The organism is Pseudomonas sp. No.21 (assembly GCF_054558415.1).
Genome location: NZ_BAAJNO010000011.1, coordinates 1 through 52,446 on the forward strand (window position 1 = coordinate 1; position 52,446 = coordinate 52,446).

General features: G+C 68.0%; 59 protein-coding genes and 2 pseudogenes (1 of these 61 only partly in view). 25 read left to right on the forward strand and 36 right to left on the reverse strand.

Annotated elements, in window-relative coordinates:
• Window positions 1-91 precede the first annotated feature (91 nt).
• The 4 genes from ACYJSS_RS22235 to ACYJSS_RS22250 are packed head-to-tail and all read right to left on the reverse strand — an operon-like array spanning window position 92 to window position 4,272.
• Complete coding sequence (locus ACYJSS_RS22235) at window positions 92-1,921, reverse strand: ABC transporter ATP-binding protein (RefSeq protein ID WP_111260634.1); 1,830 nt, start codon at window positions 1,919-1,921, stop codon at window positions 92-94.
• Window positions 1,922-1,975: 54 nt separating this feature from the next.
• Window positions 1,976-2,530: a peptidylprolyl isomerase gene (locus ACYJSS_RS22240; RefSeq protein WP_111260635.1), complete on the reverse strand. Its 555-nt coding sequence runs from the start codon at window positions 2,528-2,530 to the stop codon at window positions 1,976-1,978.
• A 2-nt stretch (window positions 2,531-2,532) separates the two neighbouring features.
• The gene (locus ACYJSS_RS22245; protein ID WP_111260636.1) at window positions 2,533-3,333 is read right to left on the reverse strand and encodes an alpha/beta fold hydrolase; all 801 of its coding nucleotides are present in this window, start codon (window positions 3,331-3,333) and stop codon (window positions 2,533-2,535) included.
• Window positions 3,334-3,345: 12 nt separating this feature from the next.
• The gene (locus tag ACYJSS_RS22250) at window positions 3,346-4,272 is read right to left on the reverse strand and encodes a LysR family transcriptional regulator (RefSeq protein ID WP_111260637.1); all 927 of its coding nucleotides are present in this window, start codon (window positions 4,270-4,272) and stop codon (window positions 3,346-3,348) included.
• Window positions 4,273-4,376: 104 nt separating this feature from the next.
• Between ACYJSS_RS22250 and ACYJSS_RS22255 the strand changes: the two genes are divergently transcribed.
• The 3 genes from ACYJSS_RS22255 to rarD all read left to right on the forward strand — a co-directional run bounded on the left by ACYJSS_RS22255 (window position 4,377) and on the right by rarD (window position 6,777).
• The gene (locus tag ACYJSS_RS22255; RefSeq protein WP_111260638.1) at window positions 4,377-4,691 is read left to right on the forward strand and encodes a 3-phosphoglycerate kinase; all 315 of its coding nucleotides are present in this window, start codon (window positions 4,377-4,379) and stop codon (window positions 4,689-4,691) included.
• Window positions 4,692-4,863: 172 nt separating this feature from the next.
• The gene (locus tag ACYJSS_RS22260; RefSeq protein ID WP_111260639.1) at window positions 4,864-5,463 is read left to right on the forward strand and encodes an FMN-dependent NADH-azoreductase; all 600 of its coding nucleotides are present in this window, start codon (window positions 4,864-4,866) and stop codon (window positions 5,461-5,463) included.
• Window positions 5,464-5,862: 399 nt separating this feature from the next.
• Window positions 5,863-6,777 carry an EamA family transporter RarD gene (rarD, locus tag ACYJSS_RS22265; RefSeq protein WP_111260640.1) on the forward strand — a complete coding sequence of 305 codons (915 nt, stop codon included), beginning with the start codon at window positions 5,863-5,865 and terminating at the stop codon, window positions 6,775-6,777.
• Here the strand turns inward: rarD and ACYJSS_RS22270 are convergent.
• Entirely contained in the window at window positions 6,770-7,183 is a 414-nt protein-coding gene (locus ACYJSS_RS22270; RefSeq protein WP_111260641.1) for an NUDIX hydrolase, read from the reverse strand. The two genes, rarD and ACYJSS_RS22270, sit on opposite strands and share 8 nt — an antisense overlap.
• Window positions 7,180-7,725: a dihydrofolate reductase family protein gene (locus ACYJSS_RS22275; RefSeq protein WP_111260642.1), complete on the reverse strand. Its 546-nt coding sequence runs from the start codon at window positions 7,723-7,725 to the stop codon at window positions 7,180-7,182. Before ACYJSS_RS22275 ends, ACYJSS_RS22270 begins: the two co-directional genes overlap by 4 nt.
• A 213-nt stretch (window positions 7,726-7,938) precedes the next feature.
• Here ACYJSS_RS22275 and ACYJSS_RS22280 point away from each other — a divergent pair, with 213 nt between their 5' ends.
• The 4 genes and pseudogenes from ACYJSS_RS22280 to ACYJSS_RS22295 all read left to right on the forward strand — a co-directional run bounded on the left by ACYJSS_RS22280 (window position 7,939) and on the right by ACYJSS_RS22295 (window position 11,765).
• Window positions 7,939-9,273: a DEAD/DEAH box helicase gene (locus ACYJSS_RS22280; protein WP_111260665.1), complete on the forward strand. Its 1,335-nt coding sequence runs from the start codon at window positions 7,939-7,941 to the stop codon at window positions 9,271-9,273.
• Between the two features lie 212 nt (window positions 9,274-9,485).
• Window positions 9,486-9,728 (forward strand): annotated as a pseudogene (locus ACYJSS_RS22285) (DUF1294 domain-containing protein); the annotation flags it as partial.
• 171 nt (window positions 9,729-9,899) lie between these two features.
• Window positions 9,900-10,955, forward strand: a complete 1,056-nt coding sequence (locus ACYJSS_RS22290; RefSeq protein WP_236205411.1) for an HAD family hydrolase — start codon at window positions 9,900-9,902, stop codon at window positions 10,953-10,955.
• An 81-nt stretch (window positions 10,956-11,036) separates the two neighbouring features.
• On the forward strand, window positions 11,037-11,765 hold the full coding sequence (locus ACYJSS_RS22295) for a substrate-binding periplasmic protein (protein WP_111260644.1): 729 nt from the start codon (window positions 11,037-11,039) through the stop codon (window positions 11,763-11,765).
• Between the two features lie 9 nt (window positions 11,766-11,774).
• Here ACYJSS_RS22295 and ACYJSS_RS22300 read toward each other — a convergent pair whose 3' ends face one another.
• The gene (locus tag ACYJSS_RS22300; RefSeq protein WP_111260645.1) at window positions 11,775-12,068 is read right to left on the reverse strand and encodes a hypothetical protein; all 294 of its coding nucleotides are present in this window, start codon (window positions 12,066-12,068) and stop codon (window positions 11,775-11,777) included.
• A gap of 66 nt (window positions 12,069-12,134) precedes the next feature.
• Complete coding sequence (locus ACYJSS_RS22305; protein ID WP_111260646.1) at window positions 12,135-13,904, reverse strand: S8/S53 family peptidase; 1,770 nt, start codon at window positions 13,902-13,904, stop codon at window positions 12,135-12,137.
• A 153-nt stretch (window positions 13,905-14,057) separates the two neighbouring features.
• Between ACYJSS_RS22305 and ACYJSS_RS22310 the strand changes: the two genes are divergently transcribed.
• On the forward strand, window positions 14,058-14,456 hold the full coding sequence (locus ACYJSS_RS22310; protein ID WP_111260647.1) for a transcriptional regulator: 399 nt from the start codon (window positions 14,058-14,060) through the stop codon (window positions 14,454-14,456).
• 99 nt (window positions 14,457-14,555) lie between these two features.
• On the opposite strand, the gene ACYJSS_RS22315 is transcribed toward ACYJSS_RS22310, so the two are convergent.
• A complete protein-coding gene (locus ACYJSS_RS22315; RefSeq protein ID WP_111260648.1) occupies window positions 14,556-14,864 on the reverse strand; it encodes a hypothetical protein in 309 nt (102 codons plus the stop codon).
• A 205-nt stretch (window positions 14,865-15,069) separates the two neighbouring features.
• On the opposite strand from ACYJSS_RS22315, the gene ACYJSS_RS22320 reads away from it, so the two are divergent.
• Window positions 15,070-16,359: a phospholipase gene (locus tag ACYJSS_RS22320; protein ID WP_459480601.1), complete on the forward strand. Its 1,290-nt coding sequence runs from the start codon at window positions 15,070-15,072 to the stop codon at window positions 16,357-16,359.
• Window positions 16,360-16,362: 3 nt separating this feature from the next.
• Here ACYJSS_RS22320 and ACYJSS_RS22325 read toward each other — a convergent pair whose 3' ends face one another.
• The gene (locus ACYJSS_RS22325) at window positions 16,363-17,469 is read right to left on the reverse strand and encodes a DUF2855 family protein (protein ID WP_111260650.1); all 1,107 of its coding nucleotides are present in this window, start codon (window positions 17,467-17,469) and stop codon (window positions 16,363-16,365) included.
• Window positions 17,470-17,559: 90 nt separating this feature from the next.
• Here ACYJSS_RS22325 and ACYJSS_RS22330 point away from each other — a divergent pair, with 90 nt between their 5' ends.
• Both ACYJSS_RS22330 and ACYJSS_RS22335 read left to right on the forward strand, forming a co-directional pair.
• A complete protein-coding gene (locus tag ACYJSS_RS22330) occupies window positions 17,560-18,192 on the forward strand; it encodes a TetR/AcrR family transcriptional regulator (RefSeq protein WP_236205410.1) in 633 nt (210 codons plus the stop codon).
• A 123-nt stretch (window positions 18,193-18,315) separates the two neighbouring features.
• Window positions 18,316-18,939, forward strand: a complete 624-nt coding sequence (locus ACYJSS_RS22335) for a hypothetical protein (RefSeq protein WP_111260651.1) — start codon at window positions 18,316-18,318, stop codon at window positions 18,937-18,939.
• Between the two features lie 3 nt (window positions 18,940-18,942).
• Here ACYJSS_RS22335 and ACYJSS_RS22340 read toward each other — a convergent pair whose 3' ends face one another.
• Together ACYJSS_RS22340 and ACYJSS_RS22345 are read right to left on the reverse strand one after the other, a co-directional pair.
• Window positions 18,943-19,659, reverse strand: a complete 717-nt coding sequence (locus ACYJSS_RS22340; RefSeq protein ID WP_111260652.1) for an rRNA pseudouridine synthase — start codon at window positions 19,657-19,659, stop codon at window positions 18,943-18,945.
• 130 nt (window positions 19,660-19,789) lie between these two features.
• Window positions 19,790-22,114 carry an LTA synthase family protein gene (locus ACYJSS_RS22345; protein ID WP_236205409.1) on the reverse strand — a complete coding sequence of 775 codons (2,325 nt, stop codon included), beginning with the start codon at window positions 22,112-22,114 and terminating at the stop codon, window positions 19,790-19,792.
• Between the two features lie 256 nt (window positions 22,115-22,370).
• On the opposite strand from ACYJSS_RS22345, the gene ACYJSS_RS22350 reads away from it, so the two are divergent.
• Both ACYJSS_RS22350 and ACYJSS_RS22355 read left to right on the forward strand, forming a co-directional pair.
• Entirely contained in the window at window positions 22,371-23,210 is an 840-nt protein-coding gene (locus ACYJSS_RS22350) for a CvfB family protein (RefSeq protein WP_236205408.1), read from the forward strand.
• Window positions 23,211-23,400: 190 nt separating this feature from the next.
• Entirely contained in the window at window positions 23,401-23,670 is a 270-nt protein-coding gene (locus tag ACYJSS_RS22355) for a DUF3509 domain-containing protein (RefSeq protein WP_111260655.1), read from the forward strand.
• A gap of 174 nt (window positions 23,671-23,844) precedes the next feature.
• On the opposite strand, the gene ACYJSS_RS22360 is transcribed toward ACYJSS_RS22355, so the two are convergent.
• From ACYJSS_RS22360 to ACYJSS_RS22370, 3 genes are all read right to left on the reverse strand, one after another.
• Window positions 23,845-24,168 carry a hypothetical protein gene (locus ACYJSS_RS22360; RefSeq protein WP_111260656.1) on the reverse strand — a complete coding sequence of 108 codons (324 nt, stop codon included), beginning with the start codon at window positions 24,166-24,168 and terminating at the stop codon, window positions 23,845-23,847.
• A gap of 275 nt (window positions 24,169-24,443) precedes the next feature.
• Window positions 24,444-24,896: a DUF4124 domain-containing protein gene (locus ACYJSS_RS22365; RefSeq protein WP_236205407.1), complete on the reverse strand. Its 453-nt coding sequence runs from the start codon at window positions 24,894-24,896 to the stop codon at window positions 24,444-24,446.
• Between the two features lie 77 nt (window positions 24,897-24,973).
• On the reverse strand, window positions 24,974-25,909 hold the full coding sequence (locus ACYJSS_RS22370) for a DMT family transporter (RefSeq protein ID WP_236205406.1): 936 nt from the start codon (window positions 25,907-25,909) through the stop codon (window positions 24,974-24,976).
• 122 nt (window positions 25,910-26,031) lie between these two features.
• Here ACYJSS_RS22370 and ACYJSS_RS22375 point away from each other — a divergent pair, with 122 nt between their 5' ends.
• Entirely contained in the window at window positions 26,032-26,946 is a 915-nt protein-coding gene (locus ACYJSS_RS22375; RefSeq protein ID WP_111260659.1) for a LysR substrate-binding domain-containing protein, read from the forward strand.
• Window positions 26,947-26,957: 11 nt separating this feature from the next.
• On the opposite strand, the gene ACYJSS_RS22380 is transcribed toward ACYJSS_RS22375, so the two are convergent.
• The 3 genes from ACYJSS_RS22380 to ACYJSS_RS22390 form a co-directional block, all read right to left on the reverse strand.
• Window positions 26,958-27,512, reverse strand: coding sequence for a magnesium transporter (locus ACYJSS_RS22380; RefSeq protein ID WP_111260660.1), 555 nt, complete (start codon window positions 27,510-27,512; stop codon window positions 26,958-26,960).
• Between the two features lie 226 nt (window positions 27,513-27,738).
• Window positions 27,739-27,915, reverse strand: coding sequence for a hypothetical protein (locus ACYJSS_RS22385; RefSeq protein WP_178083039.1), 177 nt, complete (start codon window positions 27,913-27,915; stop codon window positions 27,739-27,741).
• A 100-nt stretch (window positions 27,916-28,015) separates the two neighbouring features.
• On the reverse strand, window positions 28,016-28,225 hold the full coding sequence (locus ACYJSS_RS22390; protein WP_021216916.1) for a cold-shock protein: 210 nt from the start codon (window positions 28,223-28,225) through the stop codon (window positions 28,016-28,018).
• 296 nt (window positions 28,226-28,521) lie between these two features.
• Between ACYJSS_RS22390 and def the strand changes: the two genes are divergently transcribed.
• Both def and ACYJSS_RS22400 read left to right on the forward strand, forming a co-directional pair.
• A complete protein-coding gene (gene def / locus ACYJSS_RS22395; protein WP_111264848.1) occupies window positions 28,522-29,061 on the forward strand; it encodes a peptide deformylase in 540 nt (179 codons plus the stop codon).
• A gap of 100 nt (window positions 29,062-29,161) precedes the next feature.
• Entirely contained in the window at window positions 29,162-30,712 is a 1,551-nt protein-coding gene (locus ACYJSS_RS22400) for a ComEC/Rec2 family competence protein (protein ID WP_236205405.1), read from the forward strand.
• A gap of 124 nt (window positions 30,713-30,836) precedes the next feature.
• Here ACYJSS_RS22400 and ACYJSS_RS22405 read toward each other — a convergent pair whose 3' ends face one another.
• From ACYJSS_RS22405 to ACYJSS_RS22415, 3 genes are all read right to left on the reverse strand, one after another.
• The gene (locus tag ACYJSS_RS22405; protein WP_111264850.1) at window positions 30,837-31,175 is read right to left on the reverse strand and encodes a DUF2025 family protein; all 339 of its coding nucleotides are present in this window, start codon (window positions 31,173-31,175) and stop codon (window positions 30,837-30,839) included.
• A 148-nt stretch (window positions 31,176-31,323) separates the two neighbouring features.
• The gene (locus tag ACYJSS_RS22410) at window positions 31,324-31,866 is read right to left on the reverse strand and encodes a hypothetical protein (protein ID WP_236205404.1); all 543 of its coding nucleotides are present in this window, start codon (window positions 31,864-31,866) and stop codon (window positions 31,324-31,326) included.
• 170 nt (window positions 31,867-32,036) lie between these two features.
• Window positions 32,037-32,168 (reverse strand): hypothetical protein, encoded by a 132-nt coding sequence (locus ACYJSS_RS22415; RefSeq protein ID WP_256604897.1) that lies wholly within the window; start codon window positions 32,166-32,168, stop codon window positions 32,037-32,039.
• Between the two features lie 290 nt (window positions 32,169-32,458).
• Between ACYJSS_RS22415 and ACYJSS_RS22420 the strand changes: the two genes are divergently transcribed.
• The 3 genes from ACYJSS_RS22420 to ACYJSS_RS22430 all read left to right on the forward strand — a co-directional run bounded on the left by ACYJSS_RS22420 (window position 32,459) and on the right by ACYJSS_RS22430 (window position 35,739).
• Window positions 32,459-33,256, forward strand: coding sequence for a PP2C family protein-serine/threonine phosphatase (locus tag ACYJSS_RS22420; RefSeq protein WP_236205403.1), 798 nt, complete (start codon window positions 32,459-32,461; stop codon window positions 33,254-33,256).
• 22 nt (window positions 33,257-33,278) lie between these two features.
• Window positions 33,279-34,823: a serine/threonine-protein kinase gene (locus tag ACYJSS_RS22425; protein ID WP_236205402.1), complete on the forward strand. Its 1,545-nt coding sequence runs from the start codon at window positions 33,279-33,281 to the stop codon at window positions 34,821-34,823.
• 61 nt (window positions 34,824-34,884) lie between these two features.
• Window positions 34,885-35,739 carry an FHA domain-containing protein gene (locus ACYJSS_RS22430; RefSeq protein WP_236205401.1) on the forward strand — a complete coding sequence of 285 codons (855 nt, stop codon included), beginning with the start codon at window positions 34,885-34,887 and terminating at the stop codon, window positions 35,737-35,739.
• 37 nt (window positions 35,740-35,776) lie between these two features.
• Here the strand turns inward: ACYJSS_RS22430 and ACYJSS_RS22435 are convergent, their stop codons facing one another.
• The 4 genes from ACYJSS_RS22435 to ACYJSS_RS22450 all read right to left on the reverse strand — a co-directional run bounded on the left by ACYJSS_RS22435 (window position 35,777) and on the right by ACYJSS_RS22450 (window position 37,494).
• On the reverse strand, window positions 35,777-36,196 hold the full coding sequence (locus tag ACYJSS_RS22435) for a DUF4019 domain-containing protein (protein ID WP_236205400.1): 420 nt from the start codon (window positions 36,194-36,196) through the stop codon (window positions 35,777-35,779).
• Entirely contained in the window at window positions 36,193-36,489 is a 297-nt protein-coding gene (locus ACYJSS_RS22440; RefSeq protein ID WP_236205399.1) for a hypothetical protein, read from the reverse strand. Before ACYJSS_RS22440 ends, ACYJSS_RS22435 begins: the two co-directional genes overlap by 4 nt.
• A 28-nt stretch (window positions 36,490-36,517) precedes the next feature.
• Window positions 36,518-36,766: a hypothetical protein gene (locus ACYJSS_RS22445; RefSeq protein WP_236205398.1), complete on the reverse strand. Its 249-nt coding sequence runs from the start codon at window positions 36,764-36,766 to the stop codon at window positions 36,518-36,520.
• Between the two features lie 122 nt (window positions 36,767-36,888).
• A complete protein-coding gene (locus tag ACYJSS_RS22450; protein ID WP_236205397.1) occupies window positions 36,889-37,494 on the reverse strand; it encodes a glutathione S-transferase in 606 nt (201 codons plus the stop codon).
• A 126-nt stretch (window positions 37,495-37,620) separates the two neighbouring features.
• On the opposite strand from ACYJSS_RS22450, the gene ACYJSS_RS22455 reads away from it, so the two are divergent.
• Window positions 37,621-38,520 carry a LysR substrate-binding domain-containing protein gene (locus ACYJSS_RS22455; protein ID WP_236205396.1) on the forward strand — a complete coding sequence of 300 codons (900 nt, stop codon included), beginning with the start codon at window positions 37,621-37,623 and terminating at the stop codon, window positions 38,518-38,520.
• 62 nt (window positions 38,521-38,582) lie between these two features.
• On the opposite strand, the gene ACYJSS_RS22460 is transcribed toward ACYJSS_RS22455, so the two are convergent.
• Window positions 38,583-38,975 (reverse strand): hypothetical protein, encoded by a 393-nt coding sequence (locus tag ACYJSS_RS22460; RefSeq protein WP_178083020.1) that lies wholly within the window; start codon window positions 38,973-38,975, stop codon window positions 38,583-38,585.
• A 431-nt stretch (window positions 38,976-39,406) separates the two neighbouring features.
• The gene (locus tag ACYJSS_RS22465) at window positions 39,407-40,672 is read right to left on the reverse strand and encodes an OprD family porin (protein ID WP_236205395.1); all 1,266 of its coding nucleotides are present in this window, start codon (window positions 40,670-40,672) and stop codon (window positions 39,407-39,409) included.
• A 215-nt stretch (window positions 40,673-40,887) separates the two neighbouring features.
• Here ACYJSS_RS22465 and ACYJSS_RS22470 point away from each other — a divergent pair, with 215 nt between their 5' ends.
• Complete coding sequence (locus ACYJSS_RS22470; protein WP_236205394.1) at window positions 40,888-42,222, forward strand: CSLREA domain-containing protein; 1,335 nt, start codon at window positions 40,888-40,890, stop codon at window positions 42,220-42,222.
• Here the strand turns inward: ACYJSS_RS22470 and ACYJSS_RS22475 are convergent.
• The gene (locus ACYJSS_RS22475) at window positions 42,201-42,692 is read right to left on the reverse strand and encodes an Lrp/AsnC family transcriptional regulator (protein ID WP_111264026.1); all 492 of its coding nucleotides are present in this window, start codon (window positions 42,690-42,692) and stop codon (window positions 42,201-42,203) included. The two genes, ACYJSS_RS22470 and ACYJSS_RS22475, sit on opposite strands and share 22 nt — an antisense overlap.
• Before the next feature lie 139 nt (window positions 42,693-42,831).
• Here ACYJSS_RS22475 and ACYJSS_RS22480 point away from each other — a divergent pair.
• Together ACYJSS_RS22480 and ACYJSS_RS22485 are read left to right on the forward strand one after the other, a co-directional pair.
• Window positions 42,832-44,082: pseudogene (locus ACYJSS_RS22480) on the forward strand (allantoate amidohydrolase); the annotation flags it as partial.
• A gap of 30 nt (window positions 44,083-44,112) precedes the next feature.
• Window positions 44,113-45,372, forward strand: coding sequence for a diaminopropionate ammonia-lyase (locus ACYJSS_RS22485; RefSeq protein ID WP_373875119.1), 1,260 nt, complete (start codon window positions 44,113-44,115; stop codon window positions 45,370-45,372).
• Between the two features lie 47 nt (window positions 45,373-45,419).
• Here the strand turns inward: ACYJSS_RS22485 and ACYJSS_RS22490 are convergent, their stop codons facing one another.
• From ACYJSS_RS22490 to ACYJSS_RS22500, 3 genes are read right to left on the reverse strand one after another with little or no spacing between them, the layout of a single operon-like run.
• Entirely contained in the window at window positions 45,420-45,692 is a 273-nt protein-coding gene (locus ACYJSS_RS22490; protein ID WP_111264025.1) for a Rho-binding antiterminator, read from the reverse strand.
• On the reverse strand, window positions 45,689-45,955 hold the full coding sequence (locus tag ACYJSS_RS22495) for a DUF2024 family protein (protein WP_043245903.1): 267 nt from the start codon (window positions 45,953-45,955) through the stop codon (window positions 45,689-45,691). The genes ACYJSS_RS22490 and ACYJSS_RS22495 overlap by 4 nt, the downstream gene beginning before the upstream one ends.
• Window positions 45,956-46,010: 55 nt before the next feature.
• Complete coding sequence (locus ACYJSS_RS22500; RefSeq protein WP_111264024.1) at window positions 46,011-46,241, reverse strand: glutaredoxin family protein; 231 nt, start codon at window positions 46,239-46,241, stop codon at window positions 46,011-46,013.
• A gap of 123 nt (window positions 46,242-46,364) precedes the next feature.
• On the opposite strand from ACYJSS_RS22500, the gene ACYJSS_RS22505 reads away from it, so the two are divergent.
• Together ACYJSS_RS22505 and ACYJSS_RS22510 are read left to right on the forward strand one after the other, a co-directional pair.
• On the forward strand, window positions 46,365-46,913 hold the full coding sequence (locus ACYJSS_RS22505; protein ID WP_236205393.1) for a MarR family winged helix-turn-helix transcriptional regulator: 549 nt from the start codon (window positions 46,365-46,367) through the stop codon (window positions 46,911-46,913).
• Window positions 46,914-47,127: 214 nt separating this feature from the next.
• Window positions 47,128-48,477, forward strand: a complete 1,350-nt coding sequence (locus ACYJSS_RS22510) for a CSLREA domain-containing protein (protein WP_111264022.1) — start codon at window positions 47,128-47,130, stop codon at window positions 48,475-48,477.
• A 205-nt stretch (window positions 48,478-48,682) separates the two neighbouring features.
• Here the strand turns inward: ACYJSS_RS22510 and ACYJSS_RS22515 are convergent, their stop codons facing one another.
• From ACYJSS_RS22515 to ACYJSS_RS22535, 5 genes are all read right to left on the reverse strand, one after another.
• A complete protein-coding gene (locus ACYJSS_RS22515; RefSeq protein WP_236205392.1) occupies window positions 48,683-49,528 on the reverse strand; it encodes an aminoglycoside phosphotransferase family protein in 846 nt (281 codons plus the stop codon).
• Between the two features lie 21 nt (window positions 49,529-49,549).
• A complete protein-coding gene (locus ACYJSS_RS22520) occupies window positions 49,550-49,888 on the reverse strand; it encodes an FKBP-type peptidyl-prolyl cis-trans isomerase (protein ID WP_111264020.1) in 339 nt (112 codons plus the stop codon).
• 124 nt (window positions 49,889-50,012) lie between these two features.
• Window positions 50,013-51,140, reverse strand: coding sequence for a PilT/PilU family type 4a pilus ATPase (locus tag ACYJSS_RS22525; RefSeq protein WP_111264019.1), 1,128 nt, complete (start codon window positions 51,138-51,140; stop codon window positions 50,013-50,015).
• Window positions 51,141-51,268: 128 nt separating this feature from the next.
• A complete protein-coding gene (locus tag ACYJSS_RS22530) occupies window positions 51,269-52,015 on the reverse strand; it encodes an SDR family NAD(P)-dependent oxidoreductase (RefSeq protein WP_236205391.1) in 747 nt (248 codons plus the stop codon).
• Window positions 52,016-52,234: 219 nt separating this feature from the next.
• A protein-coding gene (locus tag ACYJSS_RS22535) for a peptidylprolyl isomerase (protein ID WP_111264017.1) crosses the window boundary here: on the reverse strand, window positions 52,235-52,446 show its 3' portion. It continues 70 nt past the right edge of the window; 212 of the gene's 282 nt are visible here — the last part of the coding sequence; its start codon lies beyond the right edge, outside the window; its stop codon occupies window positions 52,235-52,237.

The following is a 52,446-nucleotide window of genomic DNA, read 5'->3' on the forward strand; positions in this document are numbered from 1 at the left end:
GTGTGCGCCGCCTCGGGGTCGCCCGTGACGTAGGGTGGAGGTCGCTCTTTACCTCCACCGTGCGGAGGTCGGGTCAGTGCTCGGGCTGCGTTTAGTCCACCCCGACGAAGCCGCCGGTCTGGTGGTGCCAGAGGCGGGCGTAGAGGCCGCGCTGGGCGAGGAGCTCGGCGTGGCTGCCGCTTTCCACCACGCGGCCCTGGTCGAGCACCACCAGGCGGTCCATGCGGGCGATGGTGGAGAGGCGGTGGGCGATGGCGATCACGGTCTTGCCCTGCATGAGGGTTTCCAGGCTTTCCTGGATCGCCGCCTCCACCTCCGAGTCCAGCGCCGAGGTGGCTTCGTCGAGGATCAGGATCGGCGCGTCCTTGAGCAGCACGCGGGCGATGGCGATGCGCTGGCGCTGGCCACCGGAGAGCTTGACGCCGCGCTCGCCGACATGGGCGTCGAAGCCGGTGCGGCCCTGGGCGTCGGAGAGGTAGGGGATGAACTCCGCCGCGCGGGCCTTGCGCACCGCTTCCCAGAGTTCCTCGTCAGTGGCGCCGGGCTTGCCGTAGAGCAGGTTGTCGCGGATCGAACGGTGCAGCAGGGAGGTGTCCTGGGTGACCATGCCGATCTGCTCGCGCAGGCTTTCCTGGGTGATGTGGGCGATGTCCTGGCCATCCACCAGGATGCGCCCGCTGTCCAGGTCGTAGAGGCGCAGCAGCAGGTTGACCAGGGTGGACTTGCCGGCGCCCGAGGGGCCGACCAGGCCGATCTTCTCGCCGGGGCGGACCTCCAGGTCGAGCCCCTCGAACACCGTGCGGCCCTTGCCGTAGTGGAAGCCGATGTGCTCGAAACGCACTTCGCCGCGCGGCACCTGCAGCGGCTTGGCGTCGTCCTGGTCCTGGACCGCGCGCGGCTGGGAGATGGTCTGCATGCCGTCCTGCACCTGGCCGATGTTCTCGAAGATGCCGCTGACCACCCACATGATCCAGCCGGACATGTTGTTGATGCGGATGACCAGGCTGGTGGCCAGCGCGATGGCGCCGACGGTGATGATGTCCTGGGTCCAGAGCCACAGGGCGAAGCCGGTGGTGCCGACGATCAGCACGCTGGAGAGGGTGGTGATGACCACGTCCATGCCGGTGACCATGCGGTTGGTCTGCTGCACGCGGTGCACCTGCTCGCTGAGGGCCTCGCGGGCGTACTGCTCCTCCAGGCTGGTGTGGGCGAACAGCTTGAGGGTGGTGATGTTGGTGTAGCCGTCGACGATGCGCCCCATCAGCCGCGAGCGCGAGTCCGAGGCGGCCACCGAGCGCAGCTTGACCCGGGGCACGAAGTACCAGAGCGCGGCGATGTAGCCGGCGATCCACAGCAGCAGCGGGATCATCAGCCGCCAGTCGGCCTCGGCGAACAGCACCAGGGCGCTGACGGCGTAGATCAGCACGTGCCAGATGGCGTCCACCGCCTGCACGGCCGAATCACGCAGGGAGTTGCTGGTCTGCATGATGCGCTGGGCGATGCGCCCGGCGAAGTCGTTCTGGTAGAAGGCCAGGCTCTGCTTGAGCACGTAGCGGTGGTTCTGCCAGCGGATCAGGTTGGTCAGGCTGGGGTTGATGCTCTGGTGCACCAGCAGGTCGTGCAGGCCGTTGAAGACCGGGCGCAGTATCAGCGCCACCACCAGCATCCAGATGAGTTCGGTGGAGTGGTCGGCGAAGAAGGTGTCGGCCGCGCTGTGCTGGGCCAGGTCGATGATGCGGCCGAGGAAGCTGTAGAGGGCGACGTCGATCAGGGCGACGACCAGGCCCACCAGCAGGAGGATCGCGAACACCCCCCAGACCTGGCGCAGGTAGTGGAGGTAGAACTGCACGACGCCACGTGGCGGCATGCTGTCGGGAGCGGGTTTGAAGGTGTCGATCAGGTGTTCGAAGCGGCGAAACATCCTTCGGGTCCTTGTCGCGGGAAGCGGCCCGCCGGGGTGGCGGGCCGCCGGGGTTCAGAGCCGCTTGGCGGAGAGGATCACCACCGGTTGCAGCGGAACGTTCTGGTGCATGCCACGGTTGCCGGTGGGCACGTTGGCGATCTGGTCGACCACCTCGAGGCCGCGCACCACCTTGCCGAACACGGCGTAGCCGAAGCCACGGGCGCCGTGGTCCAGGGCCGGGTTGTCGCGGTGGTTGATGAAGAACTGGCTGGTGGCCGAGTCGGTGGCCTGGGTACGTGCCATGGCGATGGTGCCGCGCACGTTGTGCAGGCCGTTGTCGGCTTCGTTCTTGATCGATGCGCGGGTCTTCTTCTCGTTCATGGACGCGTCCATGCCGCCGCCCTGGATCATGAAGCCCGGGATCACGCGGTGGAACACGGTGCCGTCGTAGAAGCCGGCGTCCACGTAGTCGAGGAAGTTCTTCACGGTGATCGGCGCCTTGGCGTCGTCGAGTTCCAGCTCGATCTCGCCGGCCGAGGTGGTGATCAGCACGTGGGGCTTGTCGGCGGCCATGAGGTTGGCGGTGAACAGCAGGGCGCAGGCCGCGAGGGCGATTTTCTTCAGCATTGTCATCGTTCCTTGTTGGCCTCGACTTCGTCGAGGAAGCCGAGGAGGGTGGCGTTGAAGCGTTGTGGTTGATCCAGCGGTGTAGCGTGGCGGGAGTCTTGGATGACCACCAGGCGCGCGTCGGGCATTTCCCTTACATAGGCCTCCTTCTGCGCGACCGGGGTGTAGTCGCGGTCGGCCGTGATCACCAGCGTAGGACAGGTGATGCGGCCGAGGCGTTCCCGCACGCCCCAGCCGATGATGGCGTCGAGGGAGGCGAGGTAGGCACGCTTGTCGTTCTGCGGCCAGCGTTCTTCCACCTTGCGCCGCAGCTCGGCCTGTTCAGGGCGGGGGAACAGCAGGCGGGCCAGGGCCTTGGCGATGGTGTCCAGGCTCATCAGGCGCGAGAGGGTCCAGCGCCGGGCGATCTCCCAGTAGTCGCGCGGGGTCTTCGGCTTCACCTCGGGCCCGCTGTTGACGATGGTCAGGCTCCTGAGCAGTTCGGGGCGGTCGACGCCGAGCTGGAAGCCGATCATGCCGCCCATGCTGATGCCCACCAGGTGCACGGGCGGCAGTTGCAGGTGTCCGATCAGCGCGGCGACGTCATCGGCGAAGTCGGCGATGGCGTAGGGGCCCTCGGGCTTGTCGGAGCGGCCGTGGCCGCGCACGTCGAGGGCGATCACCCGGTAGCGGGCGGCGAGCACCGGCACCTGGTATTCCCAGTCGCGGGTGCTGGAGCCGAGGCCGTGCACCAGCAGCAGGGGCGCGCCCTGGCCGTATTCCTCGTAGTGCAGCTGGCAGCCGTCGTTGTCGAACCAGGGCATGGCGTCTCTTCCTCAGGCGTTGGGCAGGGGGGCGGCGAAGGGCGCGTTGAGCGGTGCCGAGTCGAAGGTCTTGATCAGCTCGACGAGGATCTGCGAGGCCGGGCCGAGCGCCTTCTCCTTGTTGGCGTAGAGGAAGAAACCGGGGTGCCGGGTGCCGCCCTGGTCCATGGGCAGCGGCTTGAGCAGGCCTTCCTTGAGTTCGCGCTCGATGATGTGGCGTGGCAGCCAGGCGAAGCCCAGGCCGTTGCTGACGAAGTTGGCGGCGGTGGCCAGGCTGCCGACCGTCCAGCGTTGCTCGGCGCCGAGCCAGCCGACATCGCGCGGCTGGGTGCGGCCGGAGTCGCGGATCACCACCTGCAGCTGGGTCTCCAGGTCCTGGAAGGTGACGTCGCGCTGCAGGCGGTGCAGCGGGTGGTCGGGGTGGGCGACGGCGACGAACTCGACGTTGCACAGTTCGGTGCCCAGGTAGCCGGGGATGTTGAGGCCGGTGATGGCGAGGTCGGCGGTGCCTTCGAGCAGCACTTCCTCGACGCCGGACAGCACCTCCTCGCGCAGGCGCACGCGGCAGCCACGGCTCTGCGGCATGAAGGCGGCCAGGGCGCGCAGCAGGCGGGCGGTGGGGTAGGCGGCATCCACGACCAGGCGCACCTCGGCTTCCCAGCCCTGTTCCATGTGGTGGGCGAGCTCCTCCAGCTGGCTGGCGGACTTCACCAGTTGCCGCGAGCGCCGCAGCAGCACCTCGCCGGCCTCGGTGAGCACGGCCTTGCGTCCGTCGATACGCAGCAACGGTACGCCCAGTTGTTCCTGCATGCGGGCCACGGTGTAGCTGACCGACGACTGCGAACGGTGGGTGGCCTCCGCCGCCTGGGCGAAGCCGCCGTGATCGACCACCGCCTGCAGGGTCCGCCACTGATCCAGGGTTACCCGGGGCGCTTTCATGCCTTGCTCCTTCTTCTTGTGTATCGGTCAGGAAACATGCGGCCGTGCCGATGACCTCGCCTGACGCTCTGTGTAAGCTGGCGGTCCCGCGCTGGAGACCTCCAATGAAAAGAACGCTCTGTGCCCTGCTGGCCTGCCTGCCCGTCGCCGCCTTCGCCTACCCCATCGAGGTGGAGAAGCAATACAACGGTAGCGAGATCACCTACACGACCGATGACATCGATCACAACATGGGGTCGATCAACGTCTACAACCTGGGCGAGGCCCGCGCCGAATGCACGGTGCGCTTCACCAACGGCCCGGAGACCCCGAAGATCCGCCGCGCGGTGATCGAGGGTGGCAAGAGCGTCTACCTCACGGCCAAGTTCAACCGCAGCATCATCCGTCTGCGCATCGGCCTTACCTGCAAGCCCGCCTAGGCGAAAACTCCTGAAAGTAAGTCAGCACAAGGCTCAAGCCTAGTGAGGGCTTCTTTATAAATCAATTTTGTCGATTGTTAGTAGCGGATTAATTCGCTTTTTTATCGAATTGTGTCTGGATAACCTGCGCTCCATCGAATCCCCACCCCTACAGATCGATGGAGCAGCAAACATGTCCAACGTCCTCGTGATCGAAAGCAGCGCCCGCCAGCAGGGTTCCATTTCCCGCGACCTGACCCAGGCGTTCCTCGCCCAGTGGAAGGCCGCCCATCCGGCTGACCGGATCACCGTCCGCGACCTGGCCGTGGAGCAGGTGCCGCACCTGGACGCCGACCTGCTCGGTGGCTGGATGAAGCCTGCCGACCAGCACAGCGAAACCGAGAAGGCCGCCCTGGAGCGCTCCAACCGGCTGACCGAGGAGCTGCTGGCTGCCGACGTGCTGGTGCTGGCCGCGCCCATGTACAACTTCGCCATCCCCAGCACCCTGAAGTCCTGGCTGGACCACGTGCTGCGCGCAGGGGTCACCTTCAAGTACACCGAGACCGGCCCCCAGGGCCTGCTCACCGGCAAGCGCGCCTACGTGCTGACCGCCCGCGGCGGCGTCTACGCCGGCGGCCCGTTCGATCACCAGGAGCCCTACCTGCGCCAGGCGCTGGGTTTCATCGGCATCCACGATGTGTCCTTCATCCATGCCGAGGGCATGAACATGGGCGCCGAGTTCCAGGAAAAGGGCATCGCCCAGGCCAAGGCGCTGGTCGCCAAGGTCGCCTGAGGCTTCACCGTTTCACCCGCTCCTTTGTGCATATCCCTTGCCCGGCCCATGGCCGGGCTTTTTTTATGGGCGCTCGCTTCCCGTAGGAGCGAGCTCTGCTCGCGAAGCTGTAGGAGCGAATTCATTCGCGATGCTTTTGCAGGCTGAGCTTCAGCATGGGCTCGGGTTTGGCAGCATGGGTTTCGCGGGGCTCGCGGAACGCCGCCCGACCCATCCTACGGGGGGCTACGGGAGCTGAGAGTGGTGCCGCTTTCAGGCCTGCCGATGCCGGGTTGGTCCCAGCGGGCCCGCCGGCGGGTGGGTAAGCTTTCCCTGGTGGCGGCGAGCGGGTATTTTCGCCGGCTGCAATCAGAGGCCTGCCATGTCTTCGTTCATTTCTCCACGCGTTGCGGTGCGGCCATGAGGCTGTCCGGGCGCGGTGTCGCGCTGTCACTCACCGCATCGGTGCTGTTCGCCCTGATGCCCGGCTATGTGCGCGAGCTGGCACCGCTCGATGGCGTGCAGATCTTCGCCCAGCGGGTGCTCTGGTCGATTCCGGCGGTGTTGCTGCTGGTGGCGCTGATGGGCCAGTGGGCGGTGTTGCGCGATGTACTGGTGCGCATGGGCCGGGAGCCGCTGCTGCTGGCGGCCCTGCCGTTGGCCGCGCTGCTGATCGGGCTGCAGTGGGGGCTGTTCCTCTGGGCGCCGTTGCAGGGGCGGATGCTGGAGGTTTCCCTCGGTTATTTCCTGCTGCCGCTGGTGATGGTGCTCTGTGGGCGCCTTTTCTATAACGAGCGCTTGCGGCCGTTGCAGTTGCTGGCGGTGCTCTGTGCCGTGGCCGGCGTGCTCCACGAGCTGTGGATGACCCGGGCCTTTTCCTGGCTGACCCTGGTCACCGCGCTGGGCTACCCGCCGTATTTCATGCTGCGCCGCTGGATGCGCCTGGACGCGTTGTCCGGCTTCATCCTGGAAATGGCGATGCTGGCGCCGCTGGCGGCCTGGCTGATCATCGTCCACGGACCGGAGGGCGCGTTCGTCCAGGCCCCGCAATTGTGGTGGCTGATTCCCGGGCTGGGCCTGCTGGGCACCCTGGCCTTCGCCGCGATGATGGCTTCCAGCCGGCTGCTGCCGCTGGGGCTGTTCGGCATCCTCAGCTACGTCGAGCCGGTGCTGCTGTTCGCCGTGGCGGTGGCGTTCCTGGGCGAAGCCTTCGACCCGGCGCAGTTCTGGACCTACCTGCCGATCTGGCTGGCGGTGCTGCTGATCGGCTGGGACAGCGCGCAACTGCTGCGCAAGCAGGCGCGCCAGGAGCGTGCGAGCCGCGCCCTCAACTGAGGGCGGCGGCCTGGTGCTCGGCCAGCGCGGCCAGTACCTGATCGCGCAGCAGCGGCGCAAGCTCGGCCGGCGGAGTCGCGCCCGGGGCCAGCCAGGCCAGTTCCTCCAGCTCCGCCGCCGCCGCCACCGGGTGCGGCAGGCGGGCGACGAAGATTTCCGCATCCACCCAGGTATCGGGCTCGTTGGCGGCCGGCGCGCGGAAGCGGCCGAGCGGCTGCAGCGCGCTGGCGTCCATGTGCAGGTCGAGTTCTTCGTGCAGTTCCCGTTGCAGGGCGGCGAGGGCGGACTCGCCCGCTTCGCGCTTGCCGCCGGGCAGCATGAAGGCTCGGGTGCCGCGCTTGCGCACCAGCAGCAGGCGTTGGGAGTCGTCGAGCAGGCAGGCGGCGGAGAGGATCAGGGTGGTCATGTGACGGGGGCTTCCGGCAGCAGTTGGTAATGCAGCTGCACCACGCCGGTGGCGAAACTGCGTTGTTCGTGAAGTTGCAGGCGCCGCTCAAGGCCGGTGGCGAACATCTGGATGCCGGCGCCGAGCAGGTGCGGGATGACGCTGACGATCAGTTCGTCGATCAGGCCCGCCGCATAGCAGGTGCCGGCCAGCGAACCGCCGCCCACCAGCCAGACGCGCTCGCAGCCGGCCTCGGCGAGGTCGGCCAGGGCGTCGGCCGGGGTGCTGTGGGCGATCCGCACCTGCGGCGCCACCGGCTCCAGCTCCGCGCGGGTCAGCACGGTACAGGGCTTGCCGGGATAGGGCCAGGCCCCGCCCATGGCCAGCACCGTCTCGTAGGTGCCGCGCCCCATCAGCAGGCCGTCGACACTGTCGTAGAAGGCGCCATAACCGTGATCGTCACCGGACTGTTCGACCGGTTGCAGCCAGTCGACGCTGCCGTCGGGGCGGGCGATGTAGCCGTCCAGGCTGGCGGCGACGTAGTAGATCAGCGATGCACTCATGCGAAGCCTCCGTGGTGACCAGCCGCGAGGGGCTCGCGGGGGCGGCGACGCCAACGCGGGGCCGCAGGTGTTGGAGTGGAGCACGGGCCCCGGGGTTCAGCATTCGCCGCAACGTCGGGAAGTTGTACTGAGACGCACAGAATTCGGGCGTTCGGGCGCGACAACCGTTAACCTATGCAGCTGTTTTTCAAGCTTTCGATCGAGGTAGCACCCGTGTTCTCCCAATTCGCCCTGCACGAACGTCTGCTCAAGGCCGTGACCGAGCTGAAATTTGCCGAACCGACGCCCGTGCAGCAGGCGGCCATCCCCCCGGCGCTGGAAGGGCGCGACCTGCGCGTCACCGCCCAGACCGGCAGCGGCAAGACCGCGGCGTTCGTGCTGCCCCTGCTCAACCGCCTGATCGGCGAAGCCAAGCCCCGCGAGCGCATCCGCTCGCTGATCCTGCTGCCGACCCGTGAGCTGGCCCAGCAGACGCTGAGGGAAGTCGAGCGCTTCTCGCAGTTCACCTTCATCAAGTCCGGCATCGTCACCGGTGGCGAGGACTTCAAGGTCCAGGCCGCCATGCTGCGCAAGCTGCCCGACGTGCTGGTGAGCACCCCGGGCCGCCTGATCGAACACCTCAATTCCGGCACCGTCGACCTCAAGGAAGTGGAAGTGCTGGTGCTGGACGAAGCCGACCGCATGCTCGACATGGGCTTCGCCGAGGACATGCAGCGCATCACCGCCGAGTGCGCCAACCGCAAGCAGACCCTGCTGTTCTCCGCCACCACCGGGGGGGCGGCGCTGCGCGAGGTGTCGGCCAAGGTGCTGAACGATCCGCTGCACCTGCGCCTCAATGGCGTCGAGCAGCTCAACGAGTCCACCCGCCAGCAGATCATCACCGCCGACGACATCGCCCACAAGGAAGCCCTGGCGCGCTGGCTGCTGGCCAACGAGGACTACCAGAAGGCCATCGTCTTCACCAACACCCGCGCCCAGGCCGACCGTTTCTACGGCCACCTGGTGGCGGCCGGCTACAAGGCCTTCGTGCTCCACGGCGACAAGGACCAGAAGGACCGCAAGCTGGCCATCGACCGCGTGCGCGAGGGCGGCACCAAGGTGCTGGTGGCCACCGACGTGGCAGCCCGTGGCCTGGACATCCAGGGCATGGACCTGGTGATCAACTTCGACATGCCGCGCTCCGGCGACGAGTACGTGCACCGTGTCGGCCGCACCGGCCGTGCCGGTGGCGAGGGCCTGGCCATCTCGCTGATCTGCCACAACGACTGGAACCTCATGTCCAGCGTCGAGCGCTACCTCAAGCAGAGCTTCGAGCGCCGCGTGATCAAGGAGCTCAAGGGCAGCTACAGCGGCCCGAAGAAGGTCAAGGCCTCCGGCAAGGCTGCCGGCGTGAAGAAGAAAAAGACCGACAAGAAGGCGGGCGACAAGAAGGCCTCGGCCAAGCCTGCCGCCAAGCGCAAGCCTTCCGGCCCGCGCCGCGATGAATCCAGGGTGGTCAGCGCCGACGGCCTGGCCCCGCTCAAGCGCAAGAAGCCTGCCGCCGAGTGAGCCATCCGTTAGCGCGCGGCCTGTCGCTCGCGGCGCTGCCGTGGCTGGCCACCGCCGAGGCCCAGGTGTATCGCTGCACCCGGGCCGACGGCACGGTGGAGTTCACCGACCGCGGCTGCGGCACCCTGGAGCCTTCCCGCTCGGGCGGGTCGATCGACGGGCTGCCTTCCCTGCACGCCCTTCTCGACGCCGCTCCAGCGTTGCTGCCCCACGGGCTCACGCCCTGGCAACTGCTGGCGCTGATCTACCTGGCGATGAGCCTGGTCTGCTTCATCGCCTACTGGCGCGACAAGCGCTCCGCGGTCGCCGGTGCCCAGCGCACGCCGGAGTCGCGCCTGCACCTCTACGAGCTGCTCGGTGGCTGGCCGGGCGGGTTGCTGGCGCAGCGGCTGATCCGTCACAAGAATCGCAAGCTGCCCTACCAGGTGAAGTTCTGGTCGATCGTCGTCCTGCACCTGGGCGTGCTCGGGTGGTGGCTGCTGGGGCGCTGAACCCCCGACTGCGCCGCTGCGAGGATGGTCGGCGTCGGAAATGGTCCGCTCGTGCTTGCGAAGGTTTGCTAGGGTCGATGAGCTGGAGCGAGGCTGCTCCCCATACGCTCATCCACCGCAGGGAACCCCGACACGATGAAGCTCACCCAGACGATTCTCGCCGCCGCGCTGTGCCTGGGCCTGGCCGGCACCACCCTCGCCACCGAACTCAAGCACTGGCCGGCGCCCGCCGCCAAGCAGCTCGATGCGCTGATCGCGGCCAACGCCAACAAGGGCGCCTACGCGGTCTTCGACATGGACAACACCAGCTACCGCTACGACCTGGAGGAGTCGCTGCTGCCGTTCCTCGAGGCCAAGGGCGTGCTGACCCGCGAGAAGCTCGACCCCTCGCTCAAGCTGATCCCGTTCAAGGACGTGAACGGCCACAAGGAAAGCCTCAACAGCTACTACTACCGCCTCTGCGAACTCGACGACCTGGTCTGCTACCCCTGGGTGGCCCAGGTGTTCTCCGGCTTCACCCTGCGCGAGCTGAAGGGCTACGTCGACGAGCTGCTGGCCTCCGGCAAGCCGGTCCCCGCCACCTACTACGAGGGTGACGAGGTTAAGACCATCGAGATCAACCCGCCCAGGCTGTTCACCGGGCAGCAGGAGCTGATGAACAAGCTGCGCGAGAACGGCATCGAGGTGTACATCATGACCGCCGCCCTGGAGGAGCTGGTGCGCATGGTCGCCGCCGATCCCAGGTACGGCTACAACGTCAAGCCGGAGAACGTCATCGGCGTCACCACCCTGCTCAAGGACCGCAAGACCGGCGCGCTGACCACCGCGCGCAAGCAGATCGAGGAAGGCAAGTACGACGAGAAGGCCAACCTCGACCTGGAGATCACCCCCTACCTGTGGACCCCGGCCACCTGGATGGCGGGCAAGCAGGCGGCGATCCTCACCTATATCGACCAGTGGAAGAAGCCCATCCTGGTCGGCGGCGATACCCCTGACAGCGATGGCTACATGCTCTTCCACGGCACCGACGTGGAGAAGGGCGGCCTGCGCGTCTGGGTCAACCGCAAGGCCAAGTACATGGACCAGATCACCGCCATGCAGAAGAAGAACGCCGAGCAGCAGGCCAAGCTCGGCCTGCCCGTCACCGCCGACCGCAACTGGGTGGTGGTGACGCCCGAGGAAATCCAGTAACCGACCATCCGTGACGGGGCCGCCCCCTGCGCAACCGTATCGCCAGCGGCTATGCTGCGAGCTGTAGCGCAAGGGGGTGGAATGGGCAGATGGCTGCTGGTTGGCGTGTTGTTGCTCGGGCTTCCCTGGCTTGCCATGGGAGAGGAGTTGCGTTTTGGGTTCGGCACGCAGAAGCCGCCCTATATCTACGAGGGCGAGGACCGCGGGCTCGAGCTGGAAATCGTCACGGCTGCCGCCAAGGCGGCCGGCTTCACCCTGCAGTACCACTACCTGCCGATGGAGCGCCTGCACCTGCTGCTGGGCCGTGGCGAGCTGGACGGCATCGCCGCCACCAGTGAGCGCAGCGGCGTCCAGGCGTTCTATTCCGACGTGTACATCCAGTACCACAACTACGCCATCGCCCTGGCCGGCAAGGGTTACCGCATCGATTCCATAGCGGACCTGGGCAAGTACTCGGTCAGTGCCTTCCAGCGGGCGCGCTTCCTGCTGGGCAAGGAGTTCCAGCGCATGGCGGAGAACAACCCGCGCTACCGCGAGGAGGCCCAGCAGATCACCCGCAACCGCCTGCTCTATGCGGGGCGCATCGACGTCGCGATCGGCGACAAGCGCATCATCAACTACCTCAATCGCGAGGTGGTCTCGCAGGTGGATACCAGCCAGCCCATCATCTGGTACGACCTGTTCCCGCCCACCGACTACAAGGTCGGGTTCGTCCACGCCAACCAGCGCGACCGTTTCAACAAGGGCCTGCAGCAGATCCGCGAGAGCGGCGAGTACCGCGCCATCGAGAAGAAATACGAGCGCTACTGAACCGTCCGATCACGGCTGCTTCTGCCGGGCGTCGCTCGCATCACCGGCCTTGTCGACTTCCTGCTTGCGCTGCTCGGTGACATCGCACTCGTCGTCGCCCTCGCGGGAGTCGGTCTTGAGCTTCTCGTGCTTGAGCTCTTCGTTGACCTGCCTGGCCTTCTGCGGGTCGCTATCGGTGGCCTGGTGCACTTCGGCTGCCAGTTGCTCGCGCTTGGCGGTGGCCTCGTCGGCACCGCACGCGGCCAGGGCGGACAAGGGGGCGAGCAGGGCCAGGGTGGCGCTCAATGCCAATAGGCGTTTCATGGTGTCTCCTCCAGGTGCATCGCATTCCTTAGGGTGGAGCGCCTGCGCGCGGCAAAAGTTCAGGCTTCAGCGCACCCGGTCGCGGCTCTGCACGGCCAGATCCAGGGCCTTCTGCATGTCCAGCCGAGCCGAGCGGCCCACGTCCTTGTCGTTCAACTGGTAGTTGCGCTCCGACGGCAGGATGGGCGCGGTGAGGTCTTCGGCATCCATCGGCTCGAAGTCGTAGTCGCCGCCGATGGTCATGGCGCTGCGGCGTAGCAGCATGCGCACCTGCTCGGGCTGCAGGCGCGGGTTGATCGAGAGCATGGCGGCGACGATGCCGGTGACCAGCGGTGTGGCGTAGGAGGTGCCGCAGTGCACCTCGCCCGTCTCGTCTGCGCGGCGGGTCGAGGCGCGGGCGCAGGCGGCGGCGGTGATGTCCACGCGCATGTCGATGTTCGAGGAGTCGCGCTTGACCACGTAGGCGGGGTCGTCGACGCCCACGTCATCGCGCTCGTTACGCTGGTGCCCGCCCACCACCAGCAACTGGTCGGTGATGAAGGAGGAGGGCAGGCGGTATTCGTCGGTGCCGGAGAAGGAGGCGCCGTTGCCGGCGGAGTTGATCACCAGCACGTCCGGATGTTCCTTGCGCAGCCAGAGGAAGAACTCTTCCAGCAGTTCCTCGTAGCCGCTCATGGCGATGCCCGAGCGCACCAGGGAATCGACTTCGTCGCCCTCGACGTTCTTCGCCCCGACGCGGTGGATGCCCCAGCTCCAGTTGAGGACGCGAACGCCGTCTTCCACCAGGTTCACCGAGGCGGCGACGTTGGCGGTGATACCGGCGTCCGAATTGCGCTCGACTATCACCTCGAAGCCATTGCTGGCCTTGTCCAGCCCGCGCAGGAAACCGGTGTTGCCGCCCTGGTCCCAGCGCGCGGCGAGGATGCCGGCCACGGTGGAGCCATGGTTGTCGGGCTCGTCCGCGTCGCGGGCGTAGAGGCAGGTGCGCGGCAGCCCGCCCTTGCAGCCGCCGAGGTAGTCGGCGAAGTCGGGGGCGTCGAAGTCGACGTTGCGCTCGATCACGCCGATGCGCAGCGGGCGGGTGTCCACCGGCGACTGGCGGGCGGGAATGCGGCGCTGGTAGTAGTTCACCGCGTCCATGAAGCGATTGGCGGCCCACTCGTCCGAGTCCTTGCCGGGCTTCTCCGGCTCCTTGCGCGCTGCTTCGGCTTCCTCGCCCTTTTCCGGAGCCGATTCCTCCACCACCACGGCATCGACGCTGGTCTCGCTGCCGATGCGCAGGATCAGCGCGTCACGCTCGGTGAGGTTCTTCACCGGCAGGCGCAACTGGTAGGTGTTCAGCGGCGGGATGGCGCCCACGACCTGGGCGCCGTACTTGCCGGCCAGGCGCTCGGCTTCCTTGCGGCCGTCGTGGCTTTCCTCGATCAGCAGGCTGATGAGGTCGACGTAGGTGGTCAGCCCGTCCATGTTCTTCGCCACCTCGTCCGGGCGCGCGGGCAGCACATGGCTGTCCCCCCGCGACAGCCACACGGGATTGCTGGCGCGCGGGCCGTCCTGCAGCCAGAGCGGCCCGCTGTCGTGACCCTGTTCAAGGCGCAGCTTCAGGCCGCTCGCACTGCGGGCCACCGCGCCTGGCGGCAGCGGCTTGCCGTCCAGCAACAGTTGCGGCATGGCCTCGCCCAGGCCCCTGACCTTGAGGCACCAGTCCTGCTGCTGACGTTCGAGCAGGTCGCCGCAGCGCTGCAGGCCTTCGAGGCGCAGCGGTTCGTCGGCGCTGGCGAAGGGGCTGGCCAGGGCAAGGAGCAGGGCGGTGAGCGGGTAGCGGTGCAGCGGCATCGGGCGGGCCTCCGTGGCGGTTGTCCTGCTGTTCCGACTGCCCGGCTGCGCTTTTCGTTCAGGCCGACCGTTCGCCCTTCAGGTCGAACCCGGGGCGAGCCGGGGCAGTCGGACTTCACAGGACCCCCTCTTCCCCACGCCTGGAGTGACGCCATGAAAAGCTACGACTGGGAACTAATCGAGCTGCTGCTGCACAAGGTGCAGGAATCGGCCAACGTCAGCTTCGCCCCGCGCGAATACGCCGCCGAACTGGCCGAGCGCCGCCAGGCGGCCGGGCAGCCGGTGGGTGGCACACTGGACCACCTGAAGATGCTCGCGGCGGACTACGAGCGCTTCCTGCTGGAGGGGGGCTATATCGACCATCGACCGGAAAGCGCCGGTGGCAACGGCGAGAACTTCGTCCTGACAGAGCGCGGCAGCCGCCTGCAGGAGCTGATCAACAGCAGCCTGCCGGCCAACCTGCAGTTCCGCGAGCTGCTGGACGAGCAGGGCGAAGCGGCGCTGACGCCCGAGGTGTTCGACGAGTTGGCGGCGAGGGCCGCGCGGGCGTGATTGCGCCGGCGGCGCTGGGCGACCGGGCCCCGGGCTGTCGGGGGCGTCGGGCCTCGCTGCGCTCGGCGCCAACCTACCGGCCTCTGCCTGCCGATCGCATCAATAGTTCGGCGGGGTTTCCGGCAGCACTTCCGGGTCGGGGATGAAGGGCATGGCCCAGGGGGCGAGGTTGCGGCCCTGGTGCACGAGGTCCATCCGTGCCTGCTCCAGTACGCCCGCCAGGCGCACCGGATTGGCGTACTGGGTGCTGCGGATGTGGCCGATATCGAGGACCTTCTGCCCATGCAGGTCCGTCACCGTCAGGCTGAAGCTGTCGTCCTCCTCGTGGGCCAGGGCCTTGCAGCCGTATGGCAGGAAGGCTTCGGTGGCCAGGCGCATGGCGTTGTCCAGGCTGATTGGCGTGGTCATGGCAGTCTCCCGCTGCAGTGCGTTGAGTAAGGTGGACCACGCGGGAGGGGTAGACGGTTCCAGCGGGGTGACGAACTGCAGGCGGCCGATTTGGTGAGTCGCCTGTCCTGCCTGGACAGTGCCCAGTGCGCCCGCGGATTGTTACCCTTCGATGACAAGCGCCGCAGTAGACGGCGCCCCTGTCCACGGAGCCTCGATGAAACGCCTGCTGCTCGCCCTGTCCTGCCTGATCGCCTGCGCCCCCACCACGTTGCTGGCCTGGTCCAACCACTCCCTCGGCACCTGGCTGGCGCTGGCCGACCTCGAGGAGCTTCGCCAGGCGGAGCCTGTGCAGGTGGAGTCGCTGGAGGCGTTCCTCGCCGCCGAGGGCGTGGCGCTGGAGCAGTTGCTGGATGAGCAGGAAGCCTTCGCGCGGGAGAATTTTCCCGATTACCCGGCCCGGCCCGATGACCTGCGCTGGCTGCCCGGCTCCACGGGCGATCGACGCCGTGCGTTCCTCATGGCGCTGCGGGTGAACCCGGAGATCCGCCTGGCCAGCTTCGTCCAGGCCCTGCCGGGGCTGCAGCTGCCGGACCATCGCTTCCTGCCCGCCGAGCAGGTGCTGGTGTTCCGCAAGCTCAACCTGTGGAACGAGTGGCGCTTCATCGCCCTCTCGCCCGGCGAACGCATCGGCCCGCTGGCGGTGCTGGCCAGCGCGGCGGACGAGCCGGACTACGGCCACGACATCAACCTGTTCAGTGACAACCCGGGGGAAGTGGGCGCGCGCTATGGCTTCGGCACCCAGCCCTTCGGCGACGCGCGCTTCGAATACTCTTCCCAGGCGCCGTTCCATATCGGCTACTACCACGAGTCGGCGCTGATCTACCGCGCCGCGCCCTTCCTCGCCCGCACCTACCCGGAGATGCGCGTGCAGCAGTACCTGGGCCTGGCGCGCTTCGCCTTCGAGAGCGGCCACGATTACTGGGGCTATCGCTTCCTCGGCTGGGCGCTGCATTACGTCCAGGACCTGACCCAGCCCTACCATTCCAAGGCACTGCCGGGGGAGACCACCGCGACGCTGATGTGGACGGCGATCAAGGCCGCCCTGGGCGATACGGCCGACAAGGAAGCGGCCATCGAGCGCGTCGCCACCCGCCACACCGAAGTGGAGAAATACCAGGCCGACTGGCTGCGCCGCCTGCTGCGCGAGGGCAGCAACGACAGCCCGCTGCTGGCTGCCTACCGCGACCGCTCGGTGGAGGGCGACTACCCGCCCTTCGACCTGGGCTACCTGCGCAATGTGGTGTCCCTGGAGGCCTATGAGGCTGCCGATGGTTTCGACGAGCGTATCGGCGCCTGGCTGGCCAAGGGGCAGCCGGGGGCGGACTTCAGCCAGGGCAACCAGCTCAAGCCGCCGGCCAGCGCCCCCGAGCTGGATGCGGTGCTGGTGCAGCTGATCCGGCATTTCTCCGGGCACAGCCGCAACCTGGTGCGCACCACCCTGCGCAATCCCTGAGCCCTAGAGGCGCACCACATGCCCTTCGTCCGCGGCCACCCGGCCGTGGAACAAGTCTGCGATCAAGCGTTGCGCCGTCGCCATGCCGGCGCCCTCGACCACGCGCAGTGCGGGTGACGAGCCGGCGGTGACCTGTCGGTAGAAGTCCAGCAGCCCGTCGCCGATGTAGGCGCTCACCCGCTCCGGGCCCCATTCGGCGTTGCGCTTGCGGATCTGTACCGGCGCGAAGAAGAACGACGGCGTCGGCCCCACCGGGCAGTCCAGGGCGTTGGCCTCCGGCGTCTGCGCGGAGCCGGCGAAGCAGCTGTGCACCAGGGCGGCGCCGAAATGGCGATGGACCCGTTCGCGCAGCGCCAGGTCGCCGGAAAAGTCCACGTAGAGCGTCGGCTGGGCGTTGTCCAGGGCCTCCAGCTGCGCATAGTCGCGGCTCTCGTCGTAACAGCCCAGGCCCTCGACGAAGGTGCGGTTGCGCGGCGAGGTCAGCGCCACCCGGCGAATGTCCGGCCGCTGGCGGGCCAGGCAGCTGGCGGTGCCATAGGCGGTCTTGCTGGAGGCGCTGGAGATGATCAGCTGGGTTGCGCCGAACAGCGCGTTGTCGTCGAGGAAGTCCGCGAGCATCGCCGATGTGAGGAACAGCGGCTTGAGGAGGATCTGCAACGCCTCGTTCTCCGCCTGGTAGTACGGGTCCCAGCTGCAGCGGGTGTACTGGTTGTAAGCGGAGGTCAGGCTGCGCCGGTGCCCGGCGCCGTCATAGAAACCACGTGGGCTGACCCGTTCGGGCTGCATGCGCAGGTGGCTGGCGATGGGGTAGTAACCGTAGAAGCGTTCGCCGCGCTCTATGCCCTGCACGTTCGAGTCCACCACATCGGCGAAACCCCAGACCGGCATGTGCCCCCAGCCTTGGACGCCGGTGGGGAAGAAATTCCAGTACTGCATGGAGTCGCCGAAGGCGGCGTAGGTGATGTTGTTGGTGGTCAGGGCGCAGAGGTCGATGCGCAGCACCAGCTCGCCTTCGCCGGCGCGCAGGTCGTCCGCGACCTGGTCGATACGGGTTTCGTCGAGGGCATCCTTGCGGGTGAGGAGGCGTGTTATGTTTTCCGGGCTGTTCATTTCAGGCTCCATGCTTCGGTGTCGAAAAGGGGTGTGGATACGCTATCAACGCCCCGCTCCAGGCGGGTTCGGATTCGGAAACCAGCTCCAGTGGAACCCACCAGGCCCCGTAACAAGCCGCTCAAGCGCCCCACCCAGGCCCGTGCCCGCTTCACCGTGGAGGCCATTTACGATGCCTTTGTTCGGATTTGGCGCCAGCGCGGCTGGGAGGGCCTGACCACCCGAGCGGTGGCCCTGGAGACCGGTGTCGCCGTCGGCACGCTCTACGACTATTTCCCCAACAAGGAAGCCTTGCTCTCGGGCTATGTGCGCCACCATGTGGAGCTGTTGCTGCAGCGCCTGGACCGCGAGGTGGTGCTGGCCACCGGGCTCGACTGGCAGACCCGCGTGCGGCGCCTGGTGCGCCTCAGCTGCGGCCAGGCGGAGGAGCTGCACCGGCCCTTCTTCGACGCCGCCCTGTTGCTGCTGGAGGATCGCATCGCCGAGCCCAAGCACCACCAGAGGGTGTTCGAGGAGGTGTCCGGCAAGTGGCGCGAGGCGATCGCCGCCTGCGCCGACCTGCCGCGCCAGCCCTCCGCCGAGACTGTCGATGCTATTTTCACCGCACTCTGGGGCGGCCGTCGCTACAGCCTCACGGCTGGTTTCGACGGCGCCCGGGTCGAGGCCTGGCTGCAACAGATGGAGATGCTCTGTTGCATTCGCCTGGCCCACGTCGAGAGCTGAGCGGCGGCCCCAGGCGCTGGCCCCTGGTTTGTCGGTGGAAGGCCCGGCAGGCGGTATCGCCACGGCCGTCGAACCCCGCGCCGAGCCAAGCGGTCACAGCTGGGGACGACCGAGGAGAGCGGGATGCGGATCAAGCTGATCGAGGGGCTGCAATGGGACATGGCGCCGGGTGGCTCCGGCGGCCTGTGCAACACGCGTGGCGAGAAGGTTCACTTGCGCCAGGGCGATATGGACGGCGCTTGCGGCCCCTACTGCCTGGTCATGGCGATGCTGGCGCGCAACCAGTTGAGCCGGCGCCAGGCCAAGGGGCTGGAGCGGGTGGATTCCCGTACCCGCTACGGGCGCCTGATGGAGGCGTTGAACCGCCACGAGACCCTGGTGCGCGTGGGGACCACCGGGCATGACCTGCTGGCGCTGCTGCAGGAGGTGAACGACAAGGAGCACCGGGTGGTGACCGGCAGCGGGGTGGAGATGGTGCGCCAGGCGCGGGCGCATATCGAACGGGACTTCCCGGTGCTGCTGGGCTTCCATGGCCACAAGGGCAGCGACATCCGCCACTGGTGCCTGGCCATCGGCATGAGCGATGACGCCTTCTTCCTGCTCGACCCGGCCCACGAACTGCAGCCCGGGCTGGGCTGGAACGCGGTGCTCACCAGCCAGGCCCACGGCTCGCGCTTCGGCTACCGCTACATCAACGTCAAGGGCACCTGGGCGGTGACGCTCAAGGAGATGCTGGCGCTGCTCTGAGGCTCAGAACTTCTCGTTCTGGTTCAGGTAGCGCCAATGGCCCGGCTGCAGCTTGGCCATGGCCACGCCACCGATGCGGATGCGCTTCATCGATACCACCTTCAGCCCCACCGCTTCGCACATGTGGCGGATCTGCCCCGGCTGGGAGCCCTTGAGGGCGAAGCGCAGGCGGGTTTCGTTCTGCCAGCTGACCTTCATCGGCGGCAGTGCCTGGCCCTTGTAGCTGAGGCCATGGCACAGGCGCTTGAGGCCGTGCTCGATGATCTGCCCGGTGACTTCGACGATGAACTCTTCCTCCACCTTGTTGGCGTGGTCGAGGCGGCGGGTCACGCCCCAGTTCTGGGTGAAGACCATCAGGCCGCTGGCGTCGGTCTCCAGCGGGGTCAGCAGGTTCTGCCGGATGAAGTGTTTCTTCAGCGGGCGCATGCCGGGCTGGTCGGGGCTGAGGTTGTCCGCCACCAGCAGTTGCAGCACCGAGTTGGCGCCCATGCCGATGCCGTAGCCGGCGGGCTTGTTGAGCAGCAGGGTGACCGGCTCCACCGTGGCGGCCACGGCATTGGGCAGCAGCACGACCTGTTCGTCGAGCACCTTGAACTGCGGCTCCTCGACCACCTGGCCGTTCACCGTCACCCAGCCGTTCTCGATATACAGCTCGGCTTCGCGACGGGAGCAGGGCACGAGTTCGGCGAGGCGTTTGGACAGGCGCACGGGTTCGGACATGACGGGGTACCGGAAGAAGGGCGGCCATTGTAACCGCGCAAGCGCCTTGGCGGCGCACCGATGCAGGCGGGCTGCCGAAAGGCATCGGGCCGGAAGAGTCCGGCCCGATGAGGTGCTGCGGGGAGGGCGATCAGTGCACGCGTATTTCCACTTCCTGGGGCACTTCGAGCGTCTCCAGGTCGTTCTCGATGGCGCTCTCGGTGCTTTCCGGCTGGTTGGCGAACAGCCCCAGCAGGCGCGACATCGGGTGATGGGGCTTGGCGCCTTCGGCGAGCTGGGCGCCGCCTTCCACAGCTTGCACCGGTTCGGGCAGCATCTCGGTGACCACCTTGAAGTCGGTGATCTGGATGGTGCCGCGCCCGGCCGCCAGCAGGTGGAAGGAAAACGCCTTGCGCGCCTGCGGGTTGTCGAAGGCGAAGGTGATGGACACCGGCTTGCCCTTCTTCAGCACGGGCAGCTCGGGGATGGGCAGGGCCACGTCGCGCTCGAACTCCTTGGTCTTGAGCTGCAGCTGCGCGCCCTGGCGGTCCATCTGCAGCACGTTGATGCCCAGGCGTACCGTGGTCCGGCTGTTCTTCGGCAGTTCCATGTACTGGGCGCCGATCAGGTTGTCGGCCCAGTCGTCACGGGCCTTTTCCTTGAGGCGGATGCGCTCGCGGGTGGCGAACTGGTATTCCTGGCCGAGGGTGCCGCCCAGCAGCGACTGGTCGAGCAGCGCGGCGCGCTGGCTGACCAGGCGTGCCTGCTTGCCGCTGAAGCGCCCGAGGAAGCGCGCCTCGTCGGCGATGAAGCCTTCGCTGCGGTAGCGCCGGCAGACCTGCTGGAAGTCGCACTCGGTGAAGGTCTCGTGGCCATCGTGCTGGCGCAGCATGCCGTTGGTGTAGGACATCATCTCGCGGCCGCTCTCGTAGTCGCGGAACAGCGAGCGGCCGGAGAGGTTCTGCGGCACCTCGTAGCCGAAGTAGTCGAGGATCGAGGCGGTCAGGTCGACGTGGCCGTACACGCCGCTCTTGATCGGCGGCAGCGAGGCCTGTTCCGGGGCCAGGACCAGGTTGAAGCCCCAGGCGGAGGCGAGGCGGACCTTGTCGATGCCATGGGATTCGTCCGAGGTGATGATCACCAGGGTGTCCTTGAGCACGCCCTGCTTTTCCAGGCCGGCGAGGAAGGCGTCGACGGCGTCGTCGAGGTAGGCGATGGCGGCCTTCTTGGCATCCGGGTAACGCGCCAGGTACTCCTCGGGAGCCGAGTAGGGCTGGTGGGTGCCGACGGTGAGCAGGGTGAGCATCCAGGGCTTCTTCTGCTGGCGGATCTGCTTCACGTAGCCCAGCGCGCCTTCGAAGAAGGCCTTGTCGTCCATGCCCCAGGGGAATTCCAGGTAGGCCTTGTTGCGGAACCAGTCACGGCCGAGGGTCTTGTCGAAGCCCATCTGCGGCATGATCTTGTCCTTGGCCATGAAGCGCAGCCCGGCGCCCTGCAGGAAATGGGTGGCGAACCCGTGCTGGTGCAGTTGGGCGGGCAGGCAGTCCTTGGCCCGCGAGGGGTTGTTGAGCAACTCCAGGCCCTTGGGCGTGCCGGAGTCGAGCTTGCTGTAGTCGCCGCAGAGCATCGAGTACAGGCCGCGGATGGTCTGGTGGCTGTGCAGCACGTAGTCCGGGGTGGTCATCGCGCGCTCGGCCCACTGGCTGAGGCGCGGCATCAGCGATTCCTGGTAGCGGCTGTTGATCGCCGCGCGGTTGGCGGCGATGTAGGCGCCGGGGATGCCTTCCAGGGTGATCACCAGCACGTTGCGCGCGCGGCCGGGCTCGGCCAGCAGCGAGGTGCCGGAGAGGTCGAGGCGGGCGAGGCCGGCGATGTCCGGCGGGGTTTCCGGCTGATCGCCGTCGAGCCAGTCCTCCACCGCCAGCTGGCCGCTGTTGAGGGCGCCGGCCAGCAGCTTGTGCGGCAGGTTGAACTGCTGCCACTGCTCGGCTTCGCTCGGGTGCAGGTACTGGATGCCGGCGTGGGCGGCCAGCAGGGCGACGGGCAGCGCCAGCCAGGCGCGCGCCGGGCGCTGCGTGGGGCGGCGCCAGAGCAGGGCACAGGCCAGCAGGGCGATGGCGAGCGCGATCGCCAGCCAGGGGTAGGTGAGGCCGCCGCCCTGGGTCGAGTGGCCGACGAATTGCGGGTCCATCAGGTACTTGAGGTCGCTGGGCTCGGGCATGCGACCGACGGCACCGACCAGTTCGGCGGTGCCGAGGGTGATCAGGCTGGAGGCGACCATCACCGGCAGGGCCAGCCACAGCGGGCGGCGGTACAGCAGTGCGATCAGCAGCGAGCCGATGGCCAGGTCCGACAGGTAGCCGAAGCCGTCGCTCCAGCCCAGCCACCAGCGGCCGGCGAGCGGGATGATCAGGAACAGGACGCCAAGGGACAAAAGGTGGAGCGACGAAGACAGCCAACGGCTGGAAGGGCGCACAGGAACTCCTGAGATCAGGCAGCGAGAATCCACGGGGGTGATGGACAGAAAAATGGGCGATGGTCGATCGCGGACATGATTCTGAAACATCGTTGTGCTTACGACCAGTAGACAATCCGTCGCGAGGCGAATTCTGTGCGCCAGGGTGTTTCCGCAGCGAGGCGACGGAAGGCGGCAAAGCGGGCGCGGACGGCGTGCATGGCCCGGTGGCGCGGCGGCCTGTAGAATGCCGGACTTGTTCATTGAGGTAAGCAAGATGGCTCTGATCGGGCGATTCAACTCCCTGCCGGTGGTGAAGCACACCGAATTCGGCCTGTACCTGGACGGCGACCAGGATGGCGAGATCCTCCTGCCCAAGCGCTACATCCCCAAGGACCAGGGCACCGAGATCGGCGACTGGCTCAACGTCTTCGTCTACCTGGACAGCGAGGACCGCCTGATCGCGACCACGCAGAAGCCCAAGGTGCAGGTCGGCGGTTTCGCCAGCCTCAAGGTGGTGGAGATCAACCGCATCGGCCTGTTCCTCGACTGGGGCCTGCCCAAGGACCTGCTGCTGCCGCATTCGGAAGAGAAACGCCCGTTGCAGGTGGGCGACTATTGCGTGGTGCACGTCTACCTGGATCGCCGCACCCGCCGCATCACCGCCACCGCACGCCTGGATCGCTACCTCGACACCACGCCGGCGCGCTACAGCGTCGGCCAGGAGGTCGAGCTGCTGGTGGCCGACGAGACCGACATGGGTTTCAAGGCCATCATCAACGACCGCCACTGGGGCCTCATCCATCGCAACGAGATCTTCAAGTTCCTGCGCAGCGGCATGCGCGAGAAGGGCTTCATCCGCGAGGTGCGCGCAGACGGCAAGATCGCCCTGAGCCTGCAGCCGGTGGGCGAGAAGCTGGCCAGCGGCCTCAACGAACAGATCCTGCAGAAGCTCCGCGAGGCGGGCGGTGCCCTGGACGTCAGTGACAAGAGCCCGCCGGAGGTGATCTCGCGGCTGTTCGGCGTCAGCAAGGGCAACTTCAAGAAGGCCATCGGCGGCCTCTACAAGCAGGGCCTGATCCGCATCCATGACGACCGGATCGAGCTGGTCGGCTGAGCCCCTCTCCTGGCGTTATGCATTGCATTTTGCCCGGTCGAAAACCGTTCGATCGGGCAAAATGCACGGAATCCGCGTCCTGATAAATTTTCAACCCATTGATTTATCTGGGGTTTTCGTTGTCAGAGAACTGGCACGACAGCTGCAATGAAACCCCTCAGGATAAAAAAGCTCATTGGGAGTGAATGATATGGGTCTCGACATCAAGAAGTTGGCCAAGGCCTTTCCGGATTATGAGTTCAGCGCCCAGCTGCGCCCCGACGGCGGTTATGTGGTGGCGCTGGAGAAGGACGGCATCCGTTTCCAGCGGGTGGTCCCTGCGCTGAAGGTCGCCGAGCAACTGGAGTGGACCATCAGCACCATCAAGCGCGACATGGCGCTGGAGCTGGGTGAAGTGCCGCCGGTGGAGTCGCTGAAGAACCTGCACAAGACGCCGCTGCCGCGTTACTTCAACGCCTGATTTCCCGCCGCGCGAAAACGGCCATCAGCTTTGGTTGGTGGCCGTTTTTTTGTGCCTGCGGTTTCTCCAGGAGGGAATGGAGGCGTCGGGATGCAGGGGCGACTTCAGTCGCCCACGGCGCGCAGCGCCGCTATCGCACGGAAGCGCTCACTGGCTAACGGCCTTCCCGTTCCATCAGGTCTCGACGCCCTGGACCGGCGGCATCATCTGCTCGTCCTCTCCGGGTTCGCGCTTGTCGGCCTGCTGCGGCGGCTGCTCCTGCTCCTGCTCCGGTTGCGGCTTGCCGAGCCAGTCCTTGGCGGATTTCTGGGCATCGTCCACCTGCTTGTTGACCTGCTCCACCGCTTCGCTGATGGCTTCGCGGGCGACGTTCTCGGCGGCTTGCTGGGCCTTGTCGGCGAGTTTGTTGGCTGATTCTTCGGCGAGGTCGCAGCCACCCAGGGCAAGCATCAGGACGCTGCCCAGGGCGAAGGACATCAAGCGGGAGGCGGGTTTCATCGGGGTACTACTCCGTGGTGGCCGGGCCAGTCGAGCGTGGCCCCTGGACGTGCGGCATGATCGAACAGGACGGCGCGCGGTGGAACGCCCCGGCGCGGGGAAACTGTATGCGGAGATGACAGGCCGCAGGGAAGGGGAACAGCCTCGGGCCCCCAGCGGCGACTGTATTGGGCCCGAGGCTTGAGGCCGTCGGTCAGCCGGCCTCGTACTCACTGACTGGCGGGCGGTGGGGAAGGTTCCCGAGTGCCGCCGATCAGCCGCCCTGTGGTGACCTTTCAGCGGGGGTTGGTCTTGTTCTGCTCCTGCAGCTGGCGGATCTGCTGCTCCATCTGCTGCATGCGCTTGCGGTCGTAGTCGCGGTCATAGCTCTCGCGCTTTTCCCGCTCGGCCCTCTCGCGCATCTCGCTGACCCGCGCGTCGCGGCTCTGGCTGGCGCTGTCCTGGATCACGGTGACGCGCGAGCCTCGGGCCGGTGGTTCGTCCGCGCGTTCTTCATCCCGGCGCTGCGGCTGCTCGGCGGCGCCCTGCGTCTCGATGCGGGGCAGGGGCAGCGGAGGCGGCGCCACGCCGGAGGGCGGCGCGGGTTCGATGATGCGCGTGGACTGGCCTTCGCTGGCCGGGCAGGGCACGGCGGAGTAGCTGGTGGTGCCGTCGTTGCCGACGCATTTGAAGACCTGGGCCTGTGCCAGGACCGGCAGCAGGCAGAGGCCGAGCAGGGCGGATCTCAAAGTGCTTCCCTCACTTCGTTCAAAACGGCCGACAGGCTAGCAGTCGGGCCGTTCGCGCGAAAGTGCGCCGCTGTCGCTCAAGTGCCGGCGTCCGCCGTCCTGCGCCGGGCCAGGCGATCACGCAGCAGCTCGGCGCCGCTGACCAGCAGCAGGCCGGCCAGCACCAGCAGCGCGCCCAACATGAAGGGGGTGGTCAGCGGCTCGCCCAGCACCAGCACGCCGAAGCCGACGCCGAACAGCGGCGTCATGAATGACAGCATCGACAGGCGCGAAGCGAGGTAGCGGCGCAGCAGCCAGAACCAGGCGACGTAGCTGAACAGCGCCACCACCACCACCTGGAAACCGAGGCTGAGCAGGGCCCGGTCGCTCAGGTGCAGCTGCGTCTTGCCGGTGGCGAAGGCCACGGCGAGCAACAGCACCACGGCCCCGGCGAGCTGGTAGAAAAGGGTCTTCACCGGCGCCGCTTCGGACAGCGAGGAACCCCGGATCAGCACGGTGGTGGCGCCCCAGGCGATGGCGGCGATCACGCCCATGGCGTCACCCAGCAACGTGGCGCCGGCGTCGTTCCCCGGGTTGCCGAGGAAGGCGAGGGCGATGCCGCCGAAGGCCACCAGCACGCCCAGCCATTGCAGGGACGACAGGCGCTCCTCCGGCAGGATCAGGTGCAGGCCGAGGGCGGCGAAGATGGGGGCGGTGTAGAGGAATACGCCGATGTGGGAGGCGGTGCTGCGCACCAGGCCTTCGGAGATGAAGAGGAATTCCAGGGCGAACAGCAGTCCCACGCCCAGGCCCGGCAGCAGCGTGCCGTCGCTGAAGGCACCGCGGCCCTCGCGGCACAGGGTGATGATGCCCAGCACCAGGGCTGCGACACCGGAGCGGATCGCCAGCTGCAAGATCGCGGAGACGTCGTCGTCCACCAGCTTGATCGACACCTGCTGGAACCCCCAGATCAGGCACAGCACCAGCATCAGGCTGCAGGCGAAGAGATCCAGGGGCAGGCGGCGGGCTTTCATCATCGGTCTCGCAGGGCAGGGGCCGCAGACTCGCGGCCAAGGCGGGCAGGATCGCGTCACGCCACCTTGCATTCAAACGATGTTTTGTCATCATGCTTTGACTTCAACTCAAAGCAGACCCCATGCGCACGCCTTCGCTCATCGCCCTGCGCGCCTTCGAGGTGGCGGCCCGCTGCCGCAACTTCACCGAGGCCGCCCAGGAGCTCTCGGTCACCCCCGGCGCGGTCAGCCGGCAGATCCGCCTGCTCGAAGAGGAGCTGGGCGTCAGCCTGTTCGACCGCACGCGCAATACCGTGGCCCTCAACGACAACGGCCGGCGCCTGGCCGCCACCGTCTCCCAGGCCTTCGAGCTGCTGGTCCGTGGGGCCGATGAGCTGCGCGGCGAACGCGAGGGGCCGGTGCACATCAGCTGCGCGCCTTCCATCGCCTCCCACTGGCTGATGAAGCGGCTCAACCAGTTCTCCGCCGCCAACCCGGACATCACCCTGAGCCTGGAGGCCACCGAGGAGCTGGTGGACCTGGAGCGCGGCGAGGCCAGCCTGGCGATCCGCTTCGTTACTGCCGGCACCCGCCTGCCCTCCAGCGAGCTGCTGTTCCGCGAGGACTTCTTCCCGGTGTGCAGCCCGGCCTACCTGGAACAGCATCCCCTGCGCCAACCCGAGGATCTTGTGGGGGCGCGGCTGATCCATGCCACCTGGAAGAGCGCCGCCCGCCTGAGCATTCCCAGCTGGGGCGACTGGTTCGACAGCAACGTCGGCCCCGGCGTGGACGCCTCGGCGGGCATGCGCTTCGGGCTGATCGGCCATGCCATCCAGGGTGCGGTCGCCGGCCAGGGGTTCGCCCTGGGCTCCACCGCGCTGGCAGGCGACGACGTCGCCCAGGGGCGGCTGGTGCTGCCCTTCGGGCCTGACCATCGCATCGCCACCCCTTGGGAATACCGCCTGGCCTGGAGTCGCAAGGCCGCGCCCGGCGAGCGCCTACGCCGACTGATCGACTGGCTGGTGGCGGAAGCCCGGAGCAGTGCGGCGGGCATCTGAGCGCGGCGTCTTCAGATCATCTTGCGCAGGCGGTGCAGCCGGTGCTGGACGGCAATCGCCCAATCCGGCGGGGCGCTGCCGGTTCCCGCCATCCGCAGCATCGGGTGATGGCTGACCACCTGTTGCAGCACGGCTTCCTGGGTGGGTTTCACATCGACGAAGAACACGTGCTTGCCCTCGTGCAGGCGCTGCTCGAAGCGCTTGAACACGGCGCTGGGTGTCTGCATGCCGAACAGGCTGCCTTCCCAGATGCTGAAACCCAGCAGGGCGGCGGCGAGGAACAGGAAGGGGATCCAGCCGGCGCGGGTCTCGGTCCAGCCGCTGGCCCAGGCGACGCAGACCACCAGCGCCGCGAGGGCCAGGCCGATCAGGCTGCCGACCAGCCCGGAATGGACCACGTCCTTCTTCATCAGGGAGGAGACATCGTGGAGGTGGTGGCGCTCGACGTCGGCATCGCGTTCGCTGAGCACGTGGATCTGCTCGGTGTCGATGCCGTTGGCCTCGAGTTCGGTCTCGACCTTTTCCAGGTCGTTGAGGTTGTCGCTGATGTAGTAGTGGCGGTTCATGGCAAACCTCCGGTTTCGCGGTGGATCGGCCCCCTGGTTGGCTGACGGTCCCTGTGGTGCTGATGGTCAGTCTAATACTGCGGGCAGGAGCGGGAGGCGCCGCCGCCGGGCGGTTGCGCGAGGTGAAGCGGGCGGAAGGGGGGAGGCAGCGGGGAGGGTATGGCGCGGTGTCGAAGCTGCGCCCGGCGAATGAGCGGGCTCACTCGCCAGGGGGCGCGGAAGGGCGTTACTTGCCGATACGGATGTGGCGGCTCGGCGCGCCTTGGCCACTGACGCCCTTGGCGATCTTCTGGATTTCACCACCGGACTTCAGGAAGGCAGCGACCTGCTCGGCGATCGACTCGCTGGTCTCGACGGCGGGCGGGGCCTTGGGCTTGCTGCTGTGGGAGTTCTTGATACGCATGGGGGCTCCTTTTCAAGGACAGTGCCGCAGGGCTCGGCGGTGAAGAAAATACCCTGAAAAAAAAACCGGCCCGAAGGCCGGTTTCCTTGTACGGCAGTGATCAGATCACTTGTACTTCGTCGGCTTGCATGCCCTTCTGGCCTTGCACGGCGATGAAGGAAACCTTCTGGCCTTCCTTCAGGCTTTTGAAGCCGGCGCTCTGGATGGAGCGGTAGTGAACGAACAGGTCCGGGCCGTTATCGGTGGTGATGAAGCCGAAGCCTTTTTCATCGTTGAACCACTTGACGGTGCCAGTTTGACGATCAGCCATTTTGAAACTCCTTGAACAAAGTTGACACGGCGTTGGAACTTTCCAGGCCGGACTGAGCGCAAAGAGTGGATAAATCGAAGGTTGAAACCGTGGATCGATTTACGGTGACACATGCAGCACAGTGCGCAACACCATACCCGTCCTCGCGGGGATTGCCTACAGTTTTATTCGCATCTCGCCAAAAGGCTTTCGCCGGCTGCCGTCCCGCTTGCCCGTCGCGTTGCGCTGGAACCTTGCAAAGCCGCGTGGTTGCTGGCTTCATCCGCTCCTTTCAACGGCCCTGCGGAGAGTGACCGATGATCCGAGAAATCCTCAGGATGGGGGATCCGCGCCTGCTGCGCATCGCCCCTCCGGTGCCTGCCGAACTCGTTGGCAGCGATGAATTGCGGCGCCTGATCGCCGACATGTTCGAGACCATGGAGCATGTCGGCGGCGTCGGCCTGGCCGCACCGCAGATCGGCGTCGACCTGCAACTGGTGATCTTCGGCTTCGAGCGCAGCGAGCGCTATCCCGACGCACCGCCGGTGCCGCCCACCATTCTCCTGAACCCGGTCATCACGCCCCTGGGCGAGGCGCTGGAGGAGGGGTGGGAAGGCTGCCTCTCGGTGCCCGGCCTGCGTGGGGTGGTGAACCGCCACCGGGCGATCCGCTACCAGGGCCTCGACCCCGAGGGCAGGCCGATCGACCGCAGCGTCGAGGGTTTCCATGCGCGGGTGGTGCAGCACGAATGCGATCACCTGATCGGCCGCCTGTATCCCTCGCGCATCACCGATTTCTCCAGGTTCGGCTTCACCGAGGTGCTGTTCCCTGGCCTCGACCCCGCCGCCGACGACTGAGCGCTCCCGACCTTCGTCGGGACCTGGCCGTGCCGGCGGCAGCCTGCCCACCACTCTTCTATGCTCCTGCGCGCCCAGCATGCGCAAAAGGAGCCTGAGCATGACCACCACCGCCGCCGTGCTTGCCGTCGACCTGGCCAACGTCTACGACGCCCCCAAGGCCGGCAAGCTGCTCTACACCCTGGCCTGGGGCGACTACGTCGATGTGCTGGAGGTGACCGACACCCACCTGCGCATCGCCACCCATACCTACCAGGAACGCTCCGACGGCAGCATCCTGCCGGTCGCCACCGAGGCCTGGCTGGTACCGCCTAAGTCCGCGCGCCGCAACGGGCGTCGGTTGAAACCGGCCGACCTGGTGATCCCGCGGGCGGACAGCCGGGTGCTCAAGGTCAACTTCGTCGACGTGCAGCAGGGCGATGGCGCGGTGATCGAGACCCCCGGCGGCAAGGTGATGCTGGTGGATGGTGGCGACAACCAGATGTTCGCGCGCTACCTGGCCGCGCGTTATCGCGGTTCCCGCGCCGAGGCACCCAAGGTGATCGATTGCATCCTGGTCACCCATGGCGATGCCGACCACTTCTCCGGCCTGACCCAGATCCAGCGCTCGGAGACCAACGCCGAACCGCGCAAGCGCCTGTTCATCGAGCCCCGGCGCATCTACCACAACGGCCTGGTCAAGCGCTCGAAGACCGGGCGCAAGGAAACCGAGCTGCTCGGCCCCACCCTCGACGCCGACGGCATCAAGCTGCTCACGCCGCTGCTGGACAGCCCGCTGCAAGTCCCGGCCGAGGCGATGAACACCGACTTCCGCGCCTGGCGCAAGGCGCTGGAGGCCTGGCAGGCACGGGCCGCGCAGCTGGGGCACCCCGGCATCGAGTTCCGCCGCCTGTCCGAGGGCCAGCACGACGCCTTCGATTTTCTGCGTGACGAGGACATCGACGTGCAGGTGCTCGGCCCGCTGCTCAGCGAGGCCGGCGGGGCGAGCGGCCTGCCGTTCCTCGGCAGCACGCCTTCCGGGCCGCGTGTCGGCCACGAGTCCCTCGACATCGGTGCCGAGGGGTTCGCCGGTTTTTCCGCCTCGCACACCATCAATGGCCATTCGATCGTCTTCCGCCTGCGCTATGGCGGCTTCAACTACCTGTTCTGCGGTGACCTCAACGACGAAGCCGGGCGTACCCTGGCGCGCCAGCACGACGCCGGCGAGATCGACCTGCGCGCGGAGGTCTTCAAGGTGCCGCACCACGGCTCGGCGGACTTCTCCGGCGGCTTCTTCAAGCGCGTCGAGTCCATCGTCAACATCGTCTCCAGCGGTGATGACCCGATGAACGAGTACATCCACCCCCGCGCCACCCTGATGGGCGCGCTCGGCCGCTACTCGCGGGTGGACGAGCCACTGGTGTTCGTGACCGAGCTGGTGGCCTTCTTCCGCCTGGAGGGCTGGGCGCATCTTTCCGACAAGGAAAAGGCGGAGAAGCGCGGCGACTTCTTCGCCTTCAGCCGCAGTGCCTACGGCCTGGTCAAGACCCGCACCGACGGCAAGCGCCTGCTGGTCTACACCGACAGCGGCAAGGCCGATCTCAAGGAGGCCTATTGCTACGAGCTGGATGCCGACGGCGTGCCCCAGCCGGCGGTGGTGATCAAGGTCTAGCCGCTGTCGAAGAACGGCCGCGCCGCCTCGCCTGCCTTTTCAATGGCCATCCAGGGGGCTCGGGCAGGCGGCGTCGGCCGGGCGCTGGGCGGGCCCGACGGCGCCGGGCGACGCGGGGCACGGCTCAGGCCGTCAGGGTGGACGGCTTGAGCTGGCGCTCGGCGGTGATTTCCGGCAGGTCCTTGCGGCGCATGTAGACGCGCAGGGGCTCGGTGACGTTGAGGCGATCGTCGATGTTCTGCTCCAGCAGCAGCTGGATCAGCTCGCGCTTGAGGGTCATGGTGCGGTCGCCATGGGGCTGCCAGACGAATTCGCAGGCCGGCATGATGCTGTCGTTGTCCACATCCATGCCGAACGAGTCCTCGCTGAAGCGCACGATGTGCCGCCCGGTCTTGGTGTTGAAGCCGACGAAGCCGTTGAGCTGGTCGGCGGCGGCGCAGATGCCGCTGGAGGTGATGCTCATTGGGTAAACCTCGCTGGAGGGTCCGGGGACCCGGGTCAGGTCTACACGCGCAGGCGAAGCGATGGCCCGGTCTGGCGCCGGGCTCGGCGGGGGATTGTGCAACAGCTCGTCGTCCGGGGGAGGACGGTGGATTGCCGCAGGCGCGCCGCTACTGCTCCGGCGCCTGGACGGGTGGCGGGGGCGGGGGCGTGACCAGGGCGTTGACCACCGCCAGGGCCTTCTCGAACGACGGATAGCCACTCTTGGCCACGTCCAGGTTGGCGTAGTCGGCGCGATACAGCTCGGCCTTCAGCGGGTCCGCCTCGCTGATCAGGAAGGGCTCGGCGTAGATCTTGTAGAGCAGCGCGGTGGCGTGGGGGTGGTGCTTCGCGGCGGCCCGTTCCAGCAGGCTGAGCACTTCCTCCACCTGCGGGCCCTCGTGGATCTTCAGCACCGCCTGGTAGAAGGGCACCTCGCCGCGCTGGTCTTGCGCCTCGGCACGGCTGAGCAGGGCCGAGGCCAGCTCGAAGTTGTCCGGCTCACCGGAGGCGACCAGCATCTTCGCCTGCAGCATGTCGTTCTGGTACAGCAGGCGCTCCTCGCGGCATTGCTCGCCCGACATCGGCTCGTCGCAGGAGTGGGAGGCGCATCCGGCCAGCAGCAGCGGCAGGCCCAGCGCGAGCATCCATGCATTGGTACGTTGGTAGACCATCGATCGTCCTCGGACCCCGGAAAGTAGGTGCTTCGACCCGTGCCACGGCGCGCGGTTCGCCCGCATGCGAAAGCGCCCGGCACCGGGTGGCCGGTACCGAGCGCTGTCGAGTTGAACCCATGGATGGCGGTCGGGCTCGCCCGGCCCGCCTTCCCCCTTGCCGCTACGCCCTAGGGCAATGCCCCGTGGCTGCCCAGCAGGCCATCGCCATGCTTCTTGTCGCGCTTGGCCATGCGCTTCTCGTGGGCGCTCTTCAGCGGCTTCTTCTTGCTTTCCTTCTTCGCGTTCATGCCTTTGCTCATGGTGCTTCTCCGTCAGGGGTTGGGGGTGGCGCATCCCTGCGATGCAACGCTCTCGATCACCCGCACCTCCTTCGGCTGCCGGAGCCGGCCATTTGCTGCTACACCCAGAAGCATAGTCGGGAAGCGGCGAGCTGCAGGCCCGCGCAAAGCCTCGACTGCTTAACACTTGGGCATGGAAAACCGCGACAGCGCACGCCCGTGATCGCATCATGCGGGGTTGCGGTGACGGGCCCCGGGGCGCGGCGCCGGATGAGTTCACGCGGTGGCAGTACGGACGGGAAAGCATGGGAATGACGCCTGGCCAGGAACCCCTGGGCTATGCGGCGCAATCGGTCGCCGGACGGGTTCGCGATCACAACGAGGATGCGCTGCTGTGCAGGCCGGCGCTCGGCCTCTGGGCGGTCGCCGACGGCATGGGCGGGCACAGCTGCGGCGAAGTGGCCAGCGCCATCGCCCTGGAGACCCTGGAGCGCGAGCTGACCCGGGGCCTCGACCTGGAAGCCGCCGTGCACGCGGCCAACCTGGCGGTGCTCGATGCTGCCGAAGGGCTCGACGACGAGCGCCGTGGCATGGGCACCACCCTGGTGGCGGTGCGCTTCCAGGGCACCGATTTCGAACTGGCCTGGGTCGGCGACAGCCGCGCCTATCGCATCGACGCCGCCGGCATCCACCAGATCAGCCGCGACCACAGCTGGGTCCAGGCGCTGGTGGACGCGGGCCAGATGACCCCCGAGCAGGCGCGCACCGACGCACGGCGCAATGTCATCACCCAGTGCCTGGGGCGCGACGACCAGGCGCTGGAAGTCGGCCTGCTCAGTGGCAGCCTGCTTCCCGGCGAACTGCTGCTGCTGTGCAGCGACGGCCTCAGCGGCGAGCTGGAGGACGAGGAGATCCATGCCCAGTGCAACAAGGCCCGGACGCTGGACGGTATGGTCGATCAGCTGATCGTACTAGCCAATAGCCATGGCGGCAGGGACAATATCTCCTGCATCGTGCTGGGCCTGCCCGCGCAGGAGCAGGGACCGGCCAAGGCCCCACCCCCGCGTTCCTTCCTCAGCCGTTTGTTCAACCCCCGAAAACCACGATGAATCCGACGCGCATCGACTCCCTATGAATGACAGCTTGCTAGAAATACCCGGCTACAGCGTGCACGGCCGGCTGGGCAAGGGCGGCATGGCCGAGGTCTACCTCGCGACCCAGGAGTCGCTGCATCGCCAGGTGGCGATCAAGGTGCTGCAGCGCCTCGACGACGAAGCCTTCGCCAGGCGCTTCGTCAAGGAAGCGCACCTGGTCGCATCCCTGCACCACCCCTCGATCATCACCATCCACGACATCGGCCAGCTCGCCGACGGGCGCTACTACATCGCCATGGAGTTCGTCGCCGGTGGCGACCTGGCGCAGCACCGGGGCGAGCGCTTCGAGCCGCAGCGGGCGCTGGACATCGTCCGGCAGATCGCCGCCGCGCTGGTGGTGGTGCATGACAAGGGCATGGTCCACCGCGACATCAAGCCGGCCAACATCCTCTTCCGCGAGGACGGCACCGCGGTGCTCAGCGACTTCGGCATCGCCAAGGAGCTGGAACTCGACAGCGAGCTGACCCAGTACAACGTCGCCGTCGGCAGCCCCGCCTACAGCAGCCCCGAGCAGGCCCAGTGCCAGCCGCTGGACGCGCGCAGCGACATCTACAGCCTGGGCGTCATCCTCCTGGAGATGCTCGGCGGCACCAATCCCTTCCGTGGCTCCAGCTACACCCAGACGGTGATGAACCATGTGCAGCAGGAGCCCCCGCGCCTGCACGGCGCCCTGGAGCGCTACCAGTTCCTGCTCGACCGCATGCTGGCCAAGGACCCCGACGAGCGCTTCGCCGACTGCCGCGTGCTGCTGGCGAGCCTGGCCGAACTCAACGAGGGCGAGCTCGACAACACCCGCCTGACCCCCGCCCCCAAGGCCGCCCCGCGCGACGCCAGCCCCACGCGCAAGGCGAAGGCAGCGCCTGCCGCCCCCGCGCAGCCGGCCCCGCGCCGTGGCATGCCGATCTGGGGCTGGGCCCTGCTGGGCATGCTGCTGCTCGCCATGGGCGGCGGCCTCGGCTACCACCTGCTGCAACAGAAGAAGATCGACGACCTGCTGGCCCAGGCGGAACTGCGCCTGAGCGCCGGCAGCCTGGTGGAGCCGGCCGGCGACAGCGCCGAGCACTACTTCAACCAGGTGCTGGCCCTGGATGCCGGCAACGCCGCCGCCACCCAGGGCCTGGCCCGCGTGCTGCAGGCCCGGGTCGACGCCCAGGTGGCCCTGGGCGACCAGCGCCTGGCCGAAGACCGCCTGCTGCAGCCCGAGGGCGACAGCGCGGTGGCCTACTACCAGCAGGCGCTGGCCTTGCAACCCGAGAACCCGCGCGCATTCGCGGGCCTCGAACAGGTGGCGCGGCGCTTCGCCCTGCTGGCCGAGGAAGCCTACGGCCACCGTGAGTTCGCCCTGGCCCTGGAATACATCAAGGGTGGCCTCGCGGTGGCGCCGGAAGACCCGCAGCTGCTGCAGCTGCAGGCCGACCACGCCATGCGCGTGCGCAAGGCCCAGGTGGTACGCAGCCAGGCGCGGCAGCAGCAACAGACCGCCAACCCGGTCAAGCGTTTATGGAACCGCATCTTCGACTGATGCGCATCGACGGGCCAGCTGGGTGATCGGCTTGGCGCAACCAGGATCAAGGATTTCGGACATGCTCAGGATTCACTTCGCGGACAATCGCCAGGAACCGGTCTGGCTGGCGGACGAACGCTTCACCATCGGCCAGGACGCCCGCAACCACCTGGTACTCAACGAGGCCGAGGTCAGCCCCTTCCATGCGGAGATCCGCCAGGACCACGGCCTCTACTACCTCACCGACTGCGGCACCCGCAGCGGCACCTTCGTCAACGGCGAGCGCATCGGTGCGCGCTACCAGCTGCGCTCCGACGACCGCGTGCGCATCGGCACCCTGGAGCTGCTGCTGGTCGACCCGGCCAAGGTCAAGCCCAAGGCCGCGCCCACCGCGCGCTGGTTCCTGCAGGTGATCAAGGGCGAGCACGAAGGGCAGAAGTTCCACGTCACCGGCTCCATGACCTTCGGCCGTTCGGTGAAGTGCGAGCTGTGCTTCAGCGACCTGGAGCTGTCCCGTCGCCATGCCGAGTTCTTCCTCAAGGACGACGTGCTGGAGATCAAGGACCTGGCCTCGGCCAACGGCGTGTTCGTCAACCAGCAGAAGGTCGGCACCGCGGTGCTGGCGCCGGGTGACCAGGTGCGCATGGCCTCGGTGACGCTGCTGGTGATCGGGCCCAAGGTGGAAGTGCGCCAGGCCGCCGACGAGGACGCCACCCAGTTCGTCCGCGTGATCGACCTGCCCAAGCCGGTCGCTGCCCCGCGCCCGGCCAGCCAGCCGGCGGTGGCCAATCCGCTACGCGCCGCCGCGCCGGCGCCCGAGGCTCCCGCAGTGGCCGCCTCCGTTGAGGATCGCACCGGGCGCCTGGTGCTGATCGGCGGCATCGTCCTGGCCGTGCTGGGCGTGGCGGCCGTCGTCGCGAAATTCGTCCTGTAGGCCGCGTGCCTGGCCGACCCGCCCGGGTCGGCCTCTTTCAATCGACGTAGTACCCGGCCACCCGCCACTGGCCGTCGGTGTCGCGCATCGGCGTCACCGTCTCCACCGCCTCGCTGTGGTGCTCGAAGTTGCTGCGGTACTCGAGGATCACGTACTCGCCGTCCGGCAGGCCCGGCAGCTGGGTCGCGTACTTGGCCGACTGCAGCGTGCGCGCCCGCACCGCCCCCAGGGGCGAGCGCAGGTCCACCGCCAGGTTGATCCAGTCATAGCGCGTCACCGAGTGACGGAACAGGCTCGCCGCCTGCTGCCAGCTGCGCAGGTAATCCTCGCTGTCGGCGATGGCCAGCCAGGCGCCCGCGGCAGCCTTGGCCTGCTCGATCTTCTGCGCCTCCGTGGCCTGGGCGAGGGTGCAGGCCAGCAGGCCGAAGGCCAACAGGGCACTGCGTAACATCTTCATCCTTCTCTCCTTGAATGCAGGGGTTGCCGGTCTATCCGGTACGCCTGGTGCAGCAGGATACGCAGGGCCAGGCGGCTCTGCGCGTCGTTCGGCGGCAGGTCGAACCGGGGCAGCCAGGCGCGCCGCGTGCGGATATCCACCCAGCGCCGGGCGCCGCGCACCCGGATGTGGCAGAACGGCCGGTGCCCCAGGTAGAAGCTGCCGGGGCGGGGCTCGCTGATGCACGGCCAGTTCCTGATCTCTCCCAGCAGTTGACCGAGGTCCGCCAGGGCATGTTCCGGGTTTCGCGCCATGGGCCATCCACTCCCGCCGGTCGCCGGCTCAGAACACGTAGCGCGCCGGATTGCCAAGCAGTGACCGTGCCAGCGGCCCGGCCTGGGGCAGCTCCAGGCTGGCCGGCAGGGCCAGGGGCGGGCGCTTGTCGCTGGCGGCAAGGGGCAGGAACAGGTCCTGGGCGTGGCTGGTATCGAGGCGGGCGAGGGCTTGCCAGTCGGCCGCCGCGAGGGTGCCGGCCAGCGCCAGCACGCCAGCCAGGGCGAGCAGCGAATCGAAGAGGCGGGTGAGTGTCATGGCGACTGTCCCTGTCGGAATGGTGGTCGCCTGTCGCGAGCGGCAGGCCGTCGGAGCTGTCCATCCTAGGCAGCCACCGGCGGCGAATATTGCCTGCTTTGTCGTGGAACTGTGAAGGTTTGTTAAGCCATTGGCGTGGCGAGGAAGGCCGGCAGCCGCTCGGCGCGTTCGGCGAAGGCCGCCAGCGACGGGTAGCCGGCGGGCTCCAGTTCGTCGCGGATCACCCGCTGGGCGAAGCCCCAGGCCACCGCCAGGCTGATGCCGTCCTGGCCGATCGCGGCGCCTTCGCCCAGGGGGCGGCGGGCCAGTTCCGTCTCCAGCTCGCTGCAGGCCGCGTGCAACTGGTAGCGCACCCGCTCCAGCCAGGGCGCGTGCTGCTTGTCCTGCGGGCGCAGCTCCTTCTCGTAGACGATCTGCACCGCCTTCTCGCACAGCGCCAGGGCCAGGCCGACCACGCGCAGGGCCTGGGCGCGCGGGGCTGGCGCTGCGGGCAGGAGGCTGCGCCCGGCGAGGGTTTCCAGGAAGTCGAGGATCAGGCTCGAATCCATCAGCGTGGTGCCGTCGTCGAGCACCAGGGTCGGTGCCTTGACCACCGGGTTGATCGCCTTGAAGGCATCGAAATGACGAAACACCGAAACCGCCTCGTGCTCGAAGGGGATGTCGAGCGCCCGCAGGCTGATGGCGACCCGGCGTACATAAGGGGAATCCAGCATACCGATCAGTTTCATTAACAGGTTCCTTGGCGACGGATTGGAGGAAGCGCCTCGACCAGGTGGGCGGCTCACCAGAAAATAGCGGCGCGCCGGTGCCGTGAATATCGATACTTTCTGCCGATTCCTGTTAGTTTTCCTTACATGAACCACATGCCTCCACTGGCCTCGCTGCGCAGCTTCGAAGCGGTCGCGCGCCTGGGCAGCATCACCCGGGCCGCGGCCGAGCTGCACGTCACCCACTCGGCCGTCAGCCAGCAGATCAAGCAGCTGGAGCTGCTGCTCGGCCTGCCGCTGTTCGTCCGCGAAGGGCGCGGCCTGCGCCTGAACGAGGATGGCCGCCTCTATGCCCTGCAGATCCGCCGGGCGCTGGAGGACATCGGCGAAGCCACCCGCCTGGTGCGCGACCGCCCCGAGCGCGAGGCGCTGACCATCGCGGTGATGCCGTCCTTCGGCGCCCAGTGGCTGCTGCCGCGCCTGCCGCGTTTCCAGGCGCGCCACCCGCTCTACCGCATCCACCTGCAAGCCAGCCTCGGGTTGCAGGACCTGCGCCAGTCGGGGGTCGACCTGGCCATCCGCATGGGCCAGGGCAACTGGGAGGGGCTGGAGCGGCGCCGGCTGTTCGACGACGAACTGCTGCTGGTGGCCTCGCCGCGCCTCAATGGCGGCGACCTGCCGCAGACGCCCCAGCAGGCCCTGCGCCTGCCCCTGATCCGCACCGCCGAACCCTGGCTGCGCTGGTGCCAGGCGGCCGGCGTGGACGAGCCGCCAGCGGACCTGGGCCTGTGGATAAACGACTCCAACCTGGTGCTGGAGGCCCTGCGCCTGTGCCAGGGCATCGCCCTGGAACGCCGCAGCCTGGTACAGGGCGCACTGGCGCGGGGCGAGCTGGTGCAGCTCACCGGCATCAGCGTGCCCTACGCCTTTCCCTACTGGCTGGTGTGGCAGCCGGGCGAGGGCGTGGGCCAGAAGCACGAGGATTTCGGCACCTGGCTGGACGAGGAGGCCACGCTCTATCGCGCGTCCATCGGCCAGGCGCGGTGACGCCCGGCGCGCGCCCATGAAAAAGGGAGCCCTGGGGCTCCCTTGTTCCTTGCCTGGGTGGATCAGTCCGCCAGGCGCTGGTCGCGGCGCAGCTGCAGCAGGTCGCCCTGGGTGCACTGCTGCGGCTGGGCGGCGGTCAGGTCGTAGCAACGCTGACCGAAGCCCATGGGCCAGTAGATGATCGCGAAGGGCGGCCAGAAGATCGACGCCACGCGAAAGCGCGCGCGCAGCTTGCCCTGTTGCACCAGCGTGCCGTGGCTGTCGGTCAGCTTGTAGGGGATGCCGCCGGCGGAGCTCCAGAAGAACGGGCGGGTGGTCACCATGCCCTGGCTGAACTGCTGGGGACGCTCGTAGACCGAGACCTTGGTGTCTTCCGGGAGCTTGAAATAGGTGCGGGTGGAGCAACCCCCCGCCACCAGGGCCACCGCGACGATGGCGGCCGTGCGCTTGAACATCTTCACATCCATTCCTTTATCGGTACGACTTCATCCAGGGCGGCCGGGCCGCCGGGCGCGCATGGTGCCCATCTTTGGCTGATGGCGCCAGGCCATTAGTCGGTTGCGGCATCGATCGGCCGCTTTTTTTGTGCGCCGGTCGAGGTTGAAGCGGGGAGCCGCAAGCCCTGCTGCGCCGATCTCTGCGCCTTTGTGGGAGCGGATTCATCCGCGATGTTTTCAAGGACGCGTGCATCGGGTGGGCGTAGGGTGATGCGTAGGGTGGGCTTCAGCCCACCGCTTCTCGGAGCGTCAGTCCATTGCCGAGCAACCCCCCTGCACCCATGCCGGGTTGCACCCGACCTGCGAAAGCTGCCCGTCTCCACTTTCCAGCCCCCACAAAAAAGCCCCGGCGCTTTCACGCCGGGGCTTTTGGGCTCGCGAGGGCTCGGTCAGAAGATATTGACCGGGTACTCGACGAATACGCGGACTTCGTTGCCGTCGTCGACGTAGCTGTTGATGTTGTTGGAGGCACGCAGCATGGAGCCGCGCAGCTTCATCTTCAGGTCCTTGGCCGGGCCTTCCTGGACCACGTACTGCACCTGGTTGAAGATCTCGCGCTCCTGGCCGCGGCCGCCCTGGCCGGCGTCGATGTTGTCGCCGCGCACGTACGCCACGCGGTAGCTGAGGCCGGGTACGCCGTATTCGGCGAAGTCCAGGCCGTAGGCGACCTGCCAGGAGTTCTCGTCCTTGCCGTTGAAGTCGGACCAGTAGGAGTTGGCCAGCCAGATGGTGGTGCCGCCGTCGCCGATGTAGTCGCCGCTCTGGTAGCCGCCGTAGAGGTAGCCGATGTCACCGCTGCTGCGCTGGTGCGCCAGGGTGAAGGAGTGCCCGCCCAGGGCGTAGGTGGCCGCCAGGCTCCAGATGCGGTTGTCGCGCGCATCGTTGGTGGCGAACTCCTTGTCCAGGCGGGTCTTGTAGCCGTTGAAGTCCAGGGTCACGGATTGGTCGTCGGCCACCGGGATGATGTAGTTCAGGTTCAGGTACTGCTTCTTCAGCACGTCCTTCACGTCGGAGGCGTAGAGCGAGGTGCTGAACTGGTCGTTGAACTTGTAGCTGCCGCCGTACACGTCGATGCGCTTCAGGCCGCCGCTGTCGCGGGCCTCGGCGCTCTTCTGGGCTTCGGCGTTGAAGCGGCCGACGTTCAGTTCCAGGCCTTCGATCTCCTTCGAGGTGATCAGGGTGCCGGTGTAGCTTTCCGGCAGCAGGCGCGAGTCGTCGTAGCTAAGGACCGGCAGGGCGGGCATCTGGTCGCCGACCTTGATCACGGTGTTGGAGATGCGGGCCTTGATGGCGGCGCCGGCGCGGGCGATGTCGTCCTGGGCGTGGCCGCTGTCACCGGGCTTGAAGAAGTCGATGCCGGCAGCGCCGACGCGGCCCTTGCCACCGTCCAGGCGCAGGGCGTACAGGCCGAAGGCGTCGACGCCGAAGCCGACGGTGCCCTGGGTGAAGCCGGAGCTGAAGTTGCCGATGAAGCCCTGGCCCCATTCCATGCGGTCGGGGTTGCCGTGCTTGTAGTCACGGTTCATGTAGGCATTGCGCAGCAGCACGTTCAGGCTGCTGTCCTCCACGAAACCCTTGGATTGCGCCTGCTCATTGGCGAAGGCGGGGGCGGAGGCAGCGATGCAGAGGGCGATCAGGCTCAGGTTCTTCTTCATTGTGGGTACTGCTCGGTTTTCGAAAGGCGGCGATTCTGAACAACTCGCCCGGGCGGTTCAAGACCGCCGATGGTCGGGGTGGCGCGCGAGCGGTGACCTGTCGTCGGCCCATCGCCCGGCGAGGGGGACAACCGGGGCGCCGCGCAGTCCATTTGGGGTCGGCCCAGGGAAGGGCGCGTTCGGCACCCGCCCAGCCACCGCAGAAGGACTCCCCCATGGCGCCCGACCGATCCACCCGCAGCGCATTTCTTTCCCTGATGCTCAGCCTCGCCTCCCCGGCGGTTTTGGCCGAGGACATCCGCGTCAGCAAGACCGGCGATAGCGACGACGGCGTGTGCAATGCCGACTGCTCGCTGCGCGAGGCCATCGCCTATGCCGCCGCGCAACCCGGCAGCCACCGCATCCGACTGGCGGAAGGGCGCTACGTCCTCGACCCCGGCGGCGCGACCCGTGCCGGTGCCGACGATGGGCTGGTGGTCAGCGGCGAGCTGGCCCTGGTGGGCGCGGGCACCGGCAAGACCCTCCTCGACGGCGGTCGCCAGGGCCGCCTGTTCAGCGTCAGCGAGGGGGCGCGCCTGCACCTTGAGCAACTGAGCCTGCGCAACGGTCGCAGCGCCACCCGTGGCGGCGCCCTGCTCAACCAGGGCGAGACCACCCTGGAGCACGTCGAGCTGCGCGACAACCAGGTCTACGCCATCGACCCCGGCCCCGACCATGGCTGGGGCGGCGCCATCGCCAACTACGGCTGGCTGGACATCCGCTCCTCGCACCTGGTCGACAACCAGGCCTTCTCCGAAACCACCGACGAAGTCCGTGGCGGCGGCCTCTACAACGCCGGCCAGCTGCGCATGCGCAACTCGACCCTGGAGCACAACAACAGCTCCAACGGCGTCGACAACGGCTTTGGCGGCGGCCTCTACAACCAGGGCCTCGCCGACATCGCCCGCAGCACCCTGGTGCGCAACAGCCAGGGTGAAGGCGGGCTCGGCGCGGCCATCCTCAACACCGGTGTGCTGCGCCTGGTCAACAGCACCCTCAGTAACAACCCGACCTACTTCGGCCGCGGCGTGCTGGTCAACGGCCGGCCCCAGGGCCAGGGCGGGGAGGGCGCCCAGGCGTTGCTGGGCAACGTCACCATCGCGGGCAACGGCAACTATGGGCTGATGAACTTCGCCGCCATGGCGGTGCGCAACAGCCTGGTGGCCGGCAACCGCCATATCAACGACGACAGCGAGGTGTTCGTGCGCAACTGCCTGAACCAGGGCCGCTCCTTCGCTGTGCGCGGCCTGATGCTGGGCCGCGATGGCCACGGCTGCAGCGCCGACCTGCCCCTGGACGACGCGCTCACCTTCACCCAGGTGCTCGAGCCGCTGAGCGCCGCGCCCGGCGCGCCGCCCCTGCACCCGCTGCGCGCGGGCAGCCCGGCCATCGACGCCGGGGTCGGCACCTGCACCGCCAGCGACCAGCGCAAGGCCCTGCGCCCGCAGGACGGCAACGGCGACGGTGTCGCCGGCTGCGACCTGGGCGCCTACGAGCGGGCCGCGCCCTGAGGCGCCTCGGCGTCGGTGGGGATCTCCAGCCCCACCTTGACGTTGCTCATGGAGACCAGCGTCTTGAAGCGCCGCACGTTGTTGCTCTCGAAGAACAGGCGACGGGTCAGCTCGGTGTACTGCTCCATGGTGCGCACCGCCAGGATCAGCACGAAGTCCCATTCGCCGGCGGTGTAGTAGCACTGCTGCACCTGGGGGCAGCGGGCGAAGCTGCGCTTCATCGCGTCGAGCAGGTCGATGCGTTCGCTCTCCACCTCCACCTGCACCACGACGGTCAGCGGGTGGTCCAGCCGCTCCGGCTGCACCAGCGCCACCTGGCCGCGCACGATGCCCTCGTCGCGGTAGCGCTTGAGCCGCCGGTTCACTGCGGCAGCGGAAAGATTCACCCGCTCGCCCAGCTCGCTTTGCGGCAGGGTCGCATCGCGCTGGATTTCCGCGAGCAGGCGGCGGTCATAGTCATCGAGGGTCATGGTTGCAGTCCCGTGGGCAGGTCGCGCGAGCAGGTGAAATGAAATTCCGCTGGAAGCCCCAATAACGCAAAAGAACGGCAGCGGGTGGGAAATAGTATTTCACCACCTCGCTTTCCCCATCCAACCCGGAGCGCCCCACATGGCCGTACACCTCGAACCCCCTCTGCCCCGCCTCGATGGCGAGCGGCTCCTGGCGCAGCTCGCCGAACTGGGGGAGGTGGGCACGGACGACAGCGGTGGGCGTACCCGCATCGCCCTCAGTGACACCGAGAAGGCCGGGCGCGACCTCCTGGTCAGCTGGATGCGCGAGCTGGAGCTGGAGGTGCGCATCGACCGCATCGGCAACATCTTCGGCACCCTGCCGGGCGGTGCGGCGGGGACGCCGGCGCTGATGCTCGGCTCGCACATCGACAGCGTCGCCAACGCCGGCGCCCTCGACGGCTGCTACGGCGTGCTCGCCGGGCTGGCGGTGGCGCGGGCCTTCCGCGAGGCGGGGATCGAGCCGCTGCGGCCGATCACCGTCGCCGCCTTCACCAACGAGGAAGGCGTGCGCTACCAGCCGGACATGCTCGGCTCCCTGGTCTACGCCGGCGGCCTGCCCGTGGAGCAGGCGCTGGATATCGTCGGCAGCGACGGCACCCGCCTGGGCGACGAGCTGCGCCGCATCGGCTACGCCGGCGACCTGGAGCCCGGGGGCATCCCCGTGCACGAGTACCTGGAGCTGCACATCGAGCAGGGCCCGGTGCTGGAGGCGGAAGGCCTGGAGATCGGCGTGGTGGAGAACCTCCAGGGCATTTCCTGGCAACAGGTCACGGTGCGCGGCCACGCCAACCACGCCGGCACCACCCCGACCCGCCTGCGCTACGACGCCGGGCTGGTGGCGGCCACCATCGTCCAGCAGCTGCGGCTGATCGCCGACGAGTCGGGCACCACGCTGGCCACCGTCGGGTGCATGCGCTTCGAGCCCAACCTGATCAACGTCATCCCGCGCCTGGCCAGCTTCAGCGTCGACCTGCGCGACCCCGACGAACAGCGCCTGCAGAGCGTGGAGCGGCGCCTGCAGGGTTACCTTGCCTCACTCGCCGAGCACCGTGGCGTGCAGATCGACAGCCAGTTCCTGGCACGCACCCGACCGGTGGTGTTCGACGGCGAGCTGGTGGAGGCGATCGAAGCCGCCGCCCGGCGTCTGGGCCTGAGCCACCGACGCATGACCTCCGGTGCCGGCCACGACGCGCAGATGATCGCGCGCATCGCCCCGGCGGCGATGATCTTCGTGCCCAGCCGGGGCGGCATCAGCCACAACCCGCGTGAGTCCACCGACGACGAACACCTGCTGGCCGGTGCGCGCCTGCTGCTGGAGCTGGTGGTGGACCGCCTCGGTGCCGCGCGCCCGGCCCAGCGTCGCCCGGCCGTTTACGAGATGCCGGCGTTGCCGGACCGGGCCGCTGCCGCGCCGCTCGAACTGCTGCTCAACCCCCGCGTGGTGCACGGTGGCTACCCCACGGAGCTGCGCGCGCTGATGAACATCGCCCAGGCCAGCCAGGACCGCGCCTGGCTGGCCGACTGGGCGGAACTGAGCCCGCGTGCGACACCGCTCTGGAGCCTGCCCGACCTGGCCGCGCGCCTGGGCATCGCGCGGCTGTGCATCAAGGACGAATCCCTGCGCTCGCCGCTGGCCAGCTTCAAGGCCCTGGGCGCCCCCATCGCCCTGGTACGCCTGATCCTGCGGCGCTTCCCCGCCCAGGGCTTCGACGCAGCCAGCCTGCTGGCCGGCGAGCAGCGCTCGCGCCTGGCCGGCTTCACCGTGGTCAGCGCCACCGACGGCAACCATGGTCGCGCCCTGGCCGCCGCCGCCCGCAGCATCGGCTGCGACTGCGTGATCGTGCTCCATGCCCATGTCAGCGAGGAGCGCGAGCGCGCCATCGCCGCCTACGGCGCACAGATACGGCGCATCGCCGGCAACTACGACGACTCGGTCGAGGAGGCCGCTTCCCTGGCACTCGCCTACGGCTGGCAGGTGGTGGCCGACACCTCCTGGGAGGGCTACGAGGAGATCCCCCGCGATGTGATGCAGGGCTACGGCATCATCGCCGAAGAGGTGATCGAGACCGCCGGCGTCGACGCCTACACCCACATCATCCTGCAGGGCGGCGTCGGCGGCCTGGCAGCGGGCATCGCCAGCTACTACTGGGAACGCTGCAGCGCCTCGCGGCCGACCCTGCTGGTGGTGGAGCCGAGCCAGGCCGACTGCCTCTACCAGAGCGCGCTGGCGGGGGCGCCGGCACGGGCCACGGGCTCGGTGGATTCGGTGATGGCCGGGCTCGCCTGCGGCGCCACCTCGCCGCTGGCCTGGCGCTTCCTGGAGGGCAGCATCGACGCCTTCCTCAAGGTCGAGGACGCCGACGCGGTGGCTGCCATGGGCGTGCTCGCCGCCGGCAGCGCCCGGGACATCCCGGTGATCGCCGGCGAATCCGGCGCTGCTGGTCTCGCCGGGCTGCTGCGCCTGCTGGCCGAACCCGAGCGCGCCGCCGAACTGGGCCTGGACGCCAATGCCCGGGTGCTGCTGATCAACACCGAAGGGGCCACCGCCCCCTCGGTCTACGAGGAACTGGTGGGCGAACCCGTCGCCTCGGTGCTGGCCCGCCAGCGCGACTGGGCGGCGGCCAACCTGGGACGCTGAGGCGGCTGTCGGGTTGCACCCGACTTACGGGTAGATGCGGCCCTGCATCAGGGAATCGAACAGGCCGCGCCCGCCAGCAACACCCGGCCGAAGCTGGCGCCGGGGTCCAGCGGGGTGATCGCCAGCAACCGGTCGAGGCGTATTTCGCGCAGGTCGTCGAAGCGCAGGAATTCCTCCTTGCTGGCAGCGGTACGGGTGGTCAGGGCGCGGGCTTCGAAGGGGTCGCCGTCGGTCGGCTCCACCCGCAGCCGGTAGCCGCGCAGGCAGGCGATCTCCAGGTAGTCGTGGAGATCGCAGTGCAGCGGTTGGTAGGCGTTCACGATGCCGCCTCGAAGCCTTGCAGCGGGATGATGAAGTAGCCGTCGCGCGCGATGGCCGCGGCCACCGGCTCCGGGGCCGACTCGCTGTGGCAGTACAGGCACTGGCTCTGGGCGATGTCGGCGTCGGCCAGGCCGAGGCTGCCCAGCCAGTCGCGGGCGAAGCGCTCGGCCCGGGGTTGCTCGGCCGAGTCGATGAGCACGTCGAAGTGCAGGTAGCGCCCGTCGCGGGTGCGCACGTGGGTGTCGAATACCTTGATCTGCATGATGGGGTCCTCGTGGGGGAGCGGGTCGCGATGGCGAACGCGACCCGCCGGCGGGTTACTTGAGATCGGCGAGGGCGGCGCCGAAGTTCAGGTGCAGCACCTGGCCGTCCACCACCAGGGCGGGAACCGATTTCACGCCGGCGCCCTCCGCCTCGGCGACGCGGGCCGGCACATCGCCGAGGTGGACGATCTCGACCTGCACCTTCGAATCGAGCAGGCCGAGGAGGGTGCGTTCGGCTTCGACGCAGACGGGGCAACCAGCGTGGTAGTAGCGAGCGTGGGTCATGGCATTTCTCCGTTATTGGTATCGATCCGATACCTTCAGCGGCGAGATTACATCCGCTGGGCTTGGGCCGATATAGTTTTTATTCGATACTATCCATCGGCAAAATCTATCGGGAGAAACGCCGTGCTCTTCGATCTGCTGGAACGCCTGTCCAGCCTGACCCGCGTCTGGTTCCGCGAGCATCCGCTGCTGGCCGAGCTGCAGCCCATCCAGTTCAGCGCCGTGCTCTACCTCGCGCGTTGCAACCGCTATTCCGACACGCCACTGGCGGTGACCGACTACCTGGGGCTGACCAAGGGCACCGTGTCGCAGTCGCTCAAGGCCCTCGAAGCCAAGGGGCTGCTGGTCAAGCGCCCCGACCAGCAGGACCGTCGCAGCGTGCACCTGGAACTCACGCCATCGGCCCGCGAGCTGCTGGGGGCGGTGCTGCCGCCGGACTTCCTCGCCGCCGCCACCGCGCGCATGGGGCCCGCCGCCGGGGAACTGGAGGCGCTGCTCGGCGACCTGCTGCGCAACGTCCAGCGCAGCGTCGACGTGCCCTCGTTCGGCTTGTGCCGCACCTGCCGTTTCCACCGCACCCAGGACGGCCTGCCCTTCTGCGGGCTGACCAAGGAGCCCCTGGCCGCCGGCGACGAGGTGCTGATCTGCCGCGAGCACCGGAATCCCGCTTAGCCGCCCACCCGACCCAATCCCCAAGGACCCGGAGCGACCGGTGGGCGAAATCCATCGGAACCAAGGCCGGAAACGCCCGGTCCATCACTAGCCGCGTGACGAGGCGTCGCGCGGCAGGAGCGGAAGCCGCGTCGTGTCCGCGCCCCAAGGAACCGACAGGGCAGGGCCGCCGTGCGTCCCGTGGACGCCCTGTCCTCGACACGCAGGACAGCTCATGCACAAGCCGCTCATCTCCCCCCTCGCCACCGCCACCCTCGTCGCCCTGGTACTGGGCAGCCAGGCCGCCCGCGCCGCCGATTTCGTCGTCAACCAGACCGAAGACAGCTACGACGGCGTCTGCGATGCCCACTGCTCGCTACGCGACGCCATCTCCGCCGCCAACGCCGCGCCGGGCCCGGACCGCATCGTGCTCCAGGCGCAGACCTATCGCCTGAGCCTGCCGGCCGGTCGCGACGAGGAGGGCGACGTCGTCGACGAAGACGACAACCTCAATGGCGACCTCGACATCCACGACGCCCTCGAAATCATCGGCCAGGGCCCGGCCGCGACCGTGATCAGCGGCACCCCGCAGGCCAATGACCGCCTGCTGGAGGTGTTCGACGGCGCCCGCGTGGTGCTCGAGCGCCTGCGCCTCACCGGTGGCCACAGCTCCACCTACGGCGGCGCCCTGGAGAACCATGGCGAGGTGGTGTTGCGCCAGGTGGAGGTGAGCCGCAACAGCTCCACCGGTGCCTTCAGCCCCGGCAATGGCGGCGGCATCGCCAACGACGGGCGCCTGGCCGTGCACCGCTCGGTCATCGCCAACAACCGCGCCGGCGCCGGCGAAGGCCACTTCGGCCTGGGCGGCGGCATCTACAACACCGGCGAGCTGCTGCTGCGCGACAGCAGCGTGCAGGGCAACTCCGCCAGCGACGACGATGATGCCGGCTACGGCGGCGGCCTCTACAACCGTGGCACGGCCGACGTGGCGCGGACCACCTTCAGCGGCAACGGGTCCAGTTTCGGCTCGGCCATCGGCAACGACGGCACGCTGACCCTCGCCAACTCGACCCTCAGCGGCAACACCCAGTACTACCGGGCCCAGGCCACCCTGAACAACGGCCAGCCGTGGATCAGCGCAAGCCCGGAGGCGCTGCTGGTCAACGTCACCATCGCCAACAACAGCGGTGGCTACGGGTTGATCAACACGGGCTCGGTGACCCTGCGCAACAGCATCATCGCCGGCAACCTCGACGAGAGCCTGGAGACGCCGATGAACTGCGACAACCAGGGCGCCCAGGCGCAATACAAGGCCATCGGCCTGCTGCTGGGCACCGGGCCCGGCAACTGCACCGGCGACCTGTACGTGGAGCAGACCGACGTCCTCACCAAGGTGCTCTACCCCCTGGCGGACAACAACGGCCTGACCCAGACCCACGCCCTGCGCCCGCGCAGCCCGGCGGTGGACGCTGGTATCGGCAGCTGCACCGCCCACGACCAGCGCGGCTCCAAGCGCCCGCGTGACGGTGATGGCGACGGCGTGGCCCGCTGCGACCTGGGTTCGTACGAGCGGCCGAAACCCTAGGTTGGCCAAGCGTGCCGGGCCCCAGCACGGGGCTCGGCCTTTCGCGAGTGAATTCGCTCCGTGTTGTGATTTAAAGCAAGCGCTCAAGCACGGCCCTTTCCGGGCACCCAAGGGGTTGCGCCACCTCCGCCGCATGGGTTTCGCTCCGCTCTACCCATCCTACGAAAAGCAGCCCGCAGGGCTGCCCATCTCCGACACAGGAACGCTACTGCGTCGCCAACGCCTCCAACGCCAACGCCCCCACCGCCAGGTCGATATCGGCGTTCGGGTCATCGTCGTCGAGGAACCAGGCAGCGGAGAGGCCGCACCAGGCCACCAGCCATTGCAGCAGGCGCTGGCGTTCCAGGCCGGATTCGCGGCAGACGATGGCCAGGCGCCGCTGGAAGCGCGCCGGGTCGGTGCCCACCGGGCGGCTGGGGTCGCAGAGGTCGGGGTTGGCGAAGATCACCGCATAGTCCAGTGCGCGGTCGCCCACCAGGCCCTTGGGGTCGATGGCCAGCCAGCCGCGCGGGCCGAAGTCGAGGAGGTTGCCGTGGTGCAGGTCGCCGTGCAGCAGCCGCTGTTCGCAAGGCGCGGCCAGCAGCTGGCGGGCCAGGGCATCGGCTTCGACGAGGAAGCCGCCGTGGCGGCGTGCGGCCGGCGCCAGGTCGGCGAACCAGGCGTGCAGGTCCTTCAGCCCTTCGGGACGGTGGCCGTCGTAGGCGTGGAGTCGGGCCAGGGCGCGGCAGAGCAGGGTGGTGGCCAGGCCGTCGTCACCGTCCTGGGCCATGGCGATCAGCGGGGCGCCGCCGTGCTCCAGCAGCAGGCCATCGCCGTCGATCTCCAGTACCTGTGCCGCCCCCGCGCCGTTCCAGGCCTGCATCACCCGGGCGCCGAGGCGTTCATCCTCGTTCTGGCTGACCTTGAGCATCGCAGCGCGACCCTCCTGGCGCACCGGCAGCAGCGCGCCGCTGGGGGTGAGCAGCGCCTCGCCGTCCGGCGTCAGCCGCCAGCGTTGCAGGTAGGGGGCGAAAAGGGCTTCGGCCTCGGCGAGGGAGGGAGCGTGGGGCATGGCGCAGTCTCGTGAGGGGGATCAGTCGTCCCGGGTCAGCACTTCCAGCAGCTCGATCTCGAACAGCAGGTTCGAGTTCGGCGGGATCCTGCCCACCTGGCGTTCGCCGTAGGCCAGGTGCGCGGGGACCTGCAGCTTGCGTTTGCCGCCCACCTGCATGCCCATCAGGCCCTGGTCCCAGCCCTTGATCACCCGGCCGGTGCCGATGACGCATTGGAAGGGCCGGCCTTTCTCGATGGAGGAGTCGAACAGGGTGCCGTCCTCCAGCCAGCCGTTGTAGTGGGTGGTGATCAGCGCGCCCTTGACCACGGCCTTGCCGTCGCCCGGGTGGATGTCCTCGATCTTCAGTTCGTCGCTCATGGCTGCTCGCTCGCCGTTGGGGGGCCGCGTTTTCGCAGGAAGCGCCGCGCTTGGCAAGGGGGGACGGCCCTTTCTCCTGGCGGCGACACCGGCCACCGCCCGGCCTCGCAGGATGGCTCGTGGCTCAATGGTCGCGCAGCACCTTGCGCTCGCTGTCCTGGGGGTCGAAGCCGCGTTCGAGCTTGATCTTCAGCGCGAGATCGGTGCGCGAGTCGGCGAACTTCAGCGCTTCGGAGAGGCTGATGCGTCCGGCTTCCACCAGCTTGAACAGGCTCTGGTCGAAGCTGCAGGAGCCGCTTTCCAGGGCGTTCTCGATCGCACTTTTCAGCTCGTGCAGCTCATCGCGCAGGATCAGGTCGCGCACATGGGGCGTGCCCAGCATCAGCTCGATCGCCGCCACGCGCTTGTGGTCGACGCCGGGCACCAGGCGCTGGCCGACCATGGCCAGGAGGTTCTGCGACAGGTCGCCGAGCACCTGGCGCCGTGCCGCGTCGGGGAAGAAGCGGGTGATGCGCTCCACCGCATGGCGGGCGCTGGTGCCGTGCAGGGTGGCCACGCACAGGTGGCCGGTCTCGGCGTAGTGCAGGGCGTGTTGCATGGTGTCGGCATCGCGTATCTCGCCGATCATGATCACGTCCGGTGCCTCGCGCAGGACGTTGCGCAGGGCGGCGGAAAAGCTGTGGGTATCCAGGCCGACCTCGCGCTGGTCGATGATCGAGCGGCGGTGGCTGTGGAGGAACTCGATGGGGTCCTCGACGCAGAGGATGTGCCCGCTGCGTTGGGCGTTGCGGTGATCGAGCATGGCCGCGAGGGTGGTGGACTTGCCGGAACCGGCGGCGCCGACCACCAGGATCAGCCCACGGTCCTGCAGGGCGAGCTTCTCCAGCAGCGGCGGCAGGCCGAGGCTTTCCAGGCTGGGAATCTCGGTGCGGATCAGGCGCACCACCATCGAGACCTCGCCGCGCTGCAGGTAGATGTTGGCGCGGAAGCGGCCGCTGCCCGGCAGGCTGACGGCGAGGTTCATCTCCAGCTCGCGCTCGAACTCCTCGCGCTGGGCGGGCGTCATCAACTGGTTGGCCAGCAGGCGCACCTCGCCCGGTTGCAGGGCGCGTTCACCCAGGGGGCGGGCATGGCCTTCGAGCTTGATGTGCGGGGGCGAGCCGACGCTGAAGAACATGTCCGAGCCGGCGTGCTGGTGCAGCAGCTCCAGGTAGGGGAAGACGCTGGGTGTCGTTTCGTTCGGGTCGCTCATCCTGCCTCCTGTCGTCGAGGGGCAAGCCTAGCAGCGGAACCGACCGCGCGAACATGGGGTGCGATTGCCGCAGGCGCCGGCCCTGCTCGCGGAGCGCCCCCGCCGGCGCGGGGCGGGGGCGGGTGGGGTCAGCGCAGGGTGTAGCCGTTGTCGACCACCAGGTCCTGGCCGTGGATGCCGCGGGCGGGGGGGGAGAGGAGGAAGAGGATGGCGTCGGCGACCGCGCCGGCGTCGAGGAAGCGTCCGTCGAGCAGGCGCTGGTTCACCGTGCCGGCGACGCTGGCGAGCTGCTGGTCATCGAGGCCGAGGGTGCCCCAGATGGGGGTTGCGGTCGGCCCGGGGGAGACCAGGTTGATGCGCACGCCATCGCCCGCCAGCTCCACTGCCAGGGTTCGCGCCTGGGCCTTGAGGGCGGACTTGCTGGCGATGTACGCCGCCAGGCCGGGAAAGGTGACGCTGGAGAGGAAGGTGCCGATGAACACCACCGAGGCCGGGCGCGACAGGTGGGGCCGCAGTGCGGCGAGGGTGTCCAGCGCACCGGCGCCATTCACCGCCCACTGGCGCTGGAAGGCGCCGGTGTCGAGGCCGTCGGCGAGCTGGGCGATGCCGGCGTTGGGCACCAGGTGATCCACCGGCCCCAGCTCCGCCGCGCGACGGGCGAGGCGCGCCAGGTCATCGGCGCGGGTTACGTCGCCGGCCAGCCAGTGCAGCCGTTGCGGGTAGCGCTCCAGCAGGTCCGGCAGGCCACCGCCCTGGCGCGAGAAGGCGAGCACGCGGGCGTTGGCGTCGAGCAGGCGTTCGCACAGGGCCAGGCCGATGCCGGAGCTGGCGCCGGTGATCACGGCGAGGCGGTCGTTGAATGGGTGTGCAGGCATGAGGCGATTCCTTATGGGTCATTGTGATGGGGCAATGACGGGTATCAGGAAACGTGCCAGGGGGAATATTCAGTAAAATCAATTGCTTGAAAGATGACGCTGTCGTTATGACCTGCCGTTGTCGGGTCGATATGACTGCGCATGTAGTCGAATTGACGCGGGGAGGGTGATGCGGGGGCTGGAGCAGGGCGCCACCTTGGGTGACGCCCTCGACCGGGATCAGTCCTGGCGGCTGGTGACTTCCACCAGGTGGTAGCCGAACTGGGTCTTCACCGGGCCTTGCACGACGTTGACCGGGGCGCTGAAGACCACGGTGTCGAACTCGCGGACCATCTGGCCCGGGCCGAAGGAACCGAGGTTGCCGCCGTCACGGCTGGACGGGCAGGTGGAGTTGTCCTTGGCGACCTGGGCGAAATCGGCGCCCCCTTCGA

Coding starts and splice junctions, on each gene's coding strand:
- ACYJSS_RS22235 (WP_111260634.1), bottom strand. CDS start 1,921: ATGTTTCGCCGCTTCGAACACCTGATCGACACCTTCAAACCCGCTCCC.
- ACYJSS_RS22240 (WP_111260635.1), bottom strand. CDS start 2,530: ATGCTGAAGAAAATCGCCCTCGCGGCCTGCGCCCTGCTGTTCACCGCC.
- ACYJSS_RS22245 (WP_111260636.1), bottom strand. CDS start 3,333: ATGCCCTGGTTCGACAACGACGGCTGCCAGCTGCACTACGAGGAATAC.
- ACYJSS_RS22250 (WP_111260637.1), bottom strand. CDS start 4,272: ATGAAAGCGCCCCGGGTAACCCTGGATCAGTGGCGGACCCTGCAGGCG.
- ACYJSS_RS22255 (WP_111260638.1), top strand. CDS start 4,377: ATGAAAAGAACGCTCTGTGCCCTGCTGGCCTGCCTGCCCGTCGCCGCC.
- ACYJSS_RS22260 (WP_111260639.1), top strand. CDS start 4,864: ATGTCCAACGTCCTCGTGATCGAAAGCAGCGCCCGCCAGCAGGGTTCC.
- rarD (WP_111260640.1), top strand. CDS start 5,863: ATGAGGCTGTCCGGGCGCGGTGTCGCGCTGTCACTCACCGCATCGGTG.
- ACYJSS_RS22270 (WP_111260641.1), bottom strand. CDS start 7,183: ATGACCACCCTGATCCTCTCCGCCGCCTGCCTGCTCGACGACTCCCAA.
- ACYJSS_RS22275 (WP_111260642.1), bottom strand. CDS start 7,725: ATGAGTGCATCGCTGATCTACTACGTCGCCGCCAGCCTGGACGGCTAC.
- ACYJSS_RS22290 (WP_236205411.1), top strand. CDS start 9,900: ATGAAGCTCACCCAGACGATTCTCGCCGCCGCGCTGTGCCTGGGCCTG.
- ACYJSS_RS22295 (WP_111260644.1), top strand. CDS start 11,037: ATGGGCAGATGGCTGCTGGTTGGCGTGTTGTTGCTCGGGCTTCCCTGG.
- ACYJSS_RS22300 (WP_111260645.1), bottom strand. CDS start 12,068: ATGAAACGCCTATTGGCATTGAGCGCCACCCTGGCCCTGCTCGCCCCC.
- ACYJSS_RS22305 (WP_111260646.1), bottom strand. CDS start 13,904: ATGCCGCTGCACCGCTACCCGCTCACCGCCCTGCTCCTTGCCCTGGCC.
- ACYJSS_RS22310 (WP_111260647.1), top strand. CDS start 14,058: ATGAAAAGCTACGACTGGGAACTAATCGAGCTGCTGCTGCACAAGGTG.
- ACYJSS_RS22315 (WP_111260648.1), bottom strand. CDS start 14,864: ATGACCACGCCAATCAGCCTGGACAACGCCATGCGCCTGGCCACCGAA.
- ACYJSS_RS22325 (WP_111260650.1), bottom strand. CDS start 17,469: ATGAACAGCCCGGAAAACATAACACGCCTCCTCACCCGCAAGGATGCC.
- ACYJSS_RS22335 (WP_111260651.1), top strand. CDS start 18,316: ATGCGGATCAAGCTGATCGAGGGGCTGCAATGGGACATGGCGCCGGGT.
- ACYJSS_RS22340 (WP_111260652.1), bottom strand. CDS start 19,659: ATGTCCGAACCCGTGCGCCTGTCCAAACGCCTCGCCGAACTCGTGCCC.
- ACYJSS_RS22350 (WP_236205408.1), top strand. CDS start 22,371: ATGGCTCTGATCGGGCGATTCAACTCCCTGCCGGTGGTGAAGCACACC.
- ACYJSS_RS22355 (WP_111260655.1), top strand. CDS start 23,401: ATGGGTCTCGACATCAAGAAGTTGGCCAAGGCCTTTCCGGATTATGAG.
- ACYJSS_RS22360 (WP_111260656.1), bottom strand. CDS start 24,168: ATGAAACCCGCCTCCCGCTTGATGTCCTTCGCCCTGGGCAGCGTCCTG.
- ACYJSS_RS22370 (WP_236205406.1), bottom strand. CDS start 25,909: ATGAAAGCCCGCCGCCTGCCCCTGGATCTCTTCGCCTGCAGCCTGATG.
- ACYJSS_RS22375 (WP_111260659.1), top strand. CDS start 26,032: ATGCGCACGCCTTCGCTCATCGCCCTGCGCGCCTTCGAGGTGGCGGCC.
- ACYJSS_RS22380 (WP_111260660.1), bottom strand. CDS start 27,512: ATGAACCGCCACTACTACATCAGCGACAACCTCAACGACCTGGAAAAG.
- ACYJSS_RS22385 (WP_178083039.1), bottom strand. CDS start 27,915: ATGCGTATCAAGAACTCCCACAGCAGCAAGCCCAAGGCCCCGCCCGCC.
- ACYJSS_RS22390 (WP_021216916.1), bottom strand. CDS start 28,225: ATGGCTGATCGTCAAACTGGCACCGTCAAGTGGTTCAACGATGAAAAA.
- def (WP_111264848.1), top strand. CDS start 28,522: ATGATCCGAGAAATCCTCAGGATGGGGGATCCGCGCCTGCTGCGCATC.
- ACYJSS_RS22400 (WP_236205405.1), top strand. CDS start 29,162: ATGACCACCACCGCCGCCGTGCTTGCCGTCGACCTGGCCAACGTCTAC.
- ACYJSS_RS22405 (WP_111264850.1), bottom strand. CDS start 31,175: ATGAGCATCACCTCCAGCGGCATCTGCGCCGCCGCCGACCAGCTCAAC.
- ACYJSS_RS22410 (WP_236205404.1), bottom strand. CDS start 31,866: ATGGTCTACCAACGTACCAATGCATGGATGCTCGCGCTGGGCCTGCCG.
- ACYJSS_RS22415 (WP_256604897.1), bottom strand. CDS start 32,168: ATGAGCAAAGGCATGAACGCGAAGAAGGAAAGCAAGAAGAAGCCGCTG.
- ACYJSS_RS22420 (WP_236205403.1), top strand. CDS start 32,459: ATGACGCCTGGCCAGGAACCCCTGGGCTATGCGGCGCAATCGGTCGCC.
- ACYJSS_RS22425 (WP_236205402.1), top strand. CDS start 33,279: ATGAATGACAGCTTGCTAGAAATACCCGGCTACAGCGTGCACGGCCGG.
- ACYJSS_RS22430 (WP_236205401.1), top strand. CDS start 34,885: ATGCTCAGGATTCACTTCGCGGACAATCGCCAGGAACCGGTCTGGCTG.
- ACYJSS_RS22435 (WP_236205400.1), bottom strand. CDS start 36,196: ATGAAGATGTTACGCAGTGCCCTGTTGGCCTTCGGCCTGCTGGCCTGC.
- ACYJSS_RS22440 (WP_236205399.1), bottom strand. CDS start 36,489: ATGGCGCGAAACCCGGAACATGCCCTGGCGGACCTCGGTCAACTGCTG.
- ACYJSS_RS22445 (WP_236205398.1), bottom strand. CDS start 36,766: ATGACACTCACCCGCCTCTTCGATTCGCTGCTCGCCCTGGCTGGCGTG.
- ACYJSS_RS22450 (WP_236205397.1), bottom strand. CDS start 37,494: ATGAAACTGATCGGTATGCTGGATTCCCCTTATGTACGCCGGGTCGCC.
- ACYJSS_RS22455 (WP_236205396.1), top strand. CDS start 37,621: ATGAACCACATGCCTCCACTGGCCTCGCTGCGCAGCTTCGAAGCGGTC.
- ACYJSS_RS22460 (WP_178083020.1), bottom strand. CDS start 38,975: ATGTTCAAGCGCACGGCCGCCATCGTCGCGGTGGCCCTGGTGGCGGGG.
- ACYJSS_RS22465 (WP_236205395.1), bottom strand. CDS start 40,672: ATGAAGAAGAACCTGAGCCTGATCGCCCTCTGCATCGCTGCCTCCGCC.
- ACYJSS_RS22470 (WP_236205394.1), top strand. CDS start 40,888: ATGGCGCCCGACCGATCCACCCGCAGCGCATTTCTTTCCCTGATGCTC.
- ACYJSS_RS22475 (WP_111264026.1), bottom strand. CDS start 42,692: ATGACCCTCGATGACTATGACCGCCGCCTGCTCGCGGAAATCCAGCGC.
- ACYJSS_RS22485 (WP_373875119.1), top strand. CDS start 44,113: ATGCCGGCGTTGCCGGACCGGGCCGCTGCCGCGCCGCTCGAACTGCTG.
- ACYJSS_RS22495 (WP_043245903.1), bottom strand. CDS start 45,955: ATGCAGATCAAGGTATTCGACACCCACGTGCGCACCCGCGACGGGCGC.
- ACYJSS_RS22500 (WP_111264024.1), bottom strand. CDS start 46,241: ATGACCCACGCTCGCTACTACCACGCTGGTTGCCCCGTCTGCGTCGAA.
- ACYJSS_RS22510 (WP_111264022.1), top strand. CDS start 47,128: ATGCACAAGCCGCTCATCTCCCCCCTCGCCACCGCCACCCTCGTCGCC.
- ACYJSS_RS22515 (WP_236205392.1), bottom strand. CDS start 49,528: ATGCCCCACGCTCCCTCCCTCGCCGAGGCCGAAGCCCTTTTCGCCCCC.
- ACYJSS_RS22520 (WP_111264020.1), bottom strand. CDS start 49,888: ATGAGCGACGAACTGAAGATCGAGGACATCCACCCGGGCGACGGCAAG.
- ACYJSS_RS22525 (WP_111264019.1), bottom strand. CDS start 51,140: ATGAGCGACCCGAACGAAACGACACCCAGCGTCTTCCCCTACCTGGAG.
- ACYJSS_RS22530 (WP_236205391.1), bottom strand. CDS start 52,015: ATGCCTGCACACCCATTCAACGACCGCCTCGCCGTGATCACCGGCGCC.